This window comes from Actinoplanes rectilineatus (genome assembly GCF_000962825.1).
Taxonomy (GTDB): Bacteria; Actinomycetota; Actinomycetes; order Mycobacteriales; family Micromonosporaceae; genus Actinoplanes; species Actinoplanes rectilineatus.
The window spans coordinates 1-55,692 of sequence record NZ_JZKF01000061.1 but is presented as its reverse complement, the minus strand read 5'-3'; the positions used below and the strand labels follow the sequence as shown (position 1 = coordinate 55,692).

Sequence of the window (55,692 nt, the reverse complement as noted above, 5' to 3'; positions counted from 1 at the left end):
GACGGCCGTGACCGACGGCCGTGACCGACGGCCGTGACCGACGGCCGTGACCGACGGCCGTGACCGACGGCCGTGACCGACGGCCGTGACCGACGGCCGCCCGGGTTGCGCTGTCCCGGGGAGCTGATGACGCGTCGAAGCAAGCACCTCGCATGCTCCTGACCGTGCATGCCGGGCACGATGAGGTGTGGGGCGCCGTCGGTCAGGTTCCCGGTATCCGGTCGGTGTAGGAGGGCGGTGCCGTGATCGACAGCTGGGGCGCGGTTCCCGGAGTCGGCTGGACCGGCGAGGGGACGCCCGTGCCGTGCCCGGCCGGGGACGCTGCCATCGGGGGCGACTCGGCTTGAGGACTTCGGCGGCTGGGTGACGGCCGAGTGGGGGCGACTCGGCTTGGGGACTCTGGCGGCTGGGTGACGGCCGAGTGGGGACGCCGCGATTTGAGGAGCCTGTCGTCTGAAGCTGCCGCGGTGTTGGGCTCCGGCTGTTCGGAGTCTCGGCGGTCAAGGGTCCGAGCCCGACTTCGCCACATGACTGGGGCAGGGCTTCACATGCGGGCGTACAACCGTCGTGTTCCGGGTCCGCGACGGCTACCGATCGGAGACGGGTAACGGCGGCCGCGGCGAAGCTGTCTGTCGTTCGACCACCTCGCCGGCTGTCCCGGTCTACCTCTTCATGCCGGGCGGATCCGGTCGCTCGTCAGGCTCGGTCTTCTCCCGAAGGACGGTTGGTCGTCGGTCGGTTCCACGGTCTCCGCCCTACCTCTGGGGGACGGTGCCCGGCGGCGGACGGGTGGCTCAGGGGAGAACGGCCGAATCGCCGAGGGCCACCCGGGGAGGCGTAGTGGCTTTTGAATGAGGTGTGGCTCGTACAAGAAGAAGGGAGGGAACGGCATCGGCGCCGGGCCCTCCCTCAGAGCTTGTGGGGCAGCGAGATCAGGGTGCCTTGCGGGCGACCGCCCGTTCCACCAGAGCGCTCATCACCGCGCCCAGGTCGACCCCCGCGGCTTGGACGGCGAGCGGCAGCAGCGACGTCTCGGTGAGGCCGGGTGAGACGCTGCAGTCGATCACGTGGGGTTCGCCGTTCTCGTCGACGATCACGTCGATGCGGGAGAAGTCCCGCATGCCGAGGGTCTTGTAGGCCGCCAGTGCGGTCTCCGCCACCTTCGCCGTCATCGCCGTGTCGAGGCGGGCCGGCACGTGCCAGGTGGTGCGGCCCGCCGTGTAGCGGGCCGCGTAGTCGTAGACCCCGTCGTGCGGAACGATCTCCACGATCGGCAGGGTCTCCGGGCCGGTGCCCAGGTCGATGATCGAGACGGCGACGTTGGCGCCGGTCACGAACTGCTCGACCAGGGCGGTCGAGTCGTAGGCGAAACAGCTCATCAGTGCGGCCGGCAACTCGGCCGCTTCCCGGACCACCGCGGCGCCGAAACCGGAACCGCCGCGCGCCGGCTTGATCATCAGGGGGAGGCCGAGGCGGTCGACGAGACGGTCGAGGACGGCTGCCGCACCCAGTTCGGAGAGGCGGTCGTGGGGCAGCGCCATCCAGTCGGGGGTGCGGATGCCGGCTTCGCGCAGCAGCGACTTGGCCGACGGCTTGTCCCAGATGCGGCGGGCGGTCTGTGCGTCGGCGCCCACGTAGGGAATGTCGTAGAGGTCGAGCACCCCGCGCAGGGTGCCGTCCTCGCCGTTGGCGCCGTGCAACGCGATCACCACCGCGTCGGGCGGGTCGGCCTGCAACGTCGGCAGCAGCGAGATGTCCGCCTCGTGCAGGTCGGCGCTGAGGCCGGTCGCGCGCAGGGCGTCGAGCACCCTGCGCCCGGACTTCAGTGACACCTCACGTTCGTAGGAGAGACCGCCGGCCAGAACCAGAACGCGTACATCGTCACGCAGACCCATGGCAGTGATCATGCCAAGTCGGGGCCGGGCACGTCGGCGGCGGCCGGGCCGCGACGACGGTGCGGCTGCAGGGCGGCGGCCCCGCCGAAGATGGCCCGCATCGCCAGCTCCTGCTCCATCACACCGGACAGCCGGCGTACGCCCTCGCGCAGCCGTTCGGGTGCGGAGAAGCTGAAGTTGAGGCGCATGTTGGCGTGGCCGGTGCCGTCGGCGTAGAAACCGGTGCCCGGCACGTACGCCACCCGGGCGGCGATGGCCCGGGGCATCATCGCCTTGGAGTCGAGCCCGTCGGGCAGGGTGACCCAGACGAACAGGCCGCCGTCGGGCCGGGTCCACGTGGAACCGTCCGGCATCAGGTCGTCGAGGGCGTCCAGCAGGGCGTCACGGCGCTCCCGGTAGATCTCCCGGTAGACCTTGATCTGTTGACGCCACGGCATGGTCGTCAAATATTGCGTGACGGCGGCCTGCCCGAACGGGTTCGGGCAGAGGACGTTGGCCTCGCTCATCATGACCAGCTTCTCCCGGACCGCGTGCGGCGCGAGGATCCATCCGATCCGCAGGCCCGGTGCGAAGGTCTTGGAGAACGTGCTGAGGTAGAACACGCCGTCGCGGCGGCGGGCCCGCAACGGGCGCGGGGCGTCGCCCTCGAAGGACAGCATCCCGTACGGGTCGTCCTCGATCACCAGGAGACCGGCCTGCTCGCAGATGTCGAGGATCCGCTCCCGGCGTTCCTCCGAGAGGGTGACACCGGCCGGGTTCTGGAAGGTCGGGATCGTGTAGAGGAACTTCGCCGGTCGGCCGGTTCTGGCCGCGTCGGCGATCGCCTCCTCGAGTGCCTCCGGGATCAGGCCGTCGGCATCCATCGCGACGTGCCGCACCTGTGCCTGGGCAGCCTGGAGGACGCCGAGTGCGCCGACGTAGGTCGGCCCCTCGGCGAGCACCACGTCACCCGGGTCCAGGAACAGTCGTGCGATGAGGTCGAGGGCCTGCTGTCCGCCGACGGTGACGACCACGTCGTCCGGGGAGGCGTTGGTGATGCCGGACAGGGCCATCACCTCACAGATGCGTTCCCGCAGCTCGACGTTGCCCTGACCGGTGCCGTACTGCAGCGCGGTCGCACCGTGCACCGCACCCAGGTTGTTGAGCATCTCGCCGACCGCGTCGAGGGGGAGGGCGGCGATGTAGGGCGAGCCGCCGGCCAGCGAGACCACCTCGGGGCGGCTGGCGACGGAGAAGAGGGCGCGGATCTCGGACGTGGTCATCCCTCGGACGCGTCGCGCGTACCGATCGGTGTAGTCGTCCTGTGTGGTGCCGGTCATGCGGCTCTCACCTCGGTGAAATCGGTGGTTGAGACGCTCCCGATAGTAAACGCCGACACCGGGTTTCGACCCCGGCGTCTCACGGCCAGGGTTGCCCGACCTGCTCCCGTTCATGGCGATTCCGGCGTAGGATTCGCCCGGAGCGCGGCTGATCGTGCTTCATGAACTGATCCTCATGGGGGCCGCCGATGTCGCGACGCCTGGTCAACCTGACCCTCGACACACTCGAAGATCTTCCCCGGCCGTGCCGTCAGTGCGTGCACTGGGAGCTCGATCCGGTCTCCGCCGAGCGGGCCTGCGCGACGGGTGACCCCGGTCTGGAGAAAGAGGCCTGGGTTTCGCAGACCCTGCTGGAGTGGGGGTCCTGCGGCAAGCTGGCCTACGTCGACGGCATGCCGGCGGGTTACGTGATGTTCGCGCCACCCGCCTACGTCCCCCGGTCGATGGCCTTCCCGACCTCACCGGTCAGCGCCGACGCGGCCCTGCTGACCACCGCCAAGATCGTGCCCGAGTTCGCCGGTGGTGGGCTGGGCCGGATGCTGGTGCAGGGTGTCGCCCGTGACCTGACCAAGCGGGGCGTCAAGGCGATCGAGGCGTTCGGCGACGCGAAGGCCGGCGAGATCGACGAGGAGGACGAGCGGCAGGGCGCCTGCCTGGTGCCGGTCGACTTCTTCCTGTCGGTCGGGTTCAAGACCATCCGGCCGCACCCGCGTTACCCGCGGCTGCGGCTCGAGCTGCGGACCGCGCTGTCCTGGAAGTCGGACGTGGAGTACGCGCTGGAGAAGCTCCTCGGTTCGATGAGCCCGGAGAAGCTCCTCCGCCCGATTCCCGCTACGAGCTCGGCCGAGAACTGAGCGCCATCCGCAGCTGGCGCACGTCGATCGAACCGGTGGGGACGTCCCGCTCCACCGGGAAATACATCCGCTGGACCGCGGCCAGGATCGCCTCGACGATCTGTTCCCGGCACAGCGGGTCGATCAGCCGTTCCCGGTCGACCGGCGAGGTGAGGTAGCCCAGGTCGACGCGGACCGTGGGCATCCGGGTGAGACGCAGCAGGTCCCAGCTCTTCGCGTGGGTGCGGCAGTCGTGCATGCCGGTGCGCACCACGATCTCGCGCTGCACCAGGTTGGCCAGGCGCTCGCCGACCGTGGAACTCAGGCCGGTGCCGGTGCCGTAGTGGTAGGTGGCCACACCCTCGGCGGCCTCGGTGGCGTGCCCGTCCAGGTGCAGCGAGATCAGCAGGTCGGCACCGAGGCTGTTGGCCAGCGCGGCCCGCTCGACACCGGTCATCGGCTTGGCGGGCGACGGCCCGCGGGTCAGGTGCACCCGCATGCCGGCCGCGGAGAGCCGGCCCTCCAGCCGGGAGGCCAGGTCGAACACCAGGTCCGCCTCGGTCCAGCGCAGCGGGCCGTCAGGCACCACGACGCCGGTGTCCGTGCCGCCGCCGTGTCCGGGATCGATCACGATGGTCTTGCCCACCAGGTTGGGGCCGGACTGGCGGAACGCCTCGGCCTCGCGCAGCCACTGCGGGCGCCCGCCGACGACCTTGCGACCGAGGCGGCGCAACGCCTTCATCGTCTGCGGACCGCAGGAACCGTCGGTGGACAGGCCCACCTCGCGCTGGAACTGCGCCACGGCCCGGGCGGTGCGGGTGCCGTAGACGGCGTCCGGGCGACCGGTGTCGTAGCCCATCTCCAGCATGCGTTCCTGCAGGGCGCGGACGTCCTCGCCGACCAGCGGGTCGGGCACCGAGTGGAACAGCGTGCGGGAACCGAGCCGCCACCGGGCCGCGTCCAGCGCGCGCCACGTCTCGTCGCCGACCATGCCGTCGATGCCGAGTCCCCGGTCCTGCTGGAAGGCGCGGACCGCGGACTCCAGCGCCTCGTCGAAGACGTCCGGCTCGGCCGAACCGAGCAATTCCAGACCGACCAGGATCGATCGGATCTCGGAAACGGCGGGGCCGGTTTCGCCGCGTCGGATGGACCGCACTCAGGACTCCCTAGGGGGCGAGAAAGGACGACCTTGGGAAGCGTACGCCCCGCGTCCGAGAACGGACGCGGGGCGTGCAAAGGGACGTCAGAGCGCGGACTCGATGAAGTTGACCAGGAAGCTCTTCGGCTTGGCGCCGGTGATCGAGTTGACCCGCTCGCCGCCCTTGAAGATCGTCAGGGTGGGGACCGACATGACCTGGTAGGCCAGGGTGGTCTGCGGGTTCTCGTCGATGTTGACCTTGACGATCTCCACCTTGTCGCCCAGCTCGGCGGCGATCTCGGCGAGCAGCGGGTCGACCTTCTTGCAAGGCACGCACCACTCGGCCCAGAAATCCACCAGCACCGTCTTGTCGGACTCCAGCACGTCGCTGGCGAAAGTGGCGTCGGTGACCACCTTGGTTGCTCCCACGAGGACCCTCCAGGTCTTTCTTTACAGCTCGACGAATGAAGCGATGAAGCGCTCGGCGTCCAGTGCCGCGGCGCAGCCGGTGCCGGACGCGGTGATGGCCTGCCGGTAGGTGTGGTCGACCAGGTCACCGGCGGCGAAGACACCGGAGACGTTGGTGCGGGTGCTGGGCGAGTCCACCTTCACGTAGCCCTCGTCGTCCAGTTCGACCTGGCCCTTGAAGAGCTCGCTGCGCGGGTCGTGGCCGATCGCCACGAAGACGCCGGTGACGTCCAGGACCTTGGTCTCACCGGTCAGCACGTTCTTCAGCCGGGCGCCGCCGACCTTGCCGTCCTCGCCGAGGATCTCCTCGACCGTGGAGTTCCACTCGACCTTGATCTTGTCGTTGTCCAGGGCGCGCTTCTGCATGACCTTGCTGGCCCGGAAGCTGTCCCGGCGGTGCACGATGGTCACCGTCTCGGCGAAGCGGGTCAGGAAGGTGGCCTCCTCCATCGCCGAGTCACCGCCGCCGACCACGACGATGTGCTGGTTCTTGAAGAAGAAACCGTCACAGGTCGCGCAGGACGAGACACCGCGGCCGAGTAGTTCCTGCTCGCCGGGCACGCCGATCGGACGCCACGCGGAACCGGTCGCCAGGATCACCGCGCGGGCGAAGAACTGCTGCTCGCCCACCCAGACCGTCTTGAGGCCCTCGGTGCCGGCCTCGGTCGGCTTGTCGGTCAGCTCGACCCGGGTGACGTCGTCGGTCAGGAACTCCGCCCCGAACTTCTCCGCCTGGGCGCGCATGTTGTCCATCAGCTCGGGACCCATGATCCCGTCGCGGTGACCGGGGAAGTTCTCCACCTCGGTGGTGGTCATCAGCGCACCACCGGACTGCACACCCTCGATCACGAGAGGCTTGAGGTTGGCCCGGGCCGCATACAGCGCAGCGGTGTAGCCGGACGGCCCCGAACCGATGATGATCAGATTGCGGACCTCGTCCACTGCCGACTCCTCAGTCTGTTTTCGCCGCCCCGAAACGTGGACGACACTGCACGCTAGAACGTCATGCTAGGCATTCACCATTCCCCCGGGTCCGGTTCGTGTCCGGCCTCACGTGGGGGTGCTGGTCAGCGTACCGGGAGTTGCTCCAGGGCGTCGGCGCCGCCATCGGGCGTGCCGCACCGGGGACCGACCGCCCACACCCAGGTGCCGTTCGCCGCGCTGAACCGGACGATCGTGGCGGGGGCGCCCTGGTAGCGCGCGTAGTCGACGGACTGCACGTCGAGCGGCGCACCGCCGTTCTCCCGCGCGATCGCGGCCAGGCAGTCGAGCAGCAGGGCCAGGTCGGTCGACGGCTCGTTCTGCGCACTGATGCGTGGTTGGTCGCTGGCGGTGGCGGCCGGGGCACCGAGCGCCGGGCTCTGGGTGAGGGTCTCGGCGGTGTAGTCGGTGCCGCTGCGCGCGATCCGCTCGGCCGGCGGTGCCGCGGCGAGTGCCGGGCCGGACTGGGCGTAGACCTCACCGGCGGCGCCGGCAGCCTCGGAATCAGCCGACCCGGAATCGGATGCGTCGTCCAGAGACACCCCGGGCAGCCAGCTCATCGCGGCACCGGCCAGGGCCAGCACACCGGCGGCCACCCCGAGGGGCGCGAGCCGGCGCGGACGGCGACGGCGCCGGTGTTCCTCAAGATCCAGAACCTTGGTGGGTACGCGGGAAGCCCCGTCCCCCAGGTCCTCCACGGGAGGTGCGGCGGGCGTGGCGAAGAGCGCGTCCAGCCGGGCGGCGACATCGCCGGGCATCGGCTCCGGATCCAGCCCACCCAGGGCGGCGCCGACCGCGGCCATCCCGGGCGCCAGCAGCTCGTGCGCCTCCCGCCACGCCGGGTCGCCGGCGACCAGCGCGGCCACCCGGTCCTCGTCCGGGGTGCCGTCCAGGGCGCCACCGACGTAGTCGGCGAGCAGGTCGAAGTCGACCCCCTCGAACTCGGCGCCGGTCACTGGTCCCTCCGATCACGTCCGGTCGGCAGCGGTGTCACCGACGCCGACCTGGATGGGACGGTCCCGCCGCCCGTACGGTTCCCCCGCGCCGGCGTGTCCTCGGCCACCCCGCCGTCCCGGGGCTTCCCGCGCAGGTAGCCCAGCGACTGCGCCATCCGGGCCCGGCCCCGCGCACACCGGCTCTTCACGGTGCCCTCGGCGACCTCGAGGATCACGGCAGCCTCGGCGACCGAGTAGCCCTGCACGTCCACCAGCACGATCGCGGCCCGCTGGTCGGACGGCAGCGCGGCCAGGGCCTCCCGCACCACCAGGACGGTGTCCTGGTCGGGCGCGGGCGCCACCGGCTCGCGGCCGGACGGCCGGTCGTCGTCACGATGCTCCCCGGGCAGCGGGACGGTCGGGTGCGCCTGCCGTTTGCGGACCCGGTCCAGGCAGGCGTTGACCACGATCCGGTGCAGCCAGGTCGTCACGGCCGCATCGCCGCGGAACCTGCCGGCGTTGCGATGTGCGTTCAGCAGGGCGTCCTGGACCGCGTCGGCGGCCTCCTCACGGTCGCCGAGCGTCCGGACGGCGACGGCCCACAGCCGGTCGCGGTGCCGGCGGACCAGCTCGCCGAACGCCTGCGGATCACCCGCCACGTGGGCGTGCATCAGCGCGGCGTCGCTCGGCGCGGACCCGTCCGCGCCGGGAGGCCCGGCTGACCCGTCCCGGGAATTCACCCCAGCAATGTATGCCACGAACCGGCTCCCGTCGTCACCACGGTCGTGCACACCGTGACCGATGAACCAGGCGGGGGACGGTGCCACCGACGAGGTCCGAACCCCGGGCATGTCGAAGGGCCGGCCTCCCCTGGAGGAGACCGGCCCTTCGACGTGGACCGTGGATCAGTAGCCGTAGAGCTCGATCTCGGTGACCGTGGTGCGGTAGCCCTGGCCGGTGTCGTTCTTCGGCAGCTCGGTCAGGAAGACCAGAACGTACTGGTATTTCTGGTCCGGTTCGAAGCCGGAGAACGCCCAGTTGTTGCCGGTGCGCTCGGCGTCGCCGTCACCCAGCTTCTTGTAGTCCTTGACGACCTTGTCGTCGCCGCTGGACGTGTCGCCCGGGTCGGTGGTGCCGGTGCGGACGTCCATGACGGCACCCGGGTTGGAGGTCGAGACACGGACCTCGGAGAGGGCACGGGCCTCACCCAGGTTGATCAGGACACCCATGCCCGGCTTCAGGTTGCCGAACTTGGGGCTGTTGTACCAGGAGAGTTCCCACGCGGTGTTCTTGTCACCGTCGACGACGTATTTCGCCTTGCCGGTGTCGTCCCGCGTGCCGTCGGGCGGGTCGACGATGCGGACCATGTCGGCGGTGAGCTTGAGCTTGGTCGGCTCGGCCACCGGGGCGGGGGCGCCGGACGGATCGGCGCCTTCGCCGGCGCCGGCCTCGACCGGGGCGGTGGCCTGGGTGTCGGGGGAACTCGTCGAGTTGCTGATCGCCCGGATGCCGAAGACCAGGCCGATGATCGCGATGATCACCAGGGCGCCGACGCCGAGCAGGATCTTCGGAGCGCTCTTCGCCGAGTCGCCGGAGCCGCCGCCACCCTGCACGAAGCGCAGCGGGCCGACGTCCTCGAACTCCTCGTCCTCCGACGCGGCGTCCAGACGGCCCAGCTCGGCGGTGAGAGCGTCGGCGGCCGGGGCGGCCACCCGCGGGTCCAGCAGGTCCATCGTCAGATCGTCGAGGTATGCCGGGATGCCGGCCCGGATCTGCCGCGGGGCGGCCGGGTTGCCTGCGCTGTCCCGGTTGGCGTCCTGCAGCGCCTTGTTGCCGATCTCGGCGTGCGGCCAGTGGCCGGTGAGCGCGAAGTAGAGGATGCCGCCGACGGAACGGATGTCCGACTCGGTGGTGTCCGTGCCGTCGGAGCGGGCGTCCGCCAGGACCACCCGGCCGTCGTCGGCGATCAGCACGCTGCCGGGGTGCACGTTGCCGTGCACCATGCCGGTGGCGTGCACCGAGGTCAGCGCGTCGGCGACGGCGTGCGCGATGGCGACGGCGCGGGACGGGTCCAACGGGCCCTGGGCGCCGACCATGTCACGCAGCGACTCGCCGTCGACCCACTCACGGACCACGTAGGCCCGGGAGTCCTCGTCGATCGCGTCGTAGACACCGACCAGATTGGGGTGGATCACACGGCTCGCGGCGACCGCGGCCTGCAACATCTCGGCTGCGGACGAACCGCCCGGGTATCGCAGCACGACGGCGACCGCCCGCCGGAGGACCACATCGACACCGCGCCAGACCTGACGGCCCGCACTGTCGTCGTTGACGTGGTCTTCCAGCTGGTAACGCTCGGCCAGAATCTCACCGACGGTGGGCGCACCGAAGGTCAAGACCGGTCCGCCCTCGTCGGCCGCGGTCTCGTGGCCTTCGCCGACCTGGGTCACCAGTCCTCCCTCAGGGGTGCATGCTGGCTTGTCGAATAATGGGGGTGCTCAGGACGACGTGCTCCCGCGCACATGCCGACACCGACCATACCCGTACCAGGCCATGGTCCGGCAGGTCGTCCCCCCGGCGCGGCACCGGGGAAAAGGCGTGCGAAGCGGGCAGATCGCGCCCGAGTTGCCAGGGAAACGCCTGATCAGGGGCGCCCTGAAGTGGATCAGCGCCCGAGTTTGCGGCGCACCGTTCCGATCACTTGACTAATCTCCCGGACGCGCAGGATCAGGGCCGCCACGAGATAGGCGATCAGGATCACGGCGCCGCCGGCGAACAGCTGGATCAACGCCTCGATCCGGCCGTCCGGAGCCCCGGAACCGGGCAGGAACCGGACCACCAGCAGACCCAGAGCCGCCGCGATGCCGGCCGCGACCGCCACCTTGATCAGCGACACGGCGACCGCGCCCAGATCGAGACGTCCGATCCGGCGGCGCAGCACGGCGAGCGAGATCACCGCGGAGACGAGGTAGGACAGCGCGTTGGCCGCGGTCATGCCGGCCGCCAGGAGCGCGTCACCGACCAGTTCGGCGACCACGAAGTAGGCGACGATCCGGGCGATCACCACCGGAATGTTGATCAGCGCGACGGTCTTGTTGCCCTGCAGCGCGTAGAACGCATAGGTACAGAGGTAACTGATGGACAGCGGCAGCACGGCGAACGCGGCCAGGCTCAGCACGGTGCCGGTGGCCAGCGCCGCCTCGTGCGAGTAGTTGCCACCCTCGAACAGGGTGACCGCGATCGGCTTGCCGAGCACGCCGTAGACGACGGCGACCGGGGCCAGCGCGGCGGACACCAGGGTGATGCCGCGGGTCAGGTCGGCGCTGACGTCGGCGTACCGGCCCTCGGCGGCGGCGGCGCTCATCTGCGGCAGCAGCGCGGTCATCACCGAGACCCCCACGATGCCGTGCGCCATCATGGTGAGCAGGAAGACGTTGTTGTAGGCGAGGACGCTGGCGCTGTCCTTGCCGGCCACCTCGCTGAGCACCCGGACCACGGCGAAGACCGAGACCTGGTTGGCCGCGACGTACAGCAGCATCCAGCCGGCCAGGCTGCCGATCTCGCGCAGGCCGAGCGAGCGCGGCGCCCAGCGGAACCCCCACCGGAAGCCGACCTTGCGCAGCGCCGGGAGCAGGCCCAGGGTCTGCACCACGATGCCGAGGAAGGTGGCGCCGCCGATCAGCGCGATCTGGCCACCGGTGACGTTCTCCGCGGTGAGTTTCGTGTCGGTGCCGAAGACCACCAGGAAGACGCCGCAGGCGGCGATCAGCACGATGTTGTTGAGGATGGGCGCCCACATCGGCGCGGCGAAGTGCCCGTGCACGTTGAGCACCGCGCCGATCAGCGCGGACAGGCCGGTGAAGAAGATGATCGGCAGGATCAGGTAGGCGAACTGGGTGACCAGGTCGCGGTAGGCCTCGGGAGCCGTGCCGGCCGTCTGGATCGCGGTGACCAGCGGAGCGGCCGCCACCACCAGCGCGGTCGCCACGCCCAGCGCCACCATGGCGAAGGTGAGCAGCGTCTGGATGAACGCCTGCCCGCCGTCCGCGTCGGCCTTGCGCCGGCGCACCAGCAGCGGGATCAGGACGCTGGACAGGATGCCGCCGAGCAGCAGCTCGTAGATCTGGCCGGGCAGGAACTGCGCACTGGTGTACGCGTCACCGACCGCCGAGCCGAGCGCCATGCCGATCATCGCGTTCCGGACGAAGCCGATGACCCGGCTGACCATGCTGCCGATCGCCATGATGATGCTCTGGCCGGCGGTGCTCTTGCTGGGCTCCTCGGCCGGGATCTCCTCCGGCGGCAGGGCCTGGTCGCCACCCGCGGGCAGGTCGGCGTCGACCGAGATGATCGTGACGCCGGTCTGGTCCGGCGGTGTGTCGTCCGGTGTCGCATGCGTGCTGCGGTATAGACCGCTGTTCACCCGAGCCTCCCGAGCGGTGCCGATGTAGGAGTCACCATAAGGGCCTCTCGTTACACGTGGTGACGCAGGAGGGTTCCGGGCTCGGCCCCGGCCAGGGTCTCCACCATCCAGCATGCCTCCAGTGGAACAAGGGGCTCGCTGAGAGCGTCCAGCACCGTCGGGTGATCGCACCCCGCCTCGGTGAGCGCCCCGAGCAGGTCCGGTACCGCATCCAGGTGACCCGATTCCGCCATTCGACGGGCCAGGGGCCGCGTCTGCGCGTACCACTCCTGATGGGGGATGTGAAGCAGGCGCCGATGCGCTCGCCGGACCAGGTCGGAGAGGTCCTCCAGCGGGAAGCGCTTGTCGGCCCGGACCTGACCACCCACCGTGACCGGAGCGCTCAGCTCCGCGATGGTCGCCTCGTCGAGCACCTGCGGGGAGGGCGCGTCCGGTGCCGGCCACCAGTGGTCGGCGGTGAAGATCGGCAGGGGGTCCTGCTCGGGGCCGCTCGGCGCGGGCGGGGGCACCGGGCGGCGCAGCGAGCGGTACGCCGCCTCCCGCATCGCCGAGACGGTGGCGACGTCGTCCTCGGCGGCGGCCGCGGCGAACGGCGACAGCAGCGCCACCACCAGCCCCGGGTGCGGCAGCGTCGGATCGTCCAGGGCGATCACCCGCGCGCAGGTCTCGAGCTCCCACCAGTGCAGCGACGCCGGGTACGGCCCGCCGGGCGGCGCCCAGCCCAGCTGCACCGGCTCGCTGGAAGCCGGCCGGCGCAGTCCGAGCGCCTGCTCGCCGGTCGCAAGGTCCACGTCCAGGGCCAGGCTGTAGCCGTCCAGGACGGGGAACGAGACGCGAAGGTCGCGGGGGAGGTCGTCGGTGTCACTGGCGCCGAGCCCACCCGTCCAGAAGGCGGGGTTCAGGCTCAGGCGTCGCAGCGCCTCGGAAACGGGCACAGGCTCATCCTGCCCGGTAAGGGTGGAGAACGCCCACCCGCCACCCGCGGACCGAGCCCGCGCCCGATAACCTGGTAGTCCCATGTCTGTCTTGAATGCGGTTCAGCAGAAAGCGGTAGCCGAGTTGCTCCGCGTGTCCCCCCTCGCCGACGAGCTGGGGCAGCGGTTCGCCGCGACCGGCCACGAACTGCACCTGGTCGGTGGCTCGGTGCGTGACGCCCTGCTCGGCAGACTCGGCGACGACCTGGACTTCTGCACCGACGCCCGGCCGGAGCAGACCCTCGACGCGGTCCGGGGCTGGGCCGACGCGATCTGGGAGACCGGCCGCGAGTTCGGCACGATCGGCATCCAGAAGAACGGTCTGCGGATCGAGATCACCACGTTCCGGGCGGAGGCCTACGACGGGGTGACCCGCAACCCGGTGGTCTCCTACGGGACGTCGCTGCTGGACGACCTCGAACGCCGGGACTTCACCATCAACGCGATGGCCGTGTCGGTGCCGGGCCACGAGTTCACCGACCCGTTCGGCGGCGTACAGGACCTGACCGCCCAGCTGATCCGGACGCCGGCCGCCCCGGAGATCTCCTTCGGCGATGATCCACTCCGGATGCTGCGGGCCGCCCGGTTCGCCGCGAAACTCGGGTTCACCGTGGCCGAGCCGGTCGTCACCGCGATGCGGGAGATGTGCGCCGACCTGGACCGGATCACCGCGGAGCGGATCCGGGACGAGTTCACCAAGCTGATGTCCGGCGCCGACCCCATCGCCGGCCTGCGCCTGCTCGTCGACACCGGCCTCGCCGACCGCTTCCTGCCGGAGATCTCCGGGCTCAAGCTGGAGATCGACGAGCACGCGCAGCACAAGGACGTCTACGAGCACACCCTGATCGTGGTGCAGAACGCGATGCGCCTGGAGGGTGACGGCGGCCCCGACTTCATCCTGCGGATGGCCTCGCTGATGCACGACATCGGCAAACCGGCCACCAAGGCCGTCGGCCGCGACGGGCGGGTCAGCTTCCACCACCACGAGGTGGTCGGCGCGCGGCTCACCAAGCAGCGGATGAAGGCCCTCAAGTACCCCAAGGACGTGATCTCCGAGGTGGTCGGGCTGGTCGCCCTCCACCTGCGTTTCTACGGGTACGGGCGCGGCGAGTGGACCGACTCCGCGGTGCGGCGGTACGTGACCGACGCCGGCCCGCTGCTCGCCCGCCTGCACAAGCTGACCCGTTCCGACGTCACCACGCGCAACCGCCGCAAGGCCGCGCAGCTGGCCGCGGACTACGACGCGCTGGAGGACCGGATCGCCCGGATCGAGGCCGAGGAGGACCTGGCCAAGGTCCGCCCCGACCTGGACGGCAACGCGATCATGGAACTGCTCGGTGTCCCGCCGGGCCCGGTCGTCGGCCAGGCGTGGCGTTTCCTCAAGGAGCTCCGTCTCGACCGGGGCCCGCTGGACCGGGACGAGGCCGAGGCGGAGCTCTTCAAGTGGGCCCGCGAGCAGGGCCACATCTCCTAGGACGGGGCCACGGTCAGTTCGGTCCCGTCGAATTCGCGCGGCATCGACGCCTCCTCCAGCAGGTTCCCGGAGGCGTCGTAGAGGCCGGCCACCGTGTCGTCGAAGGTCAGGATCCGGCCGTCCGGCAGGAAGACGCCCTCCGCGCCGACCAGCAGCGGGGACCCGGTCCGCCCGGTGGCGACGTCGACCACGACCAGGGACCGCCGCCGATGGTCGCCCCGGTCCAATGTGATCACCGACTTCCCGTCCGGCGACCACGCGCCCGGCCCGGCGGGCACGCCCGTCATCGGGATGGCCCGCAGCCGCTTGCCGGTGTCGGCGGAGTACACCACCGCCGACTCGATGGGGTCGAGTTTCGCCTCGTCGTGCGGCACGTCGGAGTCCTTGCGCGGCACCGCCACCTCCCGGCCGTTCGGCAGCCAGGTGAAGAAGCAGACGTCCGGGCAGCCCGGAACGATGTCGGCATCGGCGAACTCGCGGACCTCATCCGTCGCCACGGTGTAGACCGCGAAACCCTCCGCGGTGGGCACCAGGAGCCGGGACCCGTCCGGCGACTACTGCGGGCCGGAGTAGGCCGTGAAGGAGCCACGCGTGTCGATGCGGGCCTTGCGGTCACCGGACGCGTCCACGACGTCGACCCGGCCGCTGAGCCCCATCACCGCGAACGTCCGGCCGTCCGGTGCGGGTACCAGGTCCGGGTCGGTGACGTCCAGCTGGCGGTATGTTCCGGTGGTCCGGTCCAGTGCCACGTATCCGGGGTCCCCCGGCGCGATGGTGCCGTCGGCCTCCTGTACCTCCACCTGTTTGGTCAGCATGGTGACCACCGCGCCGCCGGGCAGCTGATAAGGGGTGTCACCGCTGAAGTCGGGCAGCGCCCCCGCGCTCGCCGACGGGACCGGGGACACCGCGGGGGCCGGATCCACCACCGGGGCGGGCGGGTCCCGGCGCAGCAGGGCGTACGGCATGGCGGTGGCGGCCACCAGGACCACGGCGAGCGCGCCCAGGGCCGCGTGGCGGTGACGCCGGATCCGGCGACCCCGCGTGCGGGCCACCGCGGCCAGGTCGTGGGCCGGTGGAGCCTCGTCGGCGAGATCCCGGACCGTGGTGCGCACGGCGTTCTCCAGCTCGCTCATCGGGCTCCTCCCAGCTCGGTGATCCGGTCACCGGCCGACACACGCAACTTGGCCAGGGCCCGGGACGCCTGGCTCGCCACCGTTCCGGGACGGCAGCCGAGCGCCTCGGCGGTCTCCTCCACCGAGCGGTCCTCCAGGTACCGCATCACCAGCACCGCCCGCTGCCGGGCGGGCAGGGCGAGCAGTGCCTCCCGCAGGGCCAGCCGTTCGGTGACGTCCTCGTCGTGGGCGCCCGGCCCGGCCCGGTCCGGCACCTCGGCCACCGACACCTCCCGTCGCCGGCCGGGACGCCGCCAGAGCGAGGCGCGATCGTTGTAGAGGATCCGTCGTACGTACGCCTCCGCATCGCTGTGGATGCGGGGCCATCGGGCGTACGCCTTGGCCAGTGCGCCCTGCACCAGATCCTCGGCCGCGCCACGGTCCCCCGTCAGCGCGTACGCGATCCGGAGCAGCGCCTGCCCCCGGTCCGCGACGAACACGGTGAACTCGTCCTCGAGTGACTGCTTCACGGTCACCTCCACCGGGCCAGACGCCGCATCCATCGGAAAGCTTGCATCCGGGGGAGAATCGTTGTGTGACAACCTTCGTGGTCGCCTCACCGATCGGGCCGCTGGGGGTCGCCGTGCAGGGCGACGTCGTGGTGGGCGTGCGGTTCGGGGCGAAACCGGGACCGGTGGCCGAGCATGTGGCGGCCGCGCAGCTGGAGTCCTACTTCGCCGGTGAGCTCACCGAGTTCAGCGTGCCGTGGAAGCTGCTGGGCGGGTCGGAGTTCGAACGGGCGGTCTGGGAACAGATCGCCGGTATTCCGTACGGGGAGATGGTCACGTACGGGGCGATCGCGACGGCACTGGGCGACCCGGGGGCGGCGCGGGCCGTGGGGACGGCGTGCAACCGCAATCCGATCCCGGTGATCGTGCCGTGCCACCGGGTGGTGGGCGCCGGCAACAAGATGGTCGGGTTCGGTGGCGGGCTCGACCGCAAGCGGCGGCTGCTCGAACTGGAGGCGCGGGTCGCCCTGACCCGGCTCTGGGGCTGATGCGACGTTCGCCGATGAACCGGGGACGGTGCTCCGGCCGTACCCCCGCAGGGTTGTGTCGGTGAGGTGAGGCCGGCCCACAACCGTGGGCCGGCCTCACCGCGTGGCTGGCGCCGCGCTCAGATCACGCTGGTCAGCGCTCGATGTCGCCGCGGATGAACGCCTCGACGGACTCGTGCGCGTCGTGGTCGTTGTACTGCACCGGCGGGGACTTCATGAAGTACGACGAGGCGGAGAGGATCGGGCCGCCGATGCCGCGGTCCTTGGCGATCTTCGCGGCGCGCAGGGCGTCGATGATCACGCCGGCCGAGTTCGGCGAGTCCCACACCTCGAGCTTGAGCTCGGCGTTGAGCGGGGTGTCACCGAACGAGCGACCCTCGAGACGGATGTAGGCCCACTTGCGGTCGTCGAGCCACGGCACGTGGTCCGACGGGCCGATGTGCACGTCGCTCTTGATCATCTCGTGCGGGATCTGGCTGGTCACGGCCTGGGTCTTCGAGATCTTCTTGGAGACCAGGCGGTTGCGCTCCAGCATGTTCATGAAGTCCATGTTGCCGCCGAAGTTCAGCTGGTACGTGCGCAGCAGCTCGACTCCGCGGTCCTCGAACAGCTTGGCGAGCGCGCGGTGCACGATCGTCGCACCGACCTGGCTCTTGATGTCGTCGCCGACGATCGGCAGCCCGGCGTCGGTGAACTTCTGCGCCCAGACCGGGTCGGAGGCGATGAACACCGGCAGGGCGTTGACGAACGCGCAACCGGCGTCGATCGCGGCCTGCGCGTAGAACTTGTCGGCCTCGTCCGAGCCCACCGGCAGGTAGGAGACGACGACGTCGACCTCGGCGTCACGCAGGGCCTGCGCCACGTCGACCGCCTCGACCGGCGACTCCTCGATGATCTCGCGGTAGTAGGTGCCGAGACCGTCGAAGGTCGGGCCGCGCTGCACGGTGACGCCGGTCGGCGGCACGTCGGTCAGCTTGATCGTGTTGTTCTCGCTGGCGACGATCGCCTCGCTGAGGTCCATGCCGACCTTCTTGGCGTCCACATCGAACGCCGCGACGAACGTCACGTCCGAGACGTGGTAGTCGCCGAAGGTCACGTGCATGAGACCGGGGACGCGGTCAGCGGGGTCGGCGTCCCGGTAGTACTCCACACCCTGCACGAGGGACGAGGCGCAGTTACCCACCCCGACGATGGCGACGCGGACGGAGCCCATCGCGTTTGCCTCCTTGTTGTTCATCACGGCCGGTCCTGGTGCGGACGCGGTGTTTCTGGCGGAGCCGTCCCGGCCGGCGGTGTGTCGCCGGTGGGCGCGGGGCTGGGCGCGGCGGTGAGCCCGGCACGATTGCGGAAAGCGGGGGCGCGGCCGGACCGCTCGTTGGTGATCAGCTCTTCCAACCAGCGGACCTCGCGCTCGCAGGCCTCGAGCCCGTGGCGCTGCAGCTCGAGGGTGTAGGCGTCGAGACGGTCGCCGACCCGGGTCAGGATCTCGCGCAGGCTCTCCCGGCGCTCCTCGATCCGGCGGCGGCGGCCCTCCAGGATGCGCAGGCGGGTGGCGCGGTCGGTGCGGGAGAAGAAGGTGAAGTGCACCCCGAAACCGGCGTCGTCGTAGGTCTCCGGGCCGGTCTGGGTGAGGAGCTCGGCGAACCGCTCCTTGCCCTCAGCGGTGATCTTGTAGACGACACGGCCGCGCTTGCTGGTCATCGGGGGGACGACGTCGTTGCTCGCCGCGGCCTCGCTGATCCAGCCGGCGAGCTTCAACCGCTTCAAAGTCGGGTACAAGGTCCCGTAGCTGATCGCGGCCCGGAGCGTGCCGAGCTTGGTGGCCAGCTCCTTGCGCAGCTCGTAACCGTGCATCGGGGCCTCCTGCAGGAGACCGAGAATCGCCAGATCAAGCATCTCGACCCTCCTTCAGAACGTCACGATGTATCGGCTCGATACATCGTCACGGTAGGCCGGGCCCCGAACCTGCGCAACCCGAACACCGGTTCGCAGTCGCCACGCCACTCTGCGTGATGACAGTCGCCGCTGCTGCGGGGACCGCGTACTCTTCTCGCCATGCGCACGCAGCGGCAGGTCGTCGACTACTCGCTACAGAGGCGAGCAGTCCTGCGTGACGTGCGAAATGGTCGGATCGGCGCGCTCGAAGTCTGCGATGCGTCGCCGTACTTGAGAAACGCGGCCACATACCACGGTGAGCCCACCGACGAACGGTGCCCGATCTGCCGTCGCGACAATCTGACACTGGTGCACTACGTCTATGGAGACGAGCTCAAGCAGTCCGCCGGGCAGGCCCGGAAACTCGCTGAGCTGCCCGTGTTGGCGATGACGCTGCGTGAGTTCCAGGTCTTCGTGGTGGAGGTGTGCCGCTCCTGCGCGTGGAACCAGTTGATCGAGAGATACGTGCTCGGTCGTGACGGGCAGGCCACTGACGAGTTACTCCTCGCGTCGTCGGAGACTTTGTGGACGGCGGCGGCGTCCCATGGCGGAGAGGCTCGCCGATGAACCGGTTCGATCTCGCTAACGTGTACTGGTTCAGGGCCGACCCGGGCACCCCCCGCCGGGTTCGGTCATTGATGACATTCGACAAGCCGGCTGCCGGGGATGCAGCCGAAAACGCCCGCTCGTGGCGCTTCGCCAGGGTGACCCCGCCAGGTCGTCCGGCTGCGCCCCCGCGACCGGTAGGTGTGAAGGAATGAACGCGTACGGCGATCCGCAGAACGCACGAGCCCGGGCCAGAGTGCCCGGGCCGTCCGCTGCTTCCACGCCTGACGACGCGCCCGACCCGAACGAGGGCCGATCCGGTCCGGACGCCTATCGGCGTCCGTCCGGGGCGGCGCAGGTCGGCGGGCAGTCAGGGCGCGCCTCGGTCGGTGGCTCCGCCGCCGTCCCAGGCCGGGCCTCGGTGGGCGGCTCCGCCGCCGTGCCGGGGCGGGCCTCGGTCGGTGGTTCGGCCTCCGTCGGCAGCGCCTCGCCAGGCCGGGCCTCGGTCGGTGGCGCCGCCGCCGTCCCGGGCCGTGCTTCGGTCGGGGCGGCCTCGGTCGGCAGTGCCGCGCCGGGCCGCGCCTCGGTCGGGGCGGCCTCGGTGGGTGCTGTCCGGGGCGGTGCCTCGGTGCCGCCGTCCTCCGGCGTCCCCGACGTGCTGGGCAGTGGTGGCAAGGGCCGCAAGGGCCCCCGGAGCAAGGCTGACAAGAAATACCGCCGGGCGAACATCCTGACTGCCGCGGCAGCGGTGCTCGTCATCATGCTCGGCGTCGGCATCGTCGGTGGCACGTACTTCTTCGATGATGTCGATCTTCCGGCCGCTCAGGCCGAAGACCAGATGAACATCATCTACGACACCAAGGGCAACGTCCTCGCGAAAGAGGGCGAGCCCCGCATCAACGTGCCTTACCAGCAGATCAGCGAGGTAATGCAGCACGCGGTTGCCGCCGCCGAGGACAAGAACTTCTACCAGCACGAGGGCATTGACATGAAAGGCATTGCCCGTGCCGCGTGGAACAACTTCACCAACGGCGACCGGCAGGGCGCCTCGACGATCACCCAGCAGTACGCGCGCCACGTCGCCGTCCTGAAGGACATCAGCTACAGCCGCAAGCTGCGCGAGGCCGTGATCGCCCGCAAGCTGGAGTCCAAGTACGACAAGCCCCAGATCATGGGCATGTACCTGAACTACATCGACCTCGGCGAGGGCCGGTACGGCGTCGAGGCGGCCGCCAACGGCTACTTCGGCAAGTCGGTCGTGACCGGCTCGAAGAACGAGATCAGCGTGTACGAGGCCGCGGTGATCGCTTCGATCATCAAGCAGCCGTATGCCTCCGCGACGCACAAGGGCTACAACCCGCGGGAGAACCCCACCGACGCGTTGTCGCGGTGGGAGTACACGCTGAAGAACATGCTCGAGATGGGTTGGATGACCCAGGAGCAGTACGACAAGCGGGCGTACCCGGAGCTCAAGGCGGTCAGCTCGAAGTGCAAGACCTGCGCCGACGGCAAGCCGGTCGGCATGGTCATGCGCCACGTGCAGTACGAGCTGACTCAGCTCGGCATCTCCGCGGACGACCTGAAAAAGGGTGGTTACTCGATCACCACCACGATCAACAAGAAGGTCCAGGACGCGGCGGTCGCGGCCGGCTCCCGCAAGAGCAAGACCTCGCCGCTGAACGGTCGGCCGAAGACCTACCAGTCCGCGGTGATCGGCATCGACCCGGAGACCGGGCGGGTGCTCGGCTACTACGGCGGTGACGACCCCAACGGCACCGACTACGCCGGTTACATGGCGGGTGACGGCAGCGGAGTCGTCGACTACGGCGGCCAGTCGCCGGGCTCGACCTTCAAGCTCTACACGCTGGCCGCGGGTCTGAAGGAGGACATCTCCTTCAAGACGACCTGGGACGGCACGCAGAAGCGCGCCAACGGCACCAAGATCAGCAACGCCGGCGCCGAGGACTCCGCGCTCTGTGACGGCAAGATCGAGTATTGCGACCTCGAGACCGCGACGATCCGTTCGTACAACTTCCCGTTCTACTGGATCGCCAACAACATCGGCCGCGACAAGGTCATCGCCGCGGCCCGTGACGCCGGCATCCGTTACATGTGGACCGACAAGGGCGAGCAGGTCGACCTGACCAAGACCAACGCCTCCAAGTGGAAGAGCTCCGGCTACTTCGACAACGAGGTCGCCTTCGGTCAGTACCGCGTGGTTCCGCTGGAGCACGCGCAGGGCGTCGCCACCATCATGAACAGCGGTGTCCGGCACGACGCGCACTTCATCCGCAAGATCGAGCGGCGCGACCCGGAGACCGGCGAGATGAAGATCATCCCCAGCGAGAACCTCAAGGGGAAGCAGGTCTTCGACGCCAGCCAGATGTCCAACCTGCTGGGCGTCATGCAGAAGATCCCCGGCAAGTCGGACCACACCCTCAGCAACGGACGGGAGTCGGCCGCCAAGTCCGGCACCTGGGAGTTCAAGAAGGGCAACGGCGACACCTGGTACGTCGGCGGCATCCCGCAGCTCGCGGTGACCGTCTGGGTCGGCGGCGCCGGCAACAAGGTGGAACTCACCGCGGCCAACGGCAGCTCCAAGAAGATGTTCGGCTCCGGAACACCCGCCGACATCTGGGAGGAGTTCATCAAGACCGTGACCGAGGAGCTCAAGTGGGACAAGGAGTCCTTCCCTGAGCGCATCGAGACCGGCAACGACAACAGCGAGTACGCGAACGGCCAGGAGCCGCCGCCGGTTCAGCAGGAACCGGTCCAGGACCCGAACCAGAACGCCATCTGCCAGAAGTTCCCGACGCTCTGCCAGGACAACACCGGCAACAACGGCGGGAACACCGACAACGGTGGCAACACCGACAACGGTGGCAACAACGACGACAGCGACGACGATGACGACGGAGGCCCCGGCGGCCGTTGACGAACCGCACCGCTGAGAACGGCGCCCACCATCCGGTGGGCGCCGTTCCGTTTTTCATCCCCGGTGTGGCACGCCGCGACCCGGCAACGCCACAGGCGTCCCATGCGGCATGATGCCAAGACATGAGCGAGCAACCGTCCAGTGAGCGGCCTGACGTCTCGAGCGCTACCTCGGACGGTTTCGTGCGGGGACTCTCCCAGTTCATCGGCGGTCCACTCGGCTCACACGCGGTGCATCCCGACACCCGGCCCGGCCGGTTCTGGACCGCCCCGCGGATCGTGATGGCACTGGCCTGCCTGATCCTCGCGTTCTCCTGGGTGCAGAAGTCGCCCTGCATGGACGGCAACTGGCAGAAGAACGTGCAGTACACCCGCTACTGCTACACCGACGTGCTGGCGCTCTACTACGCCGAGGGCATCAACGAGGGCAAGGTCCCCTACGTCGACCACCCGGTGGAATACCCGGTCGTCACCGGCTACTTCATGGGCGCGCTCGGCCTGCCCGTCCACTGGTACGGCGAACAGCACCCGGAGATCAACCAGGGCAGCTGGTTCTACAACATCAACGCGCTGATCCTGTCGATCCTCGCCGTCGCCACCGTCGCGATCGTCCTGGCACTGCGCCGGCGACGGCCCTGGGACGCGGCGATCCTGGCGCTCTCCCCGATCGTCCTGGTCACCGCCACCATCAACTGGGACTACCTGGCGATCGGGCTGGCCGCCATCGGGCTGGCACTCTGGGTCAAGAAGAAGCCGGTCTGGGCGGGCGTCCTCCTCGGACTGGGCGCGGCGGCGAAACTCTGGCCGTTGTTCCTGCTCGGACCGATCCTGATCCTCGCGTTCCGCACCGGACGCCTGCGACCGTTCTGGAGTTCGTTCATCGCCACCGCCGTCACCTGGGCGGCGGTCAACTTCCCGGTCTGGTTCTGGTACCACGAGAGCTGGCTGCGGTTCTTCCGGCTCAACTCGGAACGACCCGTCGACTGGGGCACCTTCTGGTACATCGGCCGGTACCTCGACGGCAAGTGGAAGAGCGGCGTCGAGGGCGACATGGGGCCGTTCCAGTGGCTCAGCAACCACATCCCGACGCTCAACATCCTGTCGTACGCGCTCTTCGGCCTCTGCTGCCTCGCGATCCTGCTGCTCGGGCTGCTCGCCCCGCGCCGCCCGCGACTGTCCCAGCTGGCGTTCCTGGTGGTGGCGGCGTTCCTGCTGTTCAGCAAGGTCTGGTCCCAGCAGTACGTGCTCTGGCTCATCCCGCTGATCGCGCTGGCCCGCCCCAAGTGGGGTGCGGTGATCGCCTGGTCGATCGCGGAGGTGGGCTACCTCGCCGCGTTCTACGCCGAACTGATCGGGGCCGGCGGCAAGTCGGTCATCCCGGAGGGCACCTTCGTGCTCGCCTCCACCCTGCGGTGGATCACGGTGGCGGTGCTGGTCGGCGCGGTGGTCCGGGAGATCTGGCGGCCGGAACTGGACGTGGTCCGGCAGAGCTACGACGGGGTGGACCCGGAGGCGGGGCCGCTGGACGGGCCGGAAGCGCCGTGGATCACCACCTTGCGCAAGCGGTTCGGGATGGGGCCGTCGGAGGAGGCGCCGATCGACGCGTTCCGGCCGCCGGCGCCACCGTCTCAGCCGGCCGTGCTGACGAGCTGACCGCTTTCACGGCAGACGACAGCAGGCGCGGCCCGTCGTGGCCGCGCCTGCTGTCGTCGGTGAGGACCCGCTCAGGATCAACCGAGGCGGAAGACCACGGTGTTCTCGTCGAGGTCCTCACGACTGATGCCCAGGGCGTCCACCGGCACGATGCCGGACCGCTCCCACGACGTGCCCACGCTCTCCGCCCGCAGCAGGACCACCACCGTGACGTGGACCGACCGCAGGTACTCGACGCTCGCCGCATCCGGGAACGACGCCACCCGGCTCCGCAGCTCACTCTGCCGGGCCGCGGCGAACGCGCCACCCCCGTTGGCCAGCGACTGGAAACGGGTCGTCGACCAGAGCTGCACGGTCTGATCGGTCAGGTCACCGGTCGGTAGCACCAGCAGCTGGCCGGTGACCGTGCGCATCGCCTGCGGCTGCTCCGGGACGACCGGATGCGCCGTGGCGTTCCAGCCCTCCAACGTCACCAGCAACAGCGGCGTCACCATGGCCAGCCGCAACCACGGGCCGGGCCACGGGGGGAACCGCTGCGCGGCGAGATGCCGGGCCCGGCGGACGAACTCGTCGACGGCTCCGGCGGCCAGGATCGCCAGCAGCAGCGTCACCCACAGCATCAACCGGCCCGGGATCCGCAGGTCGAACGAGGCCGGGTAGTGCCCGAACAACGGCAGGTACGTCCAGCGGCCCCCGAAGAACGTGGTGCCCAGGGTGAGCACGGTCGCCCCGGCCAGTGCCACGAGCAGCAGCAGCCGGTGCCGGAACCGCCAGATCGACAGGAACAGGCCGGCGATGGCGAGCGCGTACAGGACGAAGCCGGGGAGCAGGGACATCTCGGCGGCCCAGCCGAGCGAGGCGCGGGGAGTCTCGTGCGCGGCTCCCCAGACCCGCGACTCGGCCGGCCCGATCAGCAGGCTCCGCAGCGGCGGTGAGAAGAACCCGATCTCCTGGGTCTTGGTGTCGCTGTCCGGCACCAGTACGTACGGCACGGCCAGCACCAGGCCGACACCGGCGAAGATCGAGGCGCCGAGGAAGTCGGTGGTCAGCAGGTGGAAGCCGATCCACGGTTTCGGCTTACGCCGGCGCAGCCGCTGGATCAGGTAGAACACGCCGGTGAGGGGCAGCACCAGCACGAACAGGCCCAGGACGTAGCCGAACGGGACGCCGAGCGAGAAGCCCATGCCCAACTGCCAGGTCGCCACGGCCCAGCCGGCCACCGTCCAGTTGTTGCTGCGGCGGGCCGGACGGTAGCCGTACCGCAGGGACCAGCCGTGACCGCGGGCCAGCATCGCCAGGGCGAGCGGGATGCCGCCGGCCGAGACGATGTCGAGGTGCCCCTCCTGGGCCAGCCGCCATGGCGCGTACGCGAAGGCGACGGCCGCCACCGAGGCGCCGATCGGCCGGGCGCCGAGCTGGCGGACCAGGGCGTAGGCGCCGATGACCAGCAGGGCGTGCGCGGCGACGAAGAGCAGGTTGTAGCGCACGACGGCGGCGGTCGGCCCGCTGCCGATCATGGCGAACAGGGCGTACCCGAGAAGGCTGTCACCGGACGCGAAGCTGTGTGACAGCGGGAAGTAGGCGTTCGAATGCCAGAGGCGGACCGGGTCGGTGGCCAGGATGTGGCCGGCCCAGGAGAGCAGCCACGCCTGGCGGGACGGGTCGCCGAGGTCCTGCGGGAGGGTATAGGCCGGGTAGCGCAGGGTCGGCCAGGTCATCGCGACGGCCAGCAGAACGGCGGCGTAGGTGACCAGGGCGTACTCGTGGACCGCTCGGCGCCGGGCGAACCTCAGGCCGCGGCGGATGAGGCCGGGGGGTTTCTCCGGGATGGCGGTGAACGCGCTCCACGGGTCCGGTGGGGCGCCGGGGGGCCGTTCGTCGGGTGACGCCTTGCGCTGTTGCGGGATGCCCTTCTTGCCCGGCGAATCCGACCTGTCGGAAATCTCGCCACCGGGCGTGTCTTTTGAAACGTTCGTGCCCTTTGAAGCGGGCGTGCCTTTCGCCTCGGGCTCGGCTGGCGTGTCCTTGGAGGGCGCGTCTTCGGAAGGCGTGTCCTTGGAGGGCGCGTCTTCGGAAGGCGCGTCCTTGGAAGGCGCGGTTTCGGAGGGCACGGCTTGGGGAGGCGCGGCACGACGGGACAGCAGGCCGGTCAGCAGACCGAACCGCCGCCGTGCCGGCCGGGCGGACTCCGCGGCGACCACCACGGGTGCGGTTTTCTGCGGCTCCTCGGACATGACCCTCCCGTGCCGGTGCGTCAGCTGCCCGCCCGCTCCCGCAGAAGGGCGATGTCGGCGGCCTGTGCCTCGGCGCCGCCCGGGGTCTCCACAATGGCCGGTGCCCCGGAGGCGCGAATCACCGCAACCACCAAATCGGGGTCGATCTTCCCATTTCCGAGGTTGTCGTGTCGGTCCTGGCCCGAGTCGAAGGCGCCCTTGGAGTCGTTGGCGTGGATCAGGTCGATCCGGCCGGTGATCGCCTTCACCCGGTCGACGATGCCGGTCAGATCCTCGCCACCGGCGAACGCATGGCAGGTGTCCAGGCAGAATCCGGCCCCGAACTCACCGACGGCCTCCCAGAGCCGGGCCAGGTCGTCGAAGCGCCGTGCGCAGGCGTTGTCGCCCCCGGCAGTGTTCTCGATCAGAACGGGAAGAGGCAGGCCACCGTCCTTCTCCGCATACTCGAAAGCCTTCTTCCAATTGGCGAAGCCGGAGGCGAGCTCGGCGCCGGAACCGACGTGGCCGCCGTGCACGATCAGACCTTTCGCACCGATCTCGGCGGCCGCCCGGGCGTGTTGCATCAACAGTTTGCGACTGGGGATGCGAACCCGGTTGTTCGGCGAGGCGACGTTGATGATGTAGGGCGCGTGGACGTAGATGTCCACCTCGGAGACGCGCAGCGCCTCGGCGTCCTCGCGTGGTTTGGGCGCGTTGTATTTCTGCGGGTCGGTGAGGAAGAACTGCACGGCGTCGGCGCCGCGTGCGGCGGCCTCGGCCAGCGGTTCGGCGGGATCGACATGGGCTCCGATGCGCATGGGACGAGCCTACGACGAGGGTGTGACGCTCCGCCCGCGCGTCACCGGCCTCCGCCGCCCCTCGTTAGCTGCATTGATCACTTTTGACGGATGCCGGCCCGCCGGCGGTCGAATAGGGGATGGTGCATGTCACGGCAGGCTCGATACCGAGTGGCGGCGCTGGCGCTGAGTGGGTTGATCTTCGGCGCCCCGCTGCTCACCAACGGGACGGCGAGCGCCGAGCAGCTCGATCCCAGCGAGCGGCGGGTGAACTTCGCCGGCTCCGGCGTGCTCGGCCTGTCGTGCGCCTCCAAGCCCGACGTCGAGTCGATCACCGTGCCGGCGCGGTCCGTGGTGCATCTGGTCAACCGGACCGGCCACGACGCCGAGCTCAAGATCGGCGGGGTGCCGCACGGCACCGTTCCGGACGACGGCGCGGCCGAGGTGCTGTTCCGGCGCGGCACCACCTCGGTGCTGCTGACCCCGGACTGCGGTACCGGCGACACCGCGGTTCCGGTGATGGTCAAGACCGAGCCGTCCACCGCGGCCGCCGATCCGGCCCCGGCGCCGACCGGTGGTGCGGCTCCGGGAGCGGCCAAGACGTCCGGTTCGGGGACCGCCGCCGGAGCCGCGAACGCGCATCGGACCGCCGCGCCCGTCTCCAAGCTCGCCGCGCGTGACCAGGCACGACAGCATGCCGAGGCGCGTCCGGCCACCACGGTGGGCGACGCGGCCTCGGCGTCCCGGTCACTGCCGCAGGGCGTCGCCGGCACCGTCTCCCCCGACAGGATCCTCGGGGGTACGACCGGAGTCGGCGTCCCCGTGACCGCCGGTGCGCTGCCGAGTGACGTGGCTCCGACGGCCTCCGAGGCGGCGGGGATGCTGCCGGTGCCGCCGGCCGCGGACGGTTCGCCGCTGCTGCCGGGTACGACGGCGTCCGCTCCGGCCGAGGTCACCGAGCCGATGGCGGCGGTCGGGCCGATCCGGGAGGGCCGGTCGTTCGGGCTGCTCGGACTGACCGCGCTGGTCTGCGTCCTCGGCGTCGCAACTGCCGCGATTCGGGCAATCGTGTCGCAACGTGCATCTCACGCAAATATGTCGTAAGCTCTTACTCGAAGCTCCGCGGGGCGGACGCGTCCAACCTCATCGGTGTGGTCGTTCCTCCCCAGGTCCCACCCAACGAATCGGACCGGACGCCCCGCGGCTCTCCCAGGCGATGACCCCGTCCACCGGACGGGGTCATCGTTTTTCCCTGCTTTTGGGCCGGACGGCTCGGGTGGGTATGCTGGCTCGGTTCGCAGTGCGTTCGCCGTGGGCGAGTTGTCTCCCCGCGGCTTCTTCTGCGTTCGACACAAGACCTCCTGCCACGGAAATCCCGTGGCCGTTCAAGCCCACAGGAGGTGAGTAAGTCTTGCGTCATTACGAACTGATGGTGATCCTCGACCCCTCGCTCGAGGAGCGCACCGTCGCCCCGTCGCTCGACCAGTACCTGAACGTCATCCGCACTGCGGGTGGCTCGGTCGAGAAGCTCGATGTGTGGGGCCGTCGCCGGCTCTCGTTCGAGATCAACAAGAAGGCCGAGGGTATCTACGCCGTCGTCGACCTTCAGGCGACCCCGGAGGCCGTGGCCGAGCTGGACCGTCAGCTGCGGCTCAACGAGTCCATCCTGCGTACCAAGGTCATCCGTCCCGAGACCCGCTGAGGCGTTTTTGTCAGAGGGTCCTGAGACCCTTTGCGTCAACGTTTGATGCGGCGAGGAGAAGTTCATGGCAGGAGAAACCACCATCACGGTCGTCGGCAACCTCACCGACGACCCTGAGCTGCGCTTCACCCCTTCGGGTGCGGCGGTCGCCAAGTTCCGGATCGCGTCGACGCCGCGGACCTTGGACCGGCAATCGGGCGAGTGGAAAGACGGCGAGCCACTCTTCCTCGCGTGCAACATCTGGCGTGAGGCCGCCGAGCACGTCGCCGAGTCGCTGCAGCGTGGCGCTCGGGTGATCGTGCAGGGCCGGCTGCGCCAGCGGTCTTACGAGACCCGCGAGGGCGAGAAGCGCACCGTCTACGAACTCGAGGTCGATGAGATCGGCCCCTCCCTGCGCTACGCCACGGCCAAGGTGCAGAAGGCGAGCCGTTCCGGTGGCGGTGGGGGCGGCTTCGGCTCCTCCGGTGGTGGCAACCGGCAGTCCGGTGGCGGCGGCAATCGTGGCGGCAGCAGCGGCAACAGCGGCGGCGGCAGCAACGACTTCGACGACCCCTGGGCCTCGGCTGCGCCGGCCTCCAGCAGCAACCGCTCCGGCGGTGGCGGCGGCAACTCCTCGTTCGACGACGAGCCTCCCTTCTAAGCCTTCGGGCTTTCTCGAATATCAGGAGTAAGAGCAATGGCTAAGGCTGCGGCGCTTCGCAAGCCGAAGAAGAAGGTGAACCCGCTCGACAAGGACGGGATCACCTACATCGACTACAAGGACACCGCTCTCCTGCGGAAGTTCATCTCCGACCGCGGCAAGATCCGTGCCCGCCGCGTCACCGGTGTGACCTCCCAGCAGCAGCGGCAGATCGCCCGCGCGGTCAAGAACGCCCGCGAGATGGCGCTCCTGCCGTACACGGCCACGGCACGCTGAGAGGGGACATCCAGATGAAGATCATCCTCACTCACGAGGTGTCCGGCCTCGGCACGCCCGGCGACATCGTCGAGGTGAAGAACGGCTACGGCCGCAACTACCTCCTGCCGCAGGGCTTCGCGATCCAGTGGACCAAGGGCGCCGAGAAGCAGGTCGTCGTGATCAAGCGGGCCCGCGAGGCCCGCGAGATCCGTGACCTGGGCCAGGCCAACGAGGTCAAGGGCCAGCTGTCCGGCCTCAAGGTCACGCTGAAGGCGCGCTCCGGCAACGGTGGCCGTCTCTTCGGCTCGATCACCCCGGCCGAGATCGTCGACGCGGTCAAGGCCGCCGGCGGCCCCTCGCTGGACCGTCGCCGCCTCGAGCTCCCCGGTCACATCAAGACCACGGGCGCTTACACCGTGCAGGTCAAGCTGCACCCCGAGGTGACCGCCACGTTCCCGGTGAACGTGGTCGCCGCCAAGTGAGTCTCTGACTCACGCGCGAAACGGCGCGCCGGGCTTCGGCCTGGCGCGCCTTTCTGCTTTCCGGGGGTGTCGAGGCTTTCCGGGGGTGTCGAGGCCGGATCAGCTCAGGCTGTTGCCGGTGATCGCCGAGCTCAGAACCGTTGCCAGGCCGCCGCCGACGACCGCGGCGGCGAGCCCGACACTGGCGGCCTTCCACGCGGTCGTGGCGCGGCGCAGGCCGAGGGCGATCAGCATGCTCAAGGCGAGCGAGACACCGAACTCGGGGATGGCGTTGACCAGCGTGGTCAGAGCGTTGGTCCGCTGACCGCTGTTGATCAGGAACATGCCGACGACGAAGAGGGCCACGGGAACGCCGTACCACGCCACGGTGTAACCGACGGCGGCCAGCGGTCCGCCGGTGTCCTCCTCGTTCTCCTCGTCGTCCGGGTCGAGAAGGTCGGTACCGGTGTTGCCGGCGAGCAGCCCGCCGGACATCGGACGACGCTCGTAGGAGCCGGTGCCCTGGAACGCGCCGGTCGACCGGCGCCACGAGGTGTCGTCCGCCTGGGCGGCCCGCGGCGGCCACGAGGTGTCCTCGGCGAAACCGGTGGGGGCGGCGGTGGAGAACCGGCGCGGCGGCCAGGAGGTGTCCTCCCCGCCCGGCGCGGCGACCGGTGCGGCAGCCGCGGCAGCGGGCGTCGTGCCGGCGGCCATCGCAGCTCGCCAGTCGGCGCCGACCTCGGCCGGTGCTGCCGGAGTGGTGCCGGTGGCCATGGCCGCGCGCCAGTCCGCGCCGACGTCGGTGGCGGCGGTGCCCGCACGCCGCGGCGGCCAGGTCCTGTCCTCCTCATCGGCCGACGGGGCGGCGGGGACGGAGGAGACCGCTGCGGAGGCGGAGACGGACGACGCCGGAGTGAAGGTACCGGTGGCCCGTGGCGGCCAGGTCCGGTCCTCCTCCGGTTCCGTCGCCGGGGCCTGCTCCGTCGACGGGATGCGCGGAACCGTCGCGGTGGCGGAGGCGGTGGCCGTACCGGTGTTCGGCACGGCGGAGATGACTGAGGTGGAACCTAGGGCCAGGTTCGACGGCCCTGCGACGGCGGCTGATCCACTGGGCCGAAAGGGAGGAAAGTCCGACGTACCGTATCGGCGTGATTCACCCTCCGCGAGGTTGCTCGAGGACAACCCGCTGCGCCAGTCGGTCTCACCACCCTCCCCGGCGCCCTGGGAATACTGGGGGCCACCCCGGGGCGCCCGCTCAGCGGCGAGCCAGTCCCCTCCGGCGGCGGACGGCCCGCCCGGGCCCCCGCCCTGCGGACCGTTGCGATCGTCGTAGCCGCGCGTGCTCCACGAACCGGTGCTAGCGGCGCCGGAAGGGCCGTAGCCGGGTGCGGCGGGTCGCTGCGACTGCTGGAGTGGATCAGGCCAGGACGACGGCCCAGCGGGCAGCTCACGGGCCGGAGCGGCACCATAGGCCGAACGGGGTGCGTCCGGGCGCGGGGCGTCACCCCAGGAACCGTTGCCGGCCGGTAACTCCCGAGGCGGGCGCGGACCGGCCGGAGGCTGGCGGCGCGGATCCGGGCGACCGTTGCCGGGACCGTAGGGATCCGCACGGTCGTCACCCGGCATGTCCCGGTCGGAAGGGCCGTAGCCGCCGTCCCGGTCGGCGGGGCCGTAGCCGCCGTCCCGAGGGTCCTGCGCATCGGCCCAGGAGGGGCCGCCCGCCGGAAGCTCACGCGGCGGGTAGCTCGGCCGGCCGCCCTGATCAGCCCAGGACGGTCCACCCGCCGGCAGCTCACGGGAGGGCGCGTCGTCACGGGGGCCGGAACGGCGCGGCTCCTGCCAGGACGGCCCACCGGCCGGAAGTTCACGAGAAGGCTGCGGCCCACCGTACGCGGACGGACGACGCTGATCGCCGGACGCGTCGGCCCACGAGCCGCCCGCCGGTAACTCCCGCTGCGGGGACTGCCGGGACGGCGGGCCCTGCTGCCAGCCACCGGTGTCGTAGCCGTCCGGATCGCCGCCGGGACGCCGGGACGGACGGCCCTGCCGCGGCTCGTCGGGGGCCGGCCAGGACGGTTCGTCACCGCGGCGCGGACCGGCGTCGGTCGCGCGGCGGCGTCCGGTGCCCGGGTCGAGCTGCGGGACGGCGAATCCGCCGGTCGGTTCCTGGTCGTCGCGGTTCCGCCGACCGGACTGCTCACCACCGCGGTAGCGGTCGATGCCGTACCTCGGCTGGTCGTCCACCGGACCGGAACCGAACTGGCCCTGCTGATATCCGTCCGAGGCCGGGATGGCCGAGCCGGGGGCGACCGCGCCGTTCCACGACGGATTGACCGGCGCGCTGTTCGGCCGGATGGCCTCGGGCATCGGCGCGCTGCGCGGACGGTTGCCGGGCGGGGTGCCGCGCGGCGCCGGCATGGGCATCGCGGCGCTGCTGCGGGCGGCCGCGGACGGGCCGTCGGCCGGGATTCCGCTGGTCTGCCAGCTGGGTCCGGGGATGCTGCTGCTCGGGGCGATGCCACCGGGTATGCCACTGCTGGGCAGCGGTCCGCCGGGGCCGTCGCCACGGTCCTCGGCACGGCGGCTGCGGCGGGACCGCCGGGCGCCCTGCGGGTCGGACGGGATGACCGGGCCGGACGGGGCGGCGGGCGCACCACCGGGGCCGTCCGCGTCACCGCCCTCCTGCTCCTTGAGCGCCTCCCGGCGGGCTGCCTCGGCACGCCAGGCCAGCACCCGGGGGTCGTCGCCGGACCGGCTCCACTGGCCGGTGTCCGGGTCGCGGGCCCAGTTGCTGTCGTCCGGCTCCATCTCCCACTGGGAGGTGCTCTCACGCCAGTCCGCGGCGTTCGTGTTCGAGTTGTAGCGGGAACCGCCCCGGCCCGCGGCGCGACGACCGCGCGGCGCACCACCGGTCGGCGCGGTCCCGGCCGGCATGGCGCCGGTCGAGGACGGGTCCGGACCACGGCGGACCTGGCCGGTGGACGAGGGGTCGGGCCCACGACGGGCCGGTCCGGCGGAGGACGGATCCTGGCCGCGACGGATCTGCCCGGTGGACGACGGATCCGGACCGGGACGGGCGTCCCGCGGCGGACCGTTGAACGAACTCGGGCCGGGACCGTCGCCGGACAGGTCGGCCAGCGCCGCATAGCGGTCGGGGGTGCTGTCGCGCCGCGGTTCGGCGTCGCGCCAGGACGGCTCGGGTTCACGCCACGACGGCTGTTCGGGCTCGCGCCGCGACTGCTCGGGATCCTGCCAGGACTGCTGACCGGCATCGCGCCACGAGGGGTCCGGCTCACGCCGGGAGGGGTCGGGCGGGAACTGGTCGGACTCGCGCCGCGACGGCTGACCGGGTCCGCGCCGGGACTGTTCGGGATCACGCCAGGACGGCTGGCCCGGATCGCGCCGGGACGGCAGCTGCTCGGGTGAGGAGTGCCGGGAGGGCTCCTCGGCGCGGCTCGGGAGGGCGCGGCGGCCGGGTGCCCCGGAGCGGGCGCCCCAGGAGGGCGAATCCGGCATCGGGCCGCCGGACTGCGGGTCGGAGAAGCCCGACACGTTGCCGGTGTCGGTGTGCCGGGCCCAGCTGTCCGCGCCGGAGTCGCTCGACCAGCCGGTGCCGCCGGACGGCGGGGCGTCGTCCTCACGGGCGCGGCGACGGCCACGCCTCGGGGACGGGTCGGACTGGTCGGCGTCCCGGCGCCAGGCCGCGCGGTCGTCCTCGCGGACCAGGTGCCGGCCGTCGTCGGCGGACGAGGTCTGCCAGCCCGGTGTGTCGGAACGGCCCCACCGGGGACCGCCGACCGTGTTCTCGTCCGGGCTGGTGCCACCGCGCCACGACGGGGCCGGCGCGCTGCCGTTGGCGGAGGTGTCCGACCAGCTCGAACGGGGGCTCGCACCGGAACCCCAGCTGGAGCCGGCGCCGGACGGCTGCTGCCAGGACGGCGTGTCGGAGGAGCGTCGCGAGCCGGTGTCGGTCGAGGTCCGCCAGGAACCGGTGTCGGCGGGCCCGCCTGCGGACCGGCTGTCCCCGGAACGGCCACCGTCACCAGGACGGCCGTTGTCAGCGGGCCGGCCGTTGTCGACGGGCCTGCCCCAGGAACCGGTGTCCTCGGACGAACGCCAGGAACCGGTGTCCTCCGGCGGCGACTGTCGCCAGGAGGGAGTCTCGGTGGCGTTCGCCGCGGGCGCGTCGGGCGGCGTACGCCAGGAACTGCTGCTCGTGGAATCGCGCCACGACGGCGTGTCGGACGACGGCTGCTGCCAGGACGGGGTGTCGGTGGACTGCTGACGCCACGAGGGTGCCGGGGCGGACGGCTGCTGCCACGACGGGGTCTGTGCGGACGGGTCCTGCCAGGACGGACGGCTCTCGGACGACCAGGTCTGCTCGACCGGGGTGGTCGGCCGGGCCGCGTCGTCGCGCTGCTGCCAGGACGGCGTGTCCGACTGCTGACGCCACGACGGGGTCGACGAGTCGGACTCCGGGGTCGGCCATGCGGTGCCGGCGATAGCGGGTTGCTCCGGTTCGGGCTCGCCGCCCGCGCCGCCGTTCTCCGCCTGCCAGGCCTCGGTGGTCGAACGCCAGACGTGCGAACCGGTGGTGGACCGCCATTCGGTGGTCTGCCGCCAGCGTGCGCCGGTGGCCCGCCACTCGGAGGTCTGTGTCCGCCAGCCGGCGCCGTCGGCGGGGAACGTGGTGCGGCCCGCCGATGTCACATCCGACCAGCGGTTTGCCTGCTCGACCTCGTGGCCGCCACCGCCGGTGTACGGCTCGATCTCGGCCTGCTGAGCCCAGGCGTCAGCCCGGCGTTGCCAGGTCTGCGCCTCGGGACTGGGAACCATGCTGCCGGTGTCGGTGAGCGACGACCATCGGGGCTCCGACTCGTCGATCTCCGGGGCACGGGTGGGCCAAGCCTCCGCAGCGCGCTTGTCGCGCGACATGCGGGCACCGTAGTCCCACTCCCGTTGGTCCACGTGAAAAGGGTGACGTGCATGAGACGGAACCGCAACGCCTCAGCGCGACGGCTTGCTCACGCGACACGATATTTGCCTGATCCGGAACCTTTTCTGCCTTCCACAGGTGGGGATGACAAAAGTCCTGCTCGGGTCGGATGGCGGGTGTCCGCACCCCAGAGTTATCCACATGGTGTGCACAGGGCTACCCACAGGAGCGGCCTAGATGTCCACAGCTTGTCCCAAGACTCGTCCACCGAAGCAGTTGGGCAGGTAGCGGCCAGGTTCGTACAGTGGTCCAGCCCCGCGTTCTGGCTTTGATCAGAGATTTCTTCTGTTCCGGGCCCGGGATCAGCCGAAAGAGTCGTACTAAGGCTGGTCGATCGCGCGGACGGCCATCTTCATGGAGGGGAGTCCTAGGTGTCGATCACCGATGACACACGGCCAGAATCGAGGCCACCCTCCCAGTCGGGTGGCGGAGGCTCGTTCGGCGGCGGTGGTCAGGGTCGCAAGGGCGGTGGCCCCGGCGGGCCGGGCGGCGGCGACCCGGGTGGCAACCAGGGCACCGGGTTCGACAAGGCGCCCCCGCAGGACGTCGCGGCGGAGCAGGGCGTGCTCGGCGGCATGCTGCTGTCCAAGGACGCGATCGCCGACGTCGTCGAGATTCTCAAGGTCAACGACTTCTACCGGCCGGTGCACGCCACGATCTACGACGTCGTCCTCGAGCTCTATGGCCGGGGCGAGCCGGCCGACGCCCTGACCGTGGCGGCGGCGCTCGCCGACTCGGGCGACCTGCAGCGCATCGGCGGGGTGCCCTACCTGCACACCCTCATCGAGAGCGTGCCGACCGCGGCGAACGCGTCGTACTACGCCCGCATCGTGTCGGAACGTGCCATTCTGCGGCGTCTGGTCGAGGCCGGCACCAAGATCGTGCAATTGGGGTACGGCACCGGTGGCAACGGCGGTCGCGATGTGGACGACATCGTCGACCTGGCCCAGCAGGCGATCTACGACGTCACCGAGAAGCGGGTCAGCGAGGACTTCGCCGCTCTGGGCGACATGCTCCAGCCGACCCTCGACGAGATCGAGGCGGTCGGCGCCTCGGGCGGCGTGATGACCGGCGTCCCGACCGGCTTCCAAGACCTGGATCGCCTGCTCAACGGCCTGCACGCGGGTCAGTTGATCATCGTGGCCGGTCGTCCCGGTCTCGGTAAGTCGACGGCGAGCATGGACTTCGCCCGCAACGCGGCGATTCAGCACGGGCACGCCAGTGCCATCTTCTCGCTCGAAATGAGCAAGATCGAGATGGTGATGCGGTTGCTCTCCGCCGAGGCGCGGGTGCCACTGCACACACTTCGATCGGGACAGCTCTCCGACGACGACTGGACGAAGCTCGCCAGGCGGATGGGCGAGATCAGCCAGGCACCGATCTTCGTGGACGACACCCCGAACATGAACCTGATGGAGATCCGGGCCAAGGCGCGACGGCTCAAACAGCGGCACAACCTTCGGATGCTGGTGATCGACTACCTCCAGCTGATGTCCTCGCCGAAGAAGACCGAGAGCCGTCAGCAGGAGGTCTCCGAGCTGTCCCGTGGTCTGAAACTGCTGGCCAAGGAGATCGAGTGCCCGGTGATCGCGGTGAGTCAGCTGAACCGTGGTCCCGAGCAGCGGACCGACAAGCGACCCCAGCTGTCCGACCTGCGTGAGTCCGGCTCGATCGAGCAGGACGCCGACGTGGTGATCCTGCTGCACCGTGACGACTACTACGACAAGGAGTCACCGCGGGCGGGCGAGGCGGACTTCATCGTCGCCAAGCACCGTAACGGCCCGACCGACACCGTGACGGTCGCGGCGCAGCTGCACCTGTCCCGATTCGTCGACATGGCCATCTGAGCCGCCACTGCCGGAGAGGGCGACGCTCGATCCATTCCGGGGCGGTGATGACGCTCAGCCCGATCGGCGGTGGCGTCGCAACATCAGCCGGGACCGCTGAGGCATCGGGAGTTCGGCAGGGCCGCTGGGGCGATGGCGCGTGTCGGCGGCCTCGCCGTCGGTCGGTGTAACGGCGCTGGGCTGGCCGAGCGGCGGTGCCGAGCGGTCGAGCGGCGGTGCGGGGCGGCCGAGCGGCGGGGCGGGGCGGCGGTGCCGGGCGGTCGAGCGGCGGGGCGATCGAGCGGCGGTGCGGGGCGGTCGAGCGGCGAAGAGGCGTCAGCCTTCGGCGGCGATGGCACTGGATGGCTGGTGCCGAGGTCGTGGCTGGTGGCGGACCGGAGTGGACTCGGCCGGCCAGGAGGGTGATGCGGGTCTCGGGCGGTGAACAGGCCGATGTCCCGCCGGGTCGCGGTTTGGCCGCGGCCCCCGTCCGGCGGGGACGGGCTGTCTGCTCGAGAGCACGGCTGTCATCTGCTGGAGCCGTGATGGACCGTTGGGAGAGTGCTGATGTCGAGGCGGACACACTGATCGTCGATTTTTGTGCGATCGTGCGAAGGAGCGCTGATCTGTGACGGTCGACCGGGTTTCGGTCGCCTTGCGGGTCTGTGGTGCATCAGCCTGTGGTGATCCACGCCGGGTTGCCGGTTACCGGTCTCGGTTGTGGTGACCGGCTTCAGCTTCGCCGGGGATACTTCCGGGATCCGTCAGGCGGCCTCTTCGACGGGGCGGTGGGTCACCAGGTGCTCGATCTGGCGGTTCTTGCCTTCGGAGGCGTTCTGGACGGTTTCGACGATGACGCGGGCGAGAGTGTCGACGTTCCACTCGCGGCACGCCTCCTGGTTGAGGCGCAGATCGACCAGGCGTCCGTCGGCGTCGACCGTGGCGTGCACGATGCCGTCGGGAGAGTCGGCGCTCACCTGCATCGTGGCGAGACTGCGCTGCAATTCGTCCACACCGGACCGCAGTTCTTCGTAGCGGCCGTACACGTCTTCGAGGTTGTTTCGCAGGGCTTGGTCCGCCGTGCGATCGTCAGTTTCAGTCACGGGGTTTCCTCCGTTCGCCGCGACAGGGGGCGAGGTGACAATACCCAAGATCGGCGACGTTGCGTATTCCGGTGACTTCGTAACGCACACGAAAAGAGAGCCTTATCGAAATGGCTCGCTCTAAAGTGACGATATGACTCCGTTTCGTGGTCACTCGGAGTGATCTATGGGTGTGGTGGATGTCCGTGCCGGGTGGGGAAACGGCGTACTCGTGCTGGTTGCGAGTCTTCAAAGGAGTGCTCGTCGGGTGCGGGCCGTGGTTGCGTTCGGTGACCCGCTGTCGGTGCGGAGTGGGTGCAGGGGGCGCCGCGCCGCGTGCGCTCATCCCACTTTTCGGACACCCCTCGCCAGCGGATGGGCGACCGCTTGAAGAGTCGCTGGTGGGCGAGGTGGTCGTGAACGTGCATCAGTGCCCGATGGATGCGGGCGTGTCCGCCTTCTGCTGCGCGGGTGTATCTATATAAGCGCATCCCGATGTCTTGCCTTCCATGAAGGAATGCATCTATTCATTTCTCCGGATAAAGGAGTGAATAGGTAGGCAAGGTGGCTCAAGATTGGCCAAGAGTAGAGATGCGGCTAATCGGCTCAGCCCGGACGCGTATCGACGCAACGGGTCCGGCCCAAAGTATCGACGCGAGTGAGCCACGATCTGCGCCGGTATGCACCGCCCGGTGCAGAACAGCTCGACGAACGCCTCCGCGGTCCGGCATTCACGGGCGGCGCGCCGCGGACGACAGCGGCGATGCACCACGAGCCCGAAGAGGGAGAGCAGCGGCGGGTGGCGCCGGAGCCCAGGGCTCCGGCGCCGATGCAGCTATGGCCTGTCGAGTGAAGGTCAGTCGAAGAGGCCGTGCAGGAAGCTCCGCCGACGGTAGTGCCCGTGGTGGCGGTAGTGGCCGTGGTGCCCGTAGGCCGGGGCCACCGGGTAGGCGTGCGGCACCGGAGCGCCGTAGGCCGGCGGCGGGGGCGGCGGAGCCGCGTAACCACCGTGGCTGTGGGGCTGCTGGTGCGGCGCGGGCTGCTGCGGCGGCGGCGGGACGTGACCACCGGGCGCGGCACGGTTGAAGTTGGCCTCGGCGGCGAACAGCTTCTCCAGCTCGCCACGGTCGAGGAAGATGCCGCGGCACTCGCTGCACTGGTCGATCGTGACGCCGCTGCGCTCGTAGACCCGCATCGGGCCGTGACACTTGGGGCAGGTCATATGCATCTCATTGACGGTACAAGGCCGTGTCATGCCGTGGGGCGGAAGAAGCTGTGTGGTTCCTGAGGGCATACGCCCAGACGAGGAACGCGGCAGGGTAGAGCAGGTACCCGAATCGGGTGGTCGGCATCAGCAGGATCGCGGCGAGCAGACCGTATCCGCAGAAGAGAGCGGCCGTCCCGGCGTCGCGGGGCGGACGGCGCAGCAGGAGCAGGCCGATCACGGCGGCGGCGGCCACCAGCAGGCCGGCGGCGAGGTACCGGCCACCGGGCAGGAACTGGGCGATCAGATGACCGGGGAACGGCGACTGCGCGGGGCTGGTGACCAGGCCGTGGCCGAGGGGGAAGCGGAGCACATTTTCGATCAGGGCGTCCGCGTTCACCAGCAGGGGCGGGAGCAGGGCGAGCAGTGGCAGCCCGAGCGCGCCGGGCAGGAAACGGCGCCAGTGGCCGGTGGCGACGGCGAGCACGAGCAGCACGGCCACCACCGGGAAGGCGAGGAGTTTGCAGGCGGCGGCCGCGCCGACGGCCAGCCCGGATGCGGTGTGACGGCCGGCGGCGAAGAGAGCCAGGGCGAGCAGGCACAGGGCCAGTACCGGGATGTCGTCGCCGCCGGTTGCGAGGGTCAGCGACGTGACCGGCAGGACGGTGGCCGCCTGCAGCGCCCGCACCAGGGAGAAGTCGGTTCCGCGTACACGAAGGAGGACGGTGACCGCGACGACCAGCGCGCCCACTGTCGCGAGGGCGAACCAGACCCGCGCGTCGGTCCACCAGTGGTCTCCCGCGATCGCGCGGGGAAGACCGAAAAGGGCCATGCCAGGCTGGTACGGCCGGTAGCCCAGCAGCCGCTCGTCGAGCGCGATCCCGGCGATCTCCGGCCGGCTCAGGTAGGGCGTGCCGGTGTGCAGCAGCGACTCGCCCATGTGCTCGACGACAAGCACTTCCTCCTGGGCGCGGTCGGTGCGCCCGGCAGCGCGCTGCACCGCCTGCACGACCAGGGGCAGCAGCGTGACCGCGGCCCACGTCGCCCAGGTCAGGGTGGCCCGCCGGACCGGTTTGCGCAGCACCAGCTGGACGGCGACGACGAGCGCCGCGACGAGGTAGCCGACCGCGGCGATCGCACCCCACGCCCGGTGGGGCAGCAGTGTCGAGGTGAGTGCGGTGACCAGCGCGAAGATCGCCGAGAGGCTGTAGAGGGCCAGGTCGGCCGCGAGTCCGCCCGCGGCTTGGTTGATGCGTGTGAGCAGGCCGGGCGTCGTCGTCACGCGGGCAAGTGTGGCAGAGAGGATCTCCCGGAGCGGCGGACCGGCATGCGGACCACGGATCCGGCGTCGTGCAGGGCGGTGGCCAGTGCGCCGGGCCGGCCGCCCGAGCCGCGCTGGAGGGCGCTGAGGAAGCGCGAGGTGGAGTACGGCCGTGCGAACAGGTGCCCCTGCCCGGCCAGGCAGCCGAGTCGCCACAGGGCCCGGCGCTGGGGTTCGCTCTCCACGCCCTCGGCGACGACCGTCAGGTGCAGGTTGCGGGCCAGGTCGACCGTGGTGCGGATGACCGCGGTGGCCTCGGCGGAGGTCTCGACGGCGGCGACGAACTCGCGGTCGATCTTGAGTTGGTGCACCGGGACGCGGGAGAGCACCGAGAGCGACGAGACGCCGGTGCCGAAGTCGTCGATGGCCAGGCGTACGCCGGCGTTGCGCAGCTCGGCGAGGGTGCGTTCGACGACGTCGAGCTGACTGATGGTGAGGGTCTCGGCGAGTTCCAGAACCAGGCGGTCGGGTGACACGTCGTGCTTGGCCAGCCGGGTCAGGACGGCCCCGGCGAAGGTGGGGTCGAGCAGGCTGCGCGGTGACACGTTGACGGCGACCGGCAGGTCGAACCCGGCGTCCCGCCAGGTCTGCATGGCGAGCAGCGATTGCTCGAGCACGGCGTCGGCGAAGGCCGGCAGCTGACCGGAGCGTTCCACCGACTCCAGGAACTGTGCCGGGCCGAGTCCGCCCTGGTCGGGGTGGCGCCAGCGGGCGGTCGCCTCGGCCGAGACGACCTCGCCGCTGCCCAGGTCGACGATCGGCTGGAAGTCGACGGTGAACGCCTGTTCGGCGACGACCCGGCGCAGTTCGCCGGTCAGGGCGAGGCGGTCCAGGTCGGCGGTGTCCCGGGCGTGTGCGTAGGTGGCGGTCGGCTCGCCGGTGCGTTTCGCCTGGTACATCGCGATGTCGGCGCGGCGCATCAACTCCTCGACGTTGCCCGCGCCGGCGGCCAGGGCGATGCCGCCGGCCGCCTCGACGGTGATCTGCATGCCCTCGACGTCGATCACCGGTTCCAGGGCGGCGAGCATCCCGGCGGCGCGGTGCGCGGCCAGTGCCGGGGTGGGCAGGCCGGTGAGCAGCACGGCGAACTCGTCGCCGCCGAGCCGGGCCACCAGGTCACCGGAGGCGGCGGCGGTGCGCAGACGGCCGGCCACCTCGCGCAGCACCTCGTCACCCGCGGCGTGGCCGAGGGTGTCGTTGACCTCCTTGAAATGGTTGAGGTCGATGATGAGCAGGGCGAACAGGCCGCCGTGGAACAACCGGCCGGCGTGTTCGTAGAGCCGTCGCCGGTTGGCCAGGCCGGTGAGGGGGTCGTGGGTGGCGGCGTGCGCGTTCTCGGCGGCGATCCGGGCGAGTTCGGCGTACGCCTGGGCGTTGCGGATGGCCGTGCAGACCGCGGAGGCGAAGGTCCGCAGTTTGTACTGTTCGACCTCGGTGAGCCGGACGGTGCCGCCGAAGCTGAGCCGGAGCACCCCGACGCGCATGCCACCGTCGTGGGCGACCAGGTCGACGACCGTCTCGCCGGGTGGGGACGGCGCGGGGCGCAGCACGAGCGGGCCGTCGTCGAGGACCTCGGCCTCGGTGGCCCGCACGGTCCGGCCGGTCCCGCCGGTGGGCAGGTCGATCGCCGCCTCGGCCGCGGAGAAGATCTGTGCCGCCCGGGTGGTCGCGGAGTGCAGGACCTGGGTGAGGTCGACGGCGTTGAGCTCGTCGGTCGCCTTGGCGAGGCGCTGCCACGACTCGCGTTCCTCGCGGGTCCGGGCGCTGCGGGACTGCCACAGGTGCATACAGGCCACAACGAGCGGGACGACCAGCAGGAGCAGAGTGTTCGCCCCGGTGGCCAGCACGCCGACGATCAGCAGGGTGGCGGCCATCTGCCCGAGGAAGCCGATGACCTTGCTCTGCCAGCTCTGCAGGGCGACCAGTTTGATGCTGGTCCGAGAGTCGGCGGCCATCACGGGGAGGAAGACCAGCTGGTCGACCAGGCTGAAGGCGGTGAGGGCGACGATCACGGCGGTGGCCGGGAAGACCGGGTCGTCGAGGTCGGGCCGCACCCCGAAGGCGAGGAACACCGCCCCGGCGGCGCTGGCGGTCAACGACTCCTTGGCCAGGCCGAACAGGAGTTTGCGGGTGCTGGTCCGGGTGGCCAGCCGCAGCACGGCCAGTCCGGTGACCGCGCAGAGCACGACCCAGTGGGTCGGCATCAGCACCAGGCCGACGAGGACCGGGATCTCGCCCCAGGTGGTGCCGTCGAGACTGGACCGGACCCGGACGTAGACCCGGATCCGGTTGGCGGCCACCACCGCGACCGTCAGCAGCGCGAGCGCGCCGAGCGGCGGGTGCGGGGCCGGGTAACGCAGGCCGTACAGCAACCAGATCACCCCGGCGGTCGACCCCAGAACGACGACGAGACCGATGAGCAGCCGGAGCTGCTGATCGGTCACGTCGTCGTTGGTGCTGGTCGTCGTCATGATGTCCCGTCGCCGAGCGCAATCAGGTGGTCGCTCAAGGCTATTCATGGGTGCGATTCCGCGCACCCCTCGTTTTTCAGCCCCACTCGTTGCTGCCACGCATGGCGTTCTCCTCATCCTGTGCGTTCCCCGGCCGGATCGGTGATCCGTTGTCGGGGATCCGGCATTCGTCCGTCGCGACAGGAATGAAATTAGAGGGCAGGGGCTGTCTGTTTCAAGTAAATCATGCCGTTTTGGGCAGAATGTGAGAACCGATCGCATTATGGCTACTCATAGTCCCTAAATGGCGACTCAAAGCGACGGTTCATAGCTTTATTCTTATGTTGGTAAATGCGTTTCCGCAGTGATCCCCGATGTGCTGACCAGTGCCGAAGCATGACTCCAGGGCGTGGACAAAGTGTGAAGCCCATACGGCCGAGACGCGAACGTGACCACCGCCGGATCTCTATAAGCTCCCGGTATGCCCCACGAATCCCACTCCCTCACCCATGTCGACGAGACCGGTGCCGCGCGCATGGTCGACGTCTCGGCCAAGGAGGTGAGCGCCCGGCGTGCCATCGCCGCCGGTCGTGTCCGGACCACCGCCGAGGTCGTCGCGCTGCTGCGCGGCGACGGCCTGCCGAAAGGTGACGCGATCGCGGTGGCCCGTCTCGCCGGGATCATGGGGGCCAAGCGCACCCCGGACCTGATCCCGCTCTGCCACCCGATCGGCCTGCACGGCGTCACCGTCGACCTGGAACTCACCGACACCACAGTGGAGATCTCGGTCACCACCAAGACCGCGGACCGCACCGGCGTGGAGATGGAGGCCCTCACCGCCGTCGCCACCGCCGGCCTGGCGATGATCGACATGATCAAGGCGGTGGATCCGGCCGCATCGCTGGAGGCGGTCCGGGTGCTGCGGAAGATCGGCGGCAAGACCGGCGATTGGGTACGCCCGGAGCACCGTTCATGAGAGGCCGCGTCATCGTCGCCTCCAACCGTGCGGCAGCCGGCGTCTACGCGGACACCAGCGGCCCCCGTCTCGTCGCCGGGCTCCGTGAACTGGGCTGCGACGTCGACGAGCAGCCGGTGGTCGTACCGGACGGCGACCCGGTGGCGCAAGCGCTGCGGCAGGCCGTGGCGGACGGCGTCGACGTGGTCCTGACCAGCGGCGGAACCGGCGTGACCCCGACCGACCGGACCCCTGAGGCGACCCGGGGACTGCTCGACTTCGAGATCCCGGGCATCGCCGAGGCGATCCGGGCGTACAGCCGGGACCGGGTGCCCGCCGCGGCACTCTCCCGAGGGCTGGCCGGGGTGGCCGGACGGACCCTGATCGTCAACCTGCCCGGATCCACCGGCGGCGCCAAGGACGGTCTGGCAGTCCTCGGCCCGCTGCTGGCGCACACCGTCGATCAGATCCGCGGCGGCGACCACTGACGTGCGGCGATAGGCTTCGTCAGTGACCGAGATGACCCCAGTGGACTGGGAACGGGCGCGCACCCTGGCGTTCGAGGCGGGCCGGGCCGCGGCCGGCGCGGCGGAGGACGTGCCGCTGCACGAGGCGGACGGCCGGACCCTCGCCGAGCCGCTGCGCGCCCTGACCGACCTGCCCGCCTTCGCCACCTCGAGCATCGACGGCTGGGCGGTGCGCGGCCCGGGACCGTGGCGGCCGGCCGGACGGGTGCTGGCCGGCGGGACGCCCCCGCCGCTCACCGAGGACGGCGTCTGCGTCGAGATCGCCACCGGCGCGATGGTGCCGGAGGGCGCGTCCGCCCTGATCCGGGTGGAGGAGTCGGCCACCGGCGACGACGGCCTGGTCACCGGCGAGCCGCGGCGGATGCCCGAGTGGCGTCTCCCCGGCGAGGAGGCCACCCGCGGCGAGGAACTCCTGCCCGTCGGGACGCCCGTCGACCCGGCGGTGATCGGGATGGCCGCCACCTGCGGTCACCAGACGATCCGGGCGACCCGCGTGCCGTCCGCCGCGCTGCTGGTCTTCGGCGACGAACTGCTCACCGAGGGCCCGCCCGGCGCCGGCCGGGTGCGCGACTCGCTCGGCCCGCAGGTGCCCGGCTGGCTGCGGCGCTACGGCGCCCGGATCACCGGCGTCACCGGACCGGTCAAGGACACCCTGGCCGCCCACGTGGACGCGATCCGGGCCGGCCTCGAGACCGCCGACCTGGTCTGCACCACCGGCGGCACCATGCACGGACCGGTCGACCACCTGCATCCGGCGCTCGCCGAACTCGGCGCGGAGTACATCGTCAACACCGTCGCGGTCCGGCCCGGTTTCCCGATGCTGCTCGCCCGGGTGCCCGGCCCGGACGGCCGGCCGCGGTTCCTGGCCGGTCTGCCGGGCAACCCGCAGTCCGCGGTGATCGCCCTGGTCACCCTGGTCGCACCGCTGCTCGCCGGGCTGCGTGGCCGGACCCTGCCGCCGCTGCCCCGGATCGAGGCCGCGGCGGACGTGCCGGGTCGCGGCACCTTCACCCACCTGGCGCTGGCCGCCCTCGACACCGACGGCCGGGTCGCGACACCGGTCGGCCACGTCGGCTCGGCCATGCTGCGAGGACTGGCCAACGCGCACGGGTTCGTGGTGGTCCGTCCCGGCACCAAGGTCGTCGCCGGCAACCGCGTACCCTTCCTGCCCCTTCCGTTGTCCTCCGGGGAGCGACCGTGACCGTCATCGCCGGGCTGGTGGCCCGTGCCGAGGTTCTCGACGAAGCACTCGACCTGGCCGCACACGAGGCCGCGGTGGCCGACCCGCGGGCCGGTGCGGTGGTCTCCTTCCAGGGCGTGGTCCGCGACCACGACCACGGACGCCAGGTGACCCTGCTGGAATACGAAGGACACCCGAGCGCCGCGGACGTTCTGCGGGAGGTGGCCGAGGAGATCGCCGCCGACCCGGACGTCTACGCGGTGGCCGTCTCGCACCGGGTCGGCAGCCTGCGGATCGGTGACGTCGCCCTGGTGGCGTCGGTCAGCACCGCGCACCGGGCGGCCGCCTTCGCCGCGTGTGCGCGACTCGTCGACGAGGCCAAGGCCCGGCTGCCGATCTGGAAACGTCAGGTCTTCCAGGACGGCACCGAGGAATGGGTCAACTGCCCCTGACCACGGTCAGCCGCCGCGGGGACCGGGGATCGCCGGTTCCCGGGCGGGCCGTCGCACCGGCCCGGCCGGCGTGGTCGCGTGCCGCCACGGCAGCGCGTTGAGCAGCAGGATCAGCGTCAGCGCGGGCACGCTCCACCGGGTGATCCAGCCCGGCCCGGCGAGCAGCACGGCATAACCGAGCACGGCGGCCACCAGACATCCGGCCCCGGCGAACCGCACCGCGCGGGGCATCCGGGCACCGGTCCGGCGGCGCCGGCCCGCATCCGCGAGGATCAGTACCGCCGGGACCAGCCAGATCCAGTCGCTCGACGTGGAGGACGGGCCGATCACCGCACCGGTCAGCCCGACCAGGGTGAACGCGGCCGTCTCGTCACCGTCGTGGTGCGCCGACCGGGCCCGGATCAGCCCGACGGCCAGCAGCAGCACGGCGAAGGACAACCAGACCAGCACCGGCGGCGCCGGGAAGTCGTAGAGGCGGGCCAGCACACCGGCCAGCGACTGGTTGTCGCCGTGACTCAGCGGCCCGCTGCGGTCCAGCTCCCAGAGGGTCGTGGAATACCAGGTCAGAGTCTCGTCCGGCCGGACCGCCAGCACGCCGAGAGTGACGGCCAGCGCGGTGACCAGCGCGGTCAGGGCGGCCCGCCGCTGCCGGCTGACGAGCAGGTAGGCGACGAAGAGCAGCGGCGTCACGCAGAGCGCGGACGCCAGCCCGATGCCGATGCCGGCCCACGAGCCGGACGCCCAGACCCGGCGCAGCCAGGCGAGCACGGGACGTTGCAGTGGTCGTTCCGGGGTGGACCGTCCCGGCCACCAGGCGGCGCGACTGCGGATCCAGGCGGCCCGGCGCAGCGCCACCAGATCGGCCACCACCAGGCCGAACAGCAGCAACTCGACCCGTCCCATGCCGAACGCGGCACGAACCGGTTCGGTCAGCAGCGCCAGCCCGAAGAGGGCCGGGACCAGGGTCGCGCTGCGGCGGGCGAGTGGGCCGGCCAGCACCCGGACCGCGAGCAGCAGCGCGACGGCGCCGGCCAGCGCCAGCAGCCACCCGGTGACGGGCAGCGGCAGCAACATCAGGGGCGCGAGCAGGAGGGCCAGGACCGGGGAGAGCGCGGCACCCTCATGACCATCCATGACGTGGTACGCGTAGAGCCCGTCCCCGTTCATCCACGACCGGAGGGCCTCATGTGCGACGGTCAGGGTGCTCAGCTCGTACCGTCGAAGGCAGAGGGTGATCAGCAGGAGCGTGACCAGCACGCCCAGCGTGACCACCACTGACCGGGTGTGCGCAGCACGGCGCACACCCCTCCTGCTTGCCGGCATGGCGCGACCCCCGTCTCGTCCCCGGGCACGGCACGGCCTGTCGCTCGACCCACCCGAGGCAGGGTGGGCAAGGCGGCAGTCGTAACCGGGCGGAAGCGAGCTTAGTAAGGCGCAGACCGACCGCGTGGCCCCTCGTCCGCTTTAACGCAAACGCCGCAACAAGGTTGTTATCCGGGCAAAATGGCTCAGCCTGGAATGCGGCGGGCGGTGGCCGCCGAGACCGCGGCGATTCTGGCCTCGCGGCGGGCCGTCCGCACCGCGCGGCGCACCGAACGCCGGCTGCGATCGGCCGCGTGCCCCGCCCGGTACCGCAGATCGGGCCGCCCCTCGGTGTCCACGGCCGCCAGCAGCAGACCGCCGAGCAGGCCGATGTTCTTGAGGAAGTGGATGCGCTGCTCGGCACGGGCCTCCGGCGGCGCCGACCAGAACGGATGGCCGGCGACCGTGGTCGGCACCAGGCCGGCGGCCAGCACCGCCGCGGCCGGACGGGTGAACCGGCCGGTGGCCAGGGCCAGGCCGGCGACCACGTCGGACGCCGCCTTCACCCGGACGAGGACGGCCGGGTCGCGGGGCAGACGCGGATCGGCCCTCTCCAACAGAGGGCTCACCCGGCGGGCAGCGGTCAGCTGCGAGGCGGTGGGACGGGACAATGCCTTGACGCCCGCGACCACGAAGATCGAAGCGAGCATGGCTCGGGCTGCGGTACGAACCGGCTTCATGGAACTCGTTATACCCGTAACGGCGTGGTCACACCGGCTGCGTTCGCAGGTAGCGGCCGAAGTGCGGGACGGTGAAGGCGACCGTGCCCCGTTCGCCGGAGTAGATCAGACCCTTTTTGATCAGTGCGTCCCGGGCCGGGGAGAGACTGGCCGGCTTGCGGCCCAGCGACGCGGCGATGTCCGCGGTCGGCACCGCGGCGTCCATGTCGTTGCCCGGGTCGCCGGAGAGCGTCGCCATCGCCCGCATGTACTCCCGCTCGGCCGGGGTGGCCCGCTCGAACCGGGACCCGAAGAAGCCCACCGCCAACTCGCCCTCGGCCTCCGGCGCGGCCACCCGGACGTCATCGGCGGTGATCGGGCTCTGCGGGGCGTGATCCCAGGTGGCCTTGCCGTAGGCCTGCACGAAGTACGGATAACCGCCGGACTTCTCGTAGAGCAGGTCGAGCGCGTCCGCGTCGTAGTCGACATCCTCCCGCTCGGCCGGCACGCCCAGAGCGAGATCGGCGGCCTCCCGGTCCAACCGGTCGATCCGCTGGTAGCGGAACAGCCGTTCGGAGTAGGACTTGGCCGCGGACAGCACGGCCGGCAGGTGCGGCAGGCCCGCGCCGACCACGATCAACGGGGCGCCGAGCTGCGACAACTCGTGGCAGGCGGCGCAGAGCGCGGACACGTCGGTGGCGCTGAGGTCCTGCATCTCGTCGATGAACAGGGCGATCCCGGTGCCGACGTCGGTGGCGAGCGAGGCGACCTCGGTGAAGAGCTCCACCAGATCGATCTCGATGTCGCCGGAGTCGGCCCGGCCACGGGCCGGTGGCACGTCGATGCCGGGCGCCCAGCGATCCCGCAGTTTGGCGTTGCCGTCATTGGCCCGCAGCGCGAACGCCTTCAACACCCCGAGCACCTCGTCCACCCGATCCGGGTCGCGGTGGTGCGGGGCCAGCTCGCGGATCGCCATGTGCAGCGCGCCGGAGACCGGGCGGCGCAGTGACTGATCGGGGCGCGCCTCGATCTTGCCGGTGCCCCAGAGGCGGCCGATCGCCGCCGAGCGCAGCGTGTTGAGCAGCACGGTCTTGCCGACACCGCGCAGTCCGGTCAGGACCAGGCTGCGCTCCGGGCGGCCGCGGGCCACGCGTTCCAGGACGACGTCGAACGCGCCCAGCTCACGGCTGCGGCCGGCCAACTCGGGTGGGCGCTGACCTGCGCCGGGAGCATAGGGGTTCCGGACCGGATCCATGGCGTAGCACAATATCGGGTCGTCTAGCGTTTCCGCTAGAGTCGGCTAGAGCGGTTCAGAGTCGCCTGCGGCCCAGCCTCGCCGGATTCCTCGCGGCCCAGCCTCGCCGGATTCCTCGCGGCCCGGCCCGCTGGATTCCTTGAGGCGCGGCACCTCAGAGTTCCTCGCGGCCCGGCCCGCTGGATTCCTTGAGGCACAGCACCTCAGAATTCCTTGAGGCACAGCACGAAGTCGACGTCGTCGTACTCGGTGTCGTAGTAGTACCACTTCGTGTACCCGGTGACCTTGGCGCACTTACCCATCGCGTCCTTCTCGCCGTTCGCCGATCCGTCGATGCGTTTCAGCACCTCGTACGTGTTCGCGGCACAGACGACGATGCGCAGCTCGGGTTCGTTGTTCGTGCCCTCGTTGCGGACGCACTGACCCTTCTCGGCGAACCGGGCGTCCTCACTGGTCTGCGGCCGGGGACCGCCGGCCGCGGCGGTGGTCGGCACGGCCAGGGGCGCCGGAGTCTCGTCGTCGCGGCCCAACAGGAACCACACGGTCGTGGCGATGCCCCCACCGGCCAGCACACTCAGCACGGCGACCAGGGCACCCATCGCGAAACCCCGGCGCGGCGGCGGCTGCGGAGCATTCCAGTCCGGCGGCGACGGAACCGGGGTGTACGGCTGATGCGGGATCTGATGCGGCTGACCGACCCACGGATCGGCCGGCTCCGCGTAGGGCTCCTCCGGACTCTTACCCGGCCAGGATTGACCGGAGTGCGGCCCGTTCTGCGACATCGGGGATCCCCTTCAGAAGCGCGGCGGCCTTCGCTGCCCTGCCACGGTAGCGTGCGGCCCGGTCGCGGACCGTGCCGGAATCGCCGGGCTTGCTCTGCCCCAGGGGCCGGGTTCTAACGTCCCGGCCATGTCACCTCTCGCCGTCGTCCATCACCTCCGCAGCCTGTTCTCCGGCTGCGCGGTCCGCTGGAGTGCGCTCTGCGGACTCGTCGGCGCGATCCTCGCCGACCGCCCGGTCTACCTGATCGGGGCATTCCTCGGTGTCGTCCTGGCCGCGATCGACCTGCGCTGCCGACGGCTCCCCGACCCGCTGGTCGCCGGACTCGCCGTCACCACCGCGGTGCCGCTCGCGGTGACCCACCCCGACCGGATCGGCACCGCACTGGCCGCGGGCGCCCTGACCGGAGCCGGCTACCTGGCCATCGCGCTGCTGCCCGGGCAGGGCCTCGGGCTCGGTGACGTGAAGCTCGGCGCGGTGCTCGCGCTGATCCTCGGCTTCTCCGGCTGGTCGGCCGTCGCGACCGGCCTCGGCGCCGCCCACGTGCTCGGCGGCCTGACCGCGTCCTGGCTGCTGCTCACCGGCCGGTCGCGCACCCTGGCGTTCGGCCCCGCCCTGCTCACCGGAGGGCTGATCGGTGTCACAACAGCCTGAGCTGCCGGTCCTTCGGACGGGACGGCGTGGACTCGCCCAGCCGCTCGAACAGACCCGAGTCGATCACGTCGAGGAACGGCGTCGGCGCCTGATCGCGTTCACTGCCGTGCCGGGTCCGGCGGGCCGCATGGCTGATGTACAGGCGGTCCTGTGCCCGGGTCAGGCCGACGAAGAAGAGCCGGCGTTCCTCGGCGATCTCGTCGTCGGTCGGCGCCGACCCCGGCCAGCGCAGCGGCACCAGGCCGTCCTCACAGCCGACCAGGAAGACCACCGGGAACTCGAGGCCCTTCGCCGCGTGCAGGGTCAACAGGTTGACCGCCTCGGCCCGCTCGTCCAGGGCGTCCACCTCGGCCCCGGTCGACAGCTGCTGGAGGAAGAGCGCCAGGTCGTCGCCGGCCCGCTCGGCCAGCGGCCGCAGCAGGTCAGCGGCGGACCAGATGTCCTCCGGAGCGATCTGGCCGCCGTCCAGCGTCGGCGCGGCGAACCGCTGGGCCAGCGACTGCGCGGCCAGCCGGACCCGGGACGCCAGAGAACCGGACTGACCACTCTCGTGGCGCAGCTCCCGGGCGATCACCTGCACGCCGGGACGATCCCGCAGCCGGTTGTGCGAGCGCTTCTGCACCGGCACACCGGCCCGGGACAACGCGTCGAGGATCGGGCCGGACTGCGCGTCGGTGCGATACAGCACGGCGACGTCCGAGAAAGACAGGTTGCCGGCGACGGCGGCCCGGGAGTCGATCCGGCCCGAGTCGAGCGAGCGGTGCGACAGCCCGCCGACCAGCTCGTCGATCGTCCGGACCACGAAATCGGCCTCGTCGGAGACGCTCCGCGCCGGATAACGGCCGACCAGCGGTGCCTCCGGGTCCAGCCGGGCCGGGTCCAGACGCCGGCCGGGCACCAGCGTCGACGGGGCGATGGCTTGCACCGCGGCGGCCAGGATCGGCGCCGACGAGCGGTAATTACGGGTCAGCCGGACCAGGCGGGCATCCACGAAATCAGCGTTGAAGCGCAGGAAGTAGCGCACGTCCGCGCCCCGGAACGAGTAGATCGCCTGGTCCGGGTCGCCGATCGCGCACAGGTTGCCGTCCGCGGGGCTGAGCAGGCGCAGCAGTTCGTACTGCAGGTCGTCGACGTCCTGGTATTCGTCGACGAAGATCCACTGCCAGCGGCGACGGTACTTCTCGACCAGCGCCGGGTCCTCCCGCAGCAGCGTCACCGGCACGCTGATCAGGTCGTCCAGGTCCACCAGGTCCTGCTGCCGCAGCAGCTTCCGGTATGCCGCGTCGTCCTCACCGGCCTGCTCCCGCGCCTGCGTCTGCTCCGGCTCCTCGGCGATCCGCCAACCCGTGCCGAGACCGGCCGCCTTGGCGTTCTCCTTCAGGATCGTCAGACCCAGCGCGTGGAACGTGCCGACCGTGATGTCCTCGGCGACGTCACCGAGCAGACCCTCCAGGCGCTCCTTCAACTCGGCGGCGGCCCGCCGGGTGAACGTGATCGCCAGGCAGCGCTCCGGGAAGACACCCAGCTCCGCGCAGAGGTAGGCGATCCGGTGCGTCAACGTGCGGGTCTTGCCGGTGCCCGGGCCGGCCACGATGAGCAGCGGCCCACCCGGCGCGGACGCGGCCACCCGCTGCATCGCGTCCAGACGGTCCAGCAGGCCGGTGCCGACCTCCTCCATGCCCGCCAGCATCGGCTCGAACGGCTCGTGCGGGCTCGGCGGCGACGGCAACGGCGGCGGGGCCGGCTTCTCCTTCGCCGGCTTGGCCTTCGGCTTCGCCACGGGCGGCGCCGGCTTCTCCTTCGCCGACTGTGCCGCCGGCATGTCGAACAGCGTCTCCATCTGCGGCGCGCTGTTGCGGTTGCGTAGCTCACCCGGTTCGAACAGGGTGATCACGCCGTATTCGCCGTCGTAACCGGGCACCCGGCGGACGTCACCGCGCCGCAGCCGCGTGATCGCCTCCCGCAGTTCGTCGCCACCGGCCTTGCCGATTTCGTCGACCGGCACCTTCCGGAGGATGTCCAGCTCCGCGCCGAGCGTCGCCACCACGTGGTTGAGCTGTGCCTCGACGGTCTTCGACTTCGGGCCCACACCGTGGATCTCGCCGATGATCTCGTGCAGCTGGATCAGGTGCTCGACGTGCGTGTCCTTCTGGAAACCGAGCGGGCGGTCGGCCAGATCCTCGACCCGGCTCAACACGCCGACGGTCAGCGGGCGCCCACACTCCGGGCAGCGGCCGCCGGCCTGACGGGTGCGCTCCGGCTCCCAGCTCACCCCACAGGCGCGGTGCCCGTCCGCGTGGTACTTCCCCTCCTCGGGGAAGAACTCCAAGGTGCCGGCCTGGCCGACACCGTCGCGGACCGCGAAGTAGTCCGGAACACCGGTGAAGAGGGTCGCCTCCCGGGCCAGCGCGGCCGGCGAATGAGCGTCCGAATTCGACACCAGGCGGTACCGGTCGAGGCTCGAGACGCGCCAGTTCATCTCCGGATCCGACGACAGACCGGTCTCCACCGCCGTGACGTGGTGGGCCAGATCGGCATAACAGTCGGCAATCGCGTCGAAACCGGACTTCGACCCCAGGGCGGAGAACCACGGCGTCCAGATGTGCGCCGGGACCAGGTAACCACCGGCCTCCAGCGTGATCTCCAGCAGATTGCGGGAGTCCAGCCCCAGGATCGGACGGCCGTCAGCGGTCAGGTTGCCGATCCGGGACAGCGCGGTGTTGATCCGGGTGACGGTGTCGAAATCCGGTGCGTACAGCAGGTGGTGGACCTTGCGGGTGCGATCGTCCCGCTTGTAGATCGTGGAGATCTCGACACTCAGCATGAACCGGGCCGGATCGGTCCCCCGCAACGAACCCGGCAGCCGCTTCGTCACCGGCTTCTCGTCATTCAACCGGAACAGACCCGGCTCGGCGGGCTCGAGACTCTCCTTGAGGTGCTCGAACCACGCCGGGTGGGTGAAGTCACCGGTGCCGAGAAGCGCGATGCCCTTGCGCCGCGCCCACCATGCCAGGTTGGGCAGCGTCAGATCGCGGCTGCAGGCACGCGAATAGCGCGAGTGGATGTGTAGGTCCGCGACGTATGCATCCGCGGTCACCTCCACGCCACGCATCCTGTCACGGCCGACGGTTTCGCCACGAGTCGCCACGCTCAAACACACTTACCGATCTTGATGAGTTATGCCACGCGCAGTTCGATGACCGTGACCTGCGGGGGCGCGCCCACCCGAACCGGTGGACCCCAGAACCCCGCGCCGTTGGTCACGTAGACCGGCACACCGTCCACACGCCCGAAGCCGGAGACTACCGGTTGTTCCAGGCTCACGAGGTAGTTGAACGGCGCCATCTGACCGCCGTGAGTGTGACCCGAGATCTGCAGATCCACGCCGTAGGGTGCGGCGTCGACCGCGGCCACCGGCTGATGGGCCATCAGAACCACCGGGCGGTTCGTGTCGCGGTCCCCCAGCGCGCGGGCGAAATCGGGCGCGTCGCCCTGCTCGGCGCCGGACAGGTCGTTCACCCCGGCGAGATCCAGGCCGGCGATCTCCAGACGCTCGTTGCGCAGCGGGCGCATCCCCAGGCGGGCGACCTCGTCGACCCACTCCTCGTACCCGGAGTAGTACTCGTGGTTGCCGGTGACGAAGAAGGTGCCGTGCCGCGACTGGATGTCGGCCAGTGGAGCGGCGAACTCACCCAGTTCGGCGACGCTGCCGTCGACCAGGTCACCGACGACGCAGACCAGATCCGCGTTCACCGAGTTGATCACCTGGGTGATGCGGCGGGCGTGGTCGACGCCGGTCAGCGGGCCGATGTGGATGTCCGAGACGACGGCGAGGCGGGTGCCGTCCATCGTCCGGGGAAGCTTCGCCATCGGCATCTGGAAACGGTCGATCTGCGGGCCGCCGGTGGCGGTCTTGACGCCGTACCCGGTGACCGAGGCAGCGGTGAGGCCGGCGAAGATCGCTGCGCCGCGGGCGAGGAGGAGGCGGCGGTTCACGCCTTCCGCATCGCCTGTTTCTGACTTGTCGGCCTTGTCGGCTTTACTGTTTTCAATCGTGTTTTTGTTGGTCGGATCGCTCTTGCCGTCTTCGCTGTTCTTGCCGTCGTTGCTGTCCCTGTCATCGTTGCTGTCCCTGCCGTCTTCGCTGTCCCTCTCGGCGGCGAGGACGGGTGACGCGGTGGGGGTGAGCTCGGCTTCGGAGGATTCACCCGTCCGGTCTGCGGGCGCGGCCGGGGTGGGCGCGTCGACTCGGTCGGTCGTCCCGGCGGTGGTCCGGTCGGCCCTCCTCACCCACAGGCGCGACGCGAGCAGACGCGGAATCTCCAGCGCGACCAGCGTCACCAGCAGATAGAACATCACGGCGATCCACAGATAGCCGGGCCAGGCGAGCCACATGAAGTGCCCGGCACGAACCCCGATCAGGGTCAGCGGCACCAGGATCGCCAGCAGGACGACGACGGCCGTGCCGATGCGGCGCGGCCACCCGGCGGCCAGCGGATCCCGAACCAGCCGCTTCCACAGATAGAAGTGGATCAGACCGATGACCAGCAGGATCATCGCGATGAAGCCCAACGAAACACCCTCCCCCGCGCGGCCACTCCGTAGCCGCGCCATGACAGCTTGCGCGACCCAGTGTCCCCGACAACCCGCGTGTCCCATGCCGCTGAGAGATTCCGCTCTCTCAGCCCCGTCACAGCATCCTTCTCACTGCCGCCCCGTTGCCCCGTCTTTTGCTCTCCCGTCCATCGCTGTCCCGCTCGCTGTTGTCGCGTCCATCGCTGTTCCGCTCGTTGCTGTCCCGCTCGCTGTTGTCGCGTCCATCGCTGTTCCGCTCGTTGCTGTCCCGCTCGTTGCTGTTGCGTCCGGCGCTGTCCCGTATGCCGGCGCCGCCGAAGCAACCGAGAAAATCGGGGCAGCGGGCAGCGGGCAGCGGGCAGCGGGCAGCGGGCAGCGGGCAGCGGGCAGCGGGCAGCGGGCAGCGGGCAGCGGGCAGCGGGCAGCGGGCAGCGGGCAGCCGGCAGCCGGCAGCCGGCAGCCGGCAGCCAGACAAGTAAGCGCACCCGTTCTGTTGATCGGGTGCACTGACCGCCCAAAGTCGACCGGTAATCACCCCCAAACCCGTGATCGGGTGCGCCTGCCGCCACTGCTTGGACCCACTCTCTGTTCGGGGAGAGCCCGGTCGCCTATGCCGAAGGGTGCGGGCCCGGCTCTGAGGCTGGGCGAGGCGGGGTGGGGCTGGGC

45 protein-coding genes are annotated in these 55,692 nt (G+C 70.6%); 17 read left to right on the top strand and 28 right to left on the bottom strand.

The window, feature by feature from the left end; all coding sequences use genetic code 11:
* Nucleotides 1–932: 932 nt before the first annotated feature.
* Entirely contained in the window at nt 933–1,907 is a 975-nt protein-coding gene (locus tag WH85_RS33145; protein WP_045746019.1) for a D-alanine--D-alanine ligase family protein, read from the bottom strand.
* Complete coding sequence (locus tag WH85_RS33140) at nt 1,904–3,214, bottom strand: aminotransferase-like domain-containing protein (RefSeq protein WP_045746018.1); 1,311 nt, start codon at nt 3,212–3,214, stop codon at nt 1,904–1,906. Before WH85_RS33140 ends, WH85_RS33145 begins: the two co-directional genes overlap by 4 nt.
* Nucleotides 3,215–3,402: 188 nt before the next feature.
* On the opposite strand from WH85_RS33140, the gene WH85_RS33135 reads away from it, so the two are divergent.
* The gene (locus WH85_RS33135; RefSeq protein ID WP_045746017.1) at nt 3,403–4,068 is read left to right on the top strand and encodes a hypothetical protein; all 666 of its coding nucleotides are present in this window, start codon (nt 3,403–3,405) and stop codon (nt 4,066–4,068) included.
* Here WH85_RS33135 and WH85_RS33130 read toward each other — a convergent pair.
* The 8 genes from WH85_RS33130 to WH85_RS33095 form a co-directional block, all read right to left on the bottom strand.
* The gene (locus WH85_RS33130) at nt 4,046–5,203 is read right to left on the bottom strand and encodes an N-acetylmuramoyl-L-alanine amidase (RefSeq protein ID WP_045746016.1); all 1,158 of its coding nucleotides are present in this window, start codon (nt 5,201–5,203) and stop codon (nt 4,046–4,048) included. The genes WH85_RS33135 and WH85_RS33130 overlap by 23 nt on opposite strands.
* Nucleotides 5,204–5,290: 87 nt before the next feature.
* Nucleotides 5,291–5,614, bottom strand: coding sequence for a thioredoxin (gene trxA / locus WH85_RS33125; RefSeq protein WP_045746015.1), 324 nt, complete (start codon nt 5,612–5,614; stop codon nt 5,291–5,293).
* A 21-nt stretch (nt 5,615–5,635) separates the two neighbouring features.
* The gene (trxB, locus tag WH85_RS33120; protein WP_045746014.1) at nt 5,636–6,595 is read right to left on the bottom strand and encodes a thioredoxin-disulfide reductase; all 960 of its coding nucleotides are present in this window, start codon (nt 6,593–6,595) and stop codon (nt 5,636–5,638) included.
* Between the two features lie 125 nt (nt 6,596–6,720).
* Nucleotides 6,721–7,590, bottom strand: coding sequence for a hypothetical protein (locus tag WH85_RS33115; protein WP_045746013.1), 870 nt, complete (start codon nt 7,588–7,590; stop codon nt 6,721–6,723).
* Nucleotides 7,587–8,240 (bottom strand): RNA polymerase sigma factor SigM, encoded by a 654-nt coding sequence (gene sigM / locus WH85_RS33110; protein WP_045746026.1) that lies wholly within the window; start codon nt 8,238–8,240, stop codon nt 7,587–7,589. The genes WH85_RS33115 and sigM overlap by 4 nt, the downstream gene beginning before the upstream one ends.
* 234 nt (nt 8,241–8,474) lie before the next feature.
* Complete coding sequence (locus WH85_RS33105) at nt 8,475–10,019, bottom strand: protein kinase family protein (RefSeq protein WP_045746012.1); 1,545 nt, start codon at nt 10,017–10,019, stop codon at nt 8,475–8,477.
* A gap of 215 nt (nt 10,020–10,234) precedes the next feature.
* Nucleotides 10,235–11,992, bottom strand: a complete 1,758-nt coding sequence (gene murJ / locus WH85_RS33100) for a murein biosynthesis integral membrane protein MurJ (protein ID WP_045746011.1) — start codon at nt 11,990–11,992, stop codon at nt 10,235–10,237.
* Between the two features lie 50 nt (nt 11,993–12,042).
* The gene (locus tag WH85_RS33095; RefSeq protein WP_045746010.1) at nt 12,043–12,927 is read right to left on the bottom strand and encodes a hypothetical protein; all 885 of its coding nucleotides are present in this window, start codon (nt 12,925–12,927) and stop codon (nt 12,043–12,045) included.
* An 82-nt stretch (nt 12,928–13,009) separates the two neighbouring features.
* Between WH85_RS33095 and WH85_RS33090 the strand changes: the two genes are divergently transcribed.
* Complete coding sequence (locus tag WH85_RS33090; protein WP_045746009.1) at nt 13,010–14,440, top strand: CCA tRNA nucleotidyltransferase; 1,431 nt, start codon at nt 13,010–13,012, stop codon at nt 14,438–14,440.
* On the opposite strand, the gene WH85_RS33085 is transcribed toward WH85_RS33090, so the two are convergent.
* Genes WH85_RS33085 through WH85_RS33075 form a run of 3 tightly spaced genes read right to left on the bottom strand, consistent with a single transcriptional unit; the run spans nt 14,437 to nt 16,115 of the window.
* A complete protein-coding gene (locus WH85_RS33085) occupies nt 14,437–14,970 on the bottom strand; it encodes a TolB-like translocation protein (RefSeq protein ID WP_045746008.1) in 534 nt (177 codons plus the stop codon). The genes WH85_RS33090 and WH85_RS33085 overlap by 4 nt on opposite strands.
* A 24-nt stretch (nt 14,971–14,994) precedes the next feature.
* Nucleotides 14,995–15,573, bottom strand: a complete 579-nt coding sequence (locus tag WH85_RS33080) for a hypothetical protein (protein WP_045746007.1) — start codon at nt 15,571–15,573, stop codon at nt 14,995–14,997.
* Nucleotides 15,570–16,115, bottom strand: a complete 546-nt coding sequence (locus tag WH85_RS33075) for a SigE family RNA polymerase sigma factor (RefSeq protein WP_425394678.1) — start codon at nt 16,113–16,115, stop codon at nt 15,570–15,572. Before WH85_RS33075 ends, WH85_RS33080 begins: the two co-directional genes overlap by 4 nt.
* 32 nt (nt 16,116–16,147) lie before the next feature.
* Between WH85_RS33075 and WH85_RS33070 the strand changes: the two genes are divergently transcribed.
* Nucleotides 16,148–16,609: a methylated-DNA--[protein]-cysteine S-methyltransferase gene (locus tag WH85_RS33070; protein WP_045746006.1), complete on the top strand. Its 462-nt coding sequence runs from the start codon at nt 16,148–16,150 to the stop codon at nt 16,607–16,609.
* A gap of 133 nt (nt 16,610–16,742) precedes the next feature.
* On the opposite strand, the gene WH85_RS33065 is transcribed toward WH85_RS33070, so the two are convergent.
* Together WH85_RS33065 and WH85_RS33060 are read right to left on the bottom strand one after the other, a co-directional pair.
* Entirely contained in the window at nt 16,743–17,822 is a 1,080-nt protein-coding gene (locus WH85_RS33065; RefSeq protein ID WP_045746005.1) for an inositol-3-phosphate synthase, read from the bottom strand.
* A 23-nt stretch (nt 17,823–17,845) separates the two neighbouring features.
* Nucleotides 17,846–18,505 carry a PadR family transcriptional regulator gene (locus tag WH85_RS33060; RefSeq protein WP_045746004.1) on the bottom strand — a complete coding sequence of 220 codons (660 nt, stop codon included), beginning with the start codon at nt 18,503–18,505 and terminating at the stop codon, nt 17,846–17,848.
* Nucleotides 18,506–18,664: 159 nt separating this feature from the next.
* Between WH85_RS33060 and WH85_RS33055 the strand changes: the two genes are divergently transcribed.
* From WH85_RS33055 to WH85_RS33045, 3 genes are all read left to right on the top strand, one after another.
* A complete protein-coding gene (locus WH85_RS33055; RefSeq protein ID WP_045746003.1) occupies nt 18,665–19,111 on the top strand; it encodes a DUF5318 domain-containing protein in 447 nt (148 codons plus the stop codon).
* 190 nt (nt 19,112–19,301) lie between these two features.
* Nucleotides 19,302–22,025, top strand: coding sequence for a transglycosylase domain-containing protein (locus WH85_RS33050; RefSeq protein WP_045746002.1), 2,724 nt, complete (start codon nt 19,302–19,304; stop codon nt 22,023–22,025).
* 122 nt (nt 22,026–22,147) lie between these two features.
* Entirely contained in the window at nt 22,148–23,677 is a 1,530-nt protein-coding gene (locus tag WH85_RS33045; protein ID WP_045746001.1) for a glycosyltransferase family 87 protein, read from the top strand.
* 77 nt (nt 23,678–23,754) lie between these two features.
* On the opposite strand, the gene WH85_RS33040 is transcribed toward WH85_RS33045, so the two are convergent.
* Nucleotides 23,755–25,911 (bottom strand): hypothetical protein, encoded by a 2,157-nt coding sequence (locus tag WH85_RS33040; RefSeq protein WP_052720980.1) that lies wholly within the window; start codon nt 25,909–25,911, stop codon nt 23,755–23,757.
* Nucleotides 25,912–25,931: 20 nt separating this feature from the next.
* Nucleotides 25,932–26,708: a deoxyribonuclease IV gene (locus WH85_RS33035; RefSeq protein WP_045746000.1), complete on the bottom strand. Its 777-nt coding sequence runs from the start codon at nt 26,706–26,708 to the stop codon at nt 25,932–25,934.
* 126 nt (nt 26,709–26,834) lie between these two features.
* Between WH85_RS33035 and WH85_RS33030 the strand changes: the two genes are divergently transcribed.
* The 5 genes from WH85_RS33030 to rplI all read left to right on the top strand — a co-directional run bounded on the left by WH85_RS33030 (nt 26,835) and on the right by rplI (nt 29,769).
* A complete protein-coding gene (locus WH85_RS33030) occupies nt 26,835–27,791 on the top strand; it encodes a hypothetical protein (RefSeq protein WP_157411361.1) in 957 nt (318 codons plus the stop codon).
* Nucleotides 27,792–28,098: 307 nt separating this feature from the next.
* The gene (gene rpsF, locus WH85_RS33025) at nt 28,099–28,389 is read left to right on the top strand and encodes a 30S ribosomal protein S6 (protein ID WP_014448192.1); all 291 of its coding nucleotides are present in this window, start codon (nt 28,099–28,101) and stop codon (nt 28,387–28,389) included.
* Nucleotides 28,390–28,453: 64 nt separating this feature from the next.
* Nucleotides 28,454–29,029: a single-stranded DNA-binding protein gene (locus WH85_RS33020; protein WP_045745998.1), complete on the top strand. Its 576-nt coding sequence runs from the start codon at nt 28,454–28,456 to the stop codon at nt 29,027–29,029.
* 36 nt (nt 29,030–29,065) lie between these two features.
* Nucleotides 29,066–29,305: a 30S ribosomal protein S18 gene (gene rpsR, locus WH85_RS33015; RefSeq protein ID WP_007073789.1), complete on the top strand. Its 240-nt coding sequence runs from the start codon at nt 29,066–29,068 to the stop codon at nt 29,303–29,305.
* 14 nt (nt 29,306–29,319) lie between these two features.
* A complete protein-coding gene (rplI, locus tag WH85_RS33010) occupies nt 29,320–29,769 on the top strand; it encodes a 50S ribosomal protein L9 (protein WP_045745997.1) in 450 nt (149 codons plus the stop codon).
* 99 nt (nt 29,770–29,868) lie between these two features.
* Here the strand turns inward: rplI and WH85_RS33005 are convergent, their stop codons facing one another.
* Entirely contained in the window at nt 29,869–34,683 is a 4,815-nt protein-coding gene (locus WH85_RS33005) for a hypothetical protein (protein ID WP_157411360.1), read from the bottom strand.
* 432 nt (nt 34,684–35,115) lie between these two features.
* Here WH85_RS33005 and dnaB point away from each other — a divergent pair, with 432 nt between their 5' ends.
* Entirely contained in the window at nt 35,116–36,591 is a 1,476-nt protein-coding gene (dnaB, locus tag WH85_RS33000; RefSeq protein ID WP_045745995.1) for a replicative DNA helicase, read from the top strand.
* Nucleotides 36,592–37,334: 743 nt separating this feature from the next.
* Here dnaB and WH85_RS32990 read toward each other — a convergent pair.
* From WH85_RS32990 to WH85_RS32975, 4 genes are all read right to left on the bottom strand, one after another.
* On the bottom strand, nt 37,335–37,673 hold the full coding sequence (locus WH85_RS32990) for a YbaB/EbfC family nucleoid-associated protein (RefSeq protein WP_045745993.1): 339 nt from the start codon (nt 37,671–37,673) through the stop codon (nt 37,335–37,337).
* Between the two features lie 835 nt (nt 37,674–38,508).
* The gene (locus tag WH85_RS32985; RefSeq protein WP_045745992.1) at nt 38,509–38,880 is read right to left on the bottom strand and encodes a TFIIB-type zinc ribbon-containing protein; all 372 of its coding nucleotides are present in this window, start codon (nt 38,878–38,880) and stop codon (nt 38,509–38,511) included.
* A gap of 1 nt (nt 38,881) precedes the next feature.
* Nucleotides 38,882–40,138, bottom strand: a complete 1,257-nt coding sequence (locus WH85_RS32980) for a glycosyltransferase 87 family protein (RefSeq protein ID WP_045745991.1) — start codon at nt 40,136–40,138, stop codon at nt 38,882–38,884.
* Nucleotides 40,135–42,648 (bottom strand): putative bifunctional diguanylate cyclase/phosphodiesterase, encoded by a 2,514-nt coding sequence (locus WH85_RS32975; RefSeq protein WP_045745990.1) that lies wholly within the window; start codon nt 42,646–42,648, stop codon nt 40,135–40,137. The genes WH85_RS32980 and WH85_RS32975 overlap by 4 nt, the downstream gene beginning before the upstream one ends.
* 460 nt (nt 42,649–43,108) lie before the next feature.
* Here WH85_RS32975 and moaC point away from each other — a divergent pair, with 460 nt between their 5' ends.
* The 4 genes from moaC to WH85_RS32955 are packed head-to-tail and all read left to right on the top strand — an operon-like array spanning nt 43,109 to nt 45,741.
* A complete protein-coding gene (gene moaC / locus WH85_RS32970; RefSeq protein ID WP_045745989.1) occupies nt 43,109–43,603 on the top strand; it encodes a cyclic pyranopterin monophosphate synthase MoaC in 495 nt (164 codons plus the stop codon).
* Nucleotides 43,600–44,070, top strand: a complete 471-nt coding sequence (locus tag WH85_RS32965) for a MogA/MoaB family molybdenum cofactor biosynthesis protein (protein WP_045745988.1) — start codon at nt 43,600–43,602, stop codon at nt 44,068–44,070. The genes moaC and WH85_RS32965 overlap by 4 nt, the downstream gene beginning before the upstream one ends.
* Nucleotides 44,071–44,101: 31 nt before the next feature.
* Nucleotides 44,102–45,310, top strand: a complete 1,209-nt coding sequence (locus WH85_RS32960) for a molybdopterin molybdotransferase MoeA (protein ID WP_045746023.1) — start codon at nt 44,102–44,104, stop codon at nt 45,308–45,310.
* 5 nt (nt 45,311–45,315) lie between these two features.
* Nucleotides 45,316–45,741: a molybdenum cofactor biosynthesis protein MoaE gene (locus WH85_RS32955; protein WP_157411362.1), complete on the top strand. Its 426-nt coding sequence runs from the start codon at nt 45,316–45,318 to the stop codon at nt 45,739–45,741.
* A gap of 6 nt (nt 45,742–45,747) precedes the next feature.
* On the opposite strand, the gene WH85_RS32950 is transcribed toward WH85_RS32955, so the two are convergent.
* The 4 genes from WH85_RS32950 to WH85_RS32935 form a co-directional block, all read right to left on the bottom strand.
* Nucleotides 45,748–47,043, bottom strand: coding sequence for a glycosyltransferase 87 family protein (locus WH85_RS32950; RefSeq protein ID WP_245674198.1), 1,296 nt, complete (start codon nt 47,041–47,043; stop codon nt 45,748–45,750).
* Between the two features lie 206 nt (nt 47,044–47,249).
* On the bottom strand, nt 47,250–47,783 hold the full coding sequence (locus WH85_RS32945; RefSeq protein WP_045745985.1) for a DoxX family membrane protein: 534 nt from the start codon (nt 47,781–47,783) through the stop codon (nt 47,250–47,252).
* 28 nt (nt 47,784–47,811) lie between these two features.
* Complete coding sequence (locus WH85_RS32940; RefSeq protein WP_045745984.1) at nt 47,812–49,017, bottom strand: ATP-binding protein; 1,206 nt, start codon at nt 49,015–49,017, stop codon at nt 47,812–47,814.
* A 203-nt stretch (nt 49,018–49,220) separates the two neighbouring features.
* Entirely contained in the window at nt 49,221–49,799 is a 579-nt protein-coding gene (locus tag WH85_RS32935) for an LppU/SCO3897 family protein (protein WP_052720979.1), read from the bottom strand.
* A gap of 127 nt (nt 49,800–49,926) precedes the next feature.
* Between WH85_RS32935 and WH85_RS32930 the strand changes: the two genes are divergently transcribed.
* Entirely contained in the window at nt 49,927–50,451 is a 525-nt protein-coding gene (locus tag WH85_RS32930) for a prepilin peptidase (protein ID WP_083449432.1), read from the top strand.
* Here WH85_RS32930 and WH85_RS32925 read toward each other — a convergent pair.
* The gene (locus WH85_RS32925) at nt 50,438–53,563 is read right to left on the bottom strand and encodes a UvrD-helicase domain-containing protein (RefSeq protein ID WP_045745983.1); all 3,126 of its coding nucleotides are present in this window, start codon (nt 53,561–53,563) and stop codon (nt 50,438–50,440) included. The genes WH85_RS32930 and WH85_RS32925 overlap by 14 nt on opposite strands.
* 65 nt (nt 53,564–53,628) lie before the next feature.
* On the bottom strand, nt 53,629–55,023 hold the full coding sequence (locus tag WH85_RS32920; protein WP_063775568.1) for a metallophosphoesterase: 1,395 nt from the start codon (nt 55,021–55,023) through the stop codon (nt 53,629–53,631).
* Between the last annotated feature and the right edge of the window lie 669 nt (nt 55,024–55,692).

Bases quoted from the DNA above. Each gene is read 5' to 3' on its own strand.
- WH85_RS33145 (WP_045746019.1), bottom strand. From the start codon at position 1,907: ATGATCACTGCCATGGGTCTGCGTGACGATGTACGCGTTCTGGTTCTG.
- WH85_RS33140 (WP_045746018.1), bottom strand. From the start codon at position 3,214: ATGACCGGCACCACACAGGACGACTACACCGATCGGTACGCGCGACGC.
- WH85_RS33135 (WP_045746017.1), top strand. From the start codon at position 3,403: ATGTCGCGACGCCTGGTCAACCTGACCCTCGACACACTCGAAGATCTT.
- sigM (WP_045746026.1), bottom strand. From the start codon at position 8,240: ATGCACGCCCACGTGGCGGGTGATCCGCAGGCGTTCGGCGAGCTGGTC.
- WH85_RS33090 (WP_045746009.1), top strand. From the start codon at position 13,010: ATGTCTGTCTTGAATGCGGTTCAGCAGAAAGCGGTAGCCGAGTTGCTC.
- WH85_RS33080 (WP_045746007.1), bottom strand. From the start codon at position 15,573: ATGAGCGAGCTGGAGAACGCCGTGCGCACCACGGTCCGGGATCTCGCC.
- WH85_RS33075 (WP_425394678.1), bottom strand. From the start codon at position 16,115: ATGGATGCGGCGTCTGGCCCGGTGGAGGTGACCGTGAAGCAGTCACTC.
- WH85_RS33065 (WP_045746005.1), bottom strand. From the start codon at position 17,822: ATGGGCTCCGTCCGCGTCGCCATCGTCGGGGTGGGTAACTGCGCCTCG.
- WH85_RS33060 (WP_045746004.1), bottom strand. From the start codon at position 18,505: ATGCTTGATCTGGCGATTCTCGGTCTCCTGCAGGAGGCCCCGATGCAC.
- WH85_RS33055 (WP_045746003.1), top strand. From the start codon at position 18,665: ATGCGCACGCAGCGGCAGGTCGTCGACTACTCGCTACAGAGGCGAGCA.
- WH85_RS33050 (WP_045746002.1), top strand. From the start codon at position 19,302: ATGAACGCGTACGGCGATCCGCAGAACGCACGAGCCCGGGCCAGAGTG.
- WH85_RS33045 (WP_045746001.1), top strand. From the start codon at position 22,148: ATGAGCGAGCAACCGTCCAGTGAGCGGCCTGACGTCTCGAGCGCTACC.
- WH85_RS33040 (WP_052720980.1), bottom strand. From the start codon at position 25,911: ATGTCCGAGGAGCCGCAGAAAACCGCACCCGTGGTGGTCGCCGCGGAG.
- WH85_RS33035 (WP_045746000.1), bottom strand. From the start codon at position 26,708: ATGCGCATCGGAGCCCATGTCGATCCCGCCGAACCGCTGGCCGAGGCC.
- WH85_RS33030 (WP_157411361.1), top strand. From the start codon at position 26,835: ATGTCACGGCAGGCTCGATACCGAGTGGCGGCGCTGGCGCTGAGTGGG.
- WH85_RS33020 (WP_045745998.1), top strand. From the start codon at position 28,454: ATGGCAGGAGAAACCACCATCACGGTCGTCGGCAACCTCACCGACGAC.
- rpsR (WP_007073789.1), top strand. From the start codon at position 29,066: ATGGCTAAGGCTGCGGCGCTTCGCAAGCCGAAGAAGAAGGTGAACCCG.
- rplI (WP_045745997.1), top strand. From the start codon at position 29,320: ATGAAGATCATCCTCACTCACGAGGTGTCCGGCCTCGGCACGCCCGGC.
- WH85_RS33005 (WP_157411360.1), bottom strand. From the start codon at position 34,683: ATGTCGCGCGACAAGCGCGCTGCGGAGGCTTGGCCCACCCGTGCCCCG.
- WH85_RS32985 (WP_045745992.1), bottom strand. From the start codon at position 38,880: ATGCATATGACCTGCCCCAAGTGTCACGGCCCGATGCGGGTCTACGAG.
- WH85_RS32975 (WP_045745990.1), bottom strand. From the start codon at position 42,648: ATGACGACGACCAGCACCAACGACGACGTGACCGATCAGCAGCTCCGG.
- moaC (WP_045745989.1), top strand. From the start codon at position 43,109: ATGCCCCACGAATCCCACTCCCTCACCCATGTCGACGAGACCGGTGCC.
- WH85_RS32965 (WP_045745988.1), top strand. From the start codon at position 43,600: ATGAGAGGCCGCGTCATCGTCGCCTCCAACCGTGCGGCAGCCGGCGTC.
- WH85_RS32960 (WP_045746023.1), top strand. From the start codon at position 44,102: ATGACCCCAGTGGACTGGGAACGGGCGCGCACCCTGGCGTTCGAGGCG.
- WH85_RS32945 (WP_045745985.1), bottom strand. From the start codon at position 47,783: ATGAAGCCGGTTCGTACCGCAGCCCGAGCCATGCTCGCTTCGATCTTC.
- WH85_RS32940 (WP_045745984.1), bottom strand. From the start codon at position 49,017: ATGGATCCGGTCCGGAACCCCTATGCTCCCGGCGCAGGTCAGCGCCCA.
- WH85_RS32935 (WP_052720979.1), bottom strand. From the start codon at position 49,799: ATGTCGCAGAACGGGCCGCACTCCGGTCAATCCTGGCCGGGTAAGAGT.
- WH85_RS32930 (WP_083449432.1), top strand. From the start codon at position 49,927: ATGTCACCTCTCGCCGTCGTCCATCACCTCCGCAGCCTGTTCTCCGGC.
- WH85_RS32925 (WP_045745983.1), bottom strand. From the start codon at position 53,563: ATGCGTGGCGTGGAGGTGACCGCGGATGCATACGTCGCGGACCTACAC.